The sequence below is a fragment of the Pseudactinotalea sp. Z1739 genome (assembly GCF_049725055.1).
Taxonomy (GTDB): Bacteria; Actinomycetota; Actinomycetes; order Actinomycetales; family Beutenbergiaceae; genus CALKWS01.
Genome location: NZ_JBMPQA010000017.1, coordinates 1 through 49,321, shown reverse-complemented (window position 1 = coordinate 49,321; position 49,321 = coordinate 1). Strand labels below are relative to the sequence as shown.

The window sequence follows — 49,321 nt, the reverse complement described above, 5'->3', positions numbered from 1 at the left end:
TGTACCCAGCCAGGACGTTGGTGACACTCGCCGGCTTGGTTCGTTGACGTGAGGAGGACCTCCGGGTGAGGTGTGGCTTGTCGACAGTCCACATCTACTTCCCGGAGGTCCTCATGTCCCACCGTAATGCCCGCCTGACCGTCCACGGCCGCCGGTTGGTGGTCCAGCGAGTGCGCGAGGAAGGGTGGGCGGTGGCCCATGCTGCCAAGGCGATGGGGATCTCTCGTCAGTGTGCCCACCGCTGGCTCAAGCGCTACGACGCCTACGGCCCAGATGGTCTGGCCGAGCGCTCCAGCCGCCCCCATCACAGCCCACGAGCAATCCCGGCCCGGGTGGCCGAGCAGATCCTGGCCTGTCGAGGCAAGTACCGTCGCGGGCCAGACTGGATCGGCGCCGAACTGGGCGTGCCGGCCCGTACCGTGGCCAGGGTGCTGCGCCGGGCGCAGGTGCCCTACCTGCGGGAGTTGGACCCGATGACCGGTGAGCAGATCCGCGCCTCCAAGGCCACCGCGACCCGATATGAGCGCGACCGGCCCGGGGAGCTGGTCCACGTGGATGTGAAGAAACTGGGCAAGATCCCCCACGGTGGCGGCTGGCGCGCCCACGGGCGAGCCGCTGCGAACAAGACCAAGGACAAGACCCGGCGCATCGGCTATGACTATGTCCACTCCATGGTCGATGACCACACCCGCCTGGCCTACTCCGAGATCCACGACGATGAGAAAGCCACCACCTGCGCCGCTTTCCTGGCCCGGGCGGCAGACTACTTCGCCGCCATGGGCATCGTGGGGATCGAGCGGGTGATGACTGACAACGCCTTCGCCTACCGCCACGGCCGTGCCTTCATCGACGCGGTCGCTGACCTCGGGGCGGTGCAGAAGTTCATCCGACCCCACTGCCCCTGGCAAAACGGCAAGGTGGAGCGGTTCAACCGCACCCTGCAGACCGAGTGGGCCTACCGCCACCTCTTCACCAGCAACCAGGCCCGCCGCAACGCCCTTGCGCCCTGGCTGCACACCTACAACACTGAACGCCGCCACAGCGCACTCGGCGGCCTACCCCCGATCAGCCGAGTGTCACCAACGTCCTGGCTGGGTACACCTAGATCCCCAGCCGCTGGCGCAACTCGCGCACTTGTCGGCGCGAGACCTCCACCCGGCTGCGCTGGCGATCGTTCATCAACAGCACCAGGCTCCCCCGGAAATCCGGCACCAGCTCGCGCACATAGCGAAGATTCACCAAGTAGGACCGGTGCACCCGCACGAAGTGCCCCTGCAGCCGGCGCTCGAGTTCATTGAGGGAGAAGGACACCAGCACGCTCTCCTCGACCAGCTTGAGCGAGGAGTATCCGCGGGAGGCGGCGGCGTAAACGATCGCATCCCCGCTCACCAGCACCGTACGACCGTCCTTCTGCACCGGGATCCGCACCAGGTCCGGCGTCACGGGTGGTGGTCCCTCCCGGCTCGGCGCCCGGGCGGCCTCCCCCTCCCGGTGCCGCTGCGGCTCGGCCGCTGCGCCGTCGTCGTTCCCGTTGCGCTCCAGTGCCACCGACAACGCTCGCTCCACGGCTCGCCGCAGCCGGTCGGCGTCGAAGGGTTTGACCAGGTAGTCCGCGGCGGCCAGGTCGAAGGCGTCGACGGCGTGATCGGGGTAGGCGGTGGTGAAGATGACCTGCGGGCGGTGCTCCATCTCGTCCAGGGCAGCGGCGACCTCGAGGCCGTTCAGCCCGGGCATCCGGATGTCCAACAGCACCAGGTCGTACTCCAGGGACCGCAGCAGCACCAGCGCTTCCTCACCGTTGGTGGCCTCCCCCACCACCTGCACCGGGGACCCCTCGATCACCTCGCCGATCTCCTGGAGGAGGTAGCGCAACTCTTCCCGGGCCGGGGCTTCGTCATCGACGATCAGTGCGCGGGGCTGCATCCGACCCAGCATAGGGCTGGGTCGGGCCGGCGAAGGGTGGACCGACGTGCCCATGGCTACCGCATCGGGACGGTCAGGTCCACCACGGTCCCCCCGGACCTGGGTGTGGAGATCTGCAGGTCGTACCGGTCGCCGAAGAGGGCGTGCAGGCGCTCGGAGATGTTGCGCAGGCCCACGCCGGCGTGGGCCCCGGGCAGCGTGTCCGGATCGGCCGGGGAGGCGAGGTCCTCGGCCCGTTGGTTGTGCTGCTCGGTCAGGGTGGCCAGCACCGCGGCGTCGATGCCCTCGCCGTTGTCGCTCACCCGGATCGACACGGTGCGGGTCAACGGATCGACCCGGGCCCGCAGCCTGACGGTGCCGCCCTCCTTCTTACCTGCGATGCCGTGCTTGACCGCGTTCTCCACCAGCGGCTGGATGGTCAGCACCGGCACCCGCGAGGTGAGCACCTGCGGGTCGATGTCGTAGCGCACATCCAGGCGCTCACCGAAGCGCGCCTGCTCCAGGGACAGGTAGGTGCGCACGAAGAAGTACTCCTGGGCGAACTCGGCGAAGTGGCCCTCCTGGCGCACCGCGTACCGGAAGAACTCGCTCAGCCGTAGCACGAGTTCGCGGGCCTCCTCCGGGCGGGTGCGCGCCTTGGAGGCGATCGTGTTCAGGATGTTGAACAGGAAATGCGGGTTGATCTGGGCGCGCAGCGCGTCCAGGCGCGCATCGGTGGCCAGGCGACGCTCCCGGTCCAGTTCGGCCAGTTCCAGGTGCAGGGAGAGCATGTTGGCCATGTCCTCCACCAGGCCCTTGGGCGGGATCTCCGCCCGCGCCTGGTACACCCCCAGGGTGCCCACCACGCGCTGGCCGATCCGTAGCGGGGCGATGACGGCGGAGACCACCTCACAGTCCGGTTTGCGGCACCCCACCCCGGCCCGGTCCCGCACCAGTTGGGTACGGCCCTGGCGCACCGTGCGCGGCGCCGCGGAGGTCTGCATGGCGGAGCCGGCCACGTGGTGGTCCTGGCCAGGACCCACGTAGGCCAGGATGTCCTCGGTGTCGGTGATGGAGACCGCATCTCCGGAGAGCATCGGGCGCAGCAGTTCGCAGGTACGCCGCGCGGCATCCTGGGTGAGTCCGGCACGCAACGGCAGGGTCCGCCCGGCCGCGGCCAGGTCCCGGAACCCGCGCTCGGAATCGCCCTGACGCCCACCCCCGCGTACCCGGCCACGGTCCCGCGGCCCGCGCAGCACCGAGGGGTAGCCCAGCACCACGGCCACCGTGATCGCGACACCGGCACCGACCGTGGGCAGCACCGTCAGCGGAGGATCCACCACCAACTGGGTGACGACGTACAGCAACGACCAGATGCCCACCACCACGGCGGCCAGGGTCACGCTCCCCCGCATCAGCCCTGCCCTCCCCGGTTACGCCGACCAACACGCCCTCGCACACCGGTGTGCTCCCGCCCCCGGCCCACCATCATGCTCGCCAGGCGCTCAGCCTGCCGGTCCGCGGCGGTGCCGTGCATGGTCAGCCAGGCGGCATCGGTTCCCTGCGGCCGGGGCGTGCGCAGCGAGACCAGCACCGTCACCGCAATGGCAATCGGGGCGGCCACCAGCGTGGGCGCGGACATCAGATCACGCAACGCCGAGGGGTCCATGAACTCCGCGGACAGCACCATCGTGATGGCCAGACCACCACCGGTGACCATCCCAGCAGTGGCAGCGGCGGCGGTGATACCGCGCCACCAGATCGACAGCACCACCACCGGGGTGAGCGCGGAACCGGCGATCGCGAACGCCCAGGTCACCATGGTGGCCACGAGCGAGGGCGAGGTCGGGGCGAAATCGTCGGTGCGCAGGGCGATGGCCAGCCCCGCGGCCAGTCCTGCGCCCAGCAACGTGGTGAGACGTCCGGCCCGCACAGCCTGCTTCTGGGTCGCGCGCGGGTTGATGTAGCGCTCGTAGACGTCGTGGCCCCACGTCGCCGCGGAGGCCAGCAGCAACCCGGCCACTGTGGACATCGCCGCGATCAGCGCGGCTGCGGCGACGAAGCCGAGCCCGGACTGACCGCCGTAGAGGCGTCCCAGTACCGGCAGGGCGTGCTCGGGTACCCGCAGCACCCCCTCCACGGTGAGGTCGGCCAACCAGGAGTGTTCGGTGGCCGCGGAGGGGATGATGTCGCGGGCAGCGGTACCCAGCAGCACGGCCATCGCGTAGAAGGCTCCGACCAGCACCAGTACCCACAGCGTGGTCGTGCGTGCCGCACGACCGGTGGGGGACGTGAAGTACCGGTTCATCACGTGCGGCAGACCCGCGGTACCCATCGCCAGGGTGACCACCAGCGCCACCTGCCCCACACGCCCGCCACGCAGGCCCACCTCGGGATCGGCGACGCCCGCACCTGCCGCGTGGGAGAAGTTCAGCGGGTCGGCGTTGCCGTAGTGGAAGCCGTCCACGCTGACCGTCACCGCCAGCCACAACAGGGCTGCGAAGAGCAGCAGGAACTGCACGGCCTGGTTCCACGTGGTGCCGCGCATACCTCCGAAGGCGACGATGACGGCGATCACCGCGGTGGACAGCAACACCCCGGTGACGTAGGGCGACAGACCGAGGATCCCGTGGCCCACGAGCAGTTCCCAGGTGATACCGCTGCCCAGCGACTGCGGGATCAGATAGCACAGGATGACCAGCTGGACGACGCCGACCGCGCTGAGTCGCACCCGGTGCGACTGCAGCCGGCGGCCCAGGAAGTCCGCCAGGGAGAACTCCCCGAACCGCCGCAGCGGCGCTGCCACGAACAGCAGCACCGGAACGAAGCCCGCCGCGAACCCCACGGCGTACCAAGCGCCGTCGAGACCGGAGGCATACACCGCAGCAGCGACCCCGAGGAACGAGGCGGCGGACAGGTAGTCGCCGCAGATGGCCCAGGAGTTGGTCACCACACCGACCCGTTGGCCGGCCAGGTAGAAGTCAACGGTGGAGGAGTTGCGCGGCCGGGTGGCCACCGATACGCCCAGCACCACCACGACCACGGCCGTCAGGGTGACGACCGCCGTCAGGCTCAACCCTCCTCCGCGCCGGTGTCATGGCTCTCGGAGGAGGTCCCACCGAGCATGCGGGACTCGACCGAGGAACTCAGCGTGGCGGCCGCGATCCCGATCACGGCGAACACGACGTAGAGCCCGACGGCGGCCACCAGGAACGCCGGGCTCAGCCCTCCGAGCAGCCGGGACCGGGTCCACCACTCCAGCGTCATCGTCAGCACCGGGAAAGCGCCGAGCACCGCGAGAAAGACCACGAAATAGGTCACCGCGATCCGGCGCAACGTCCGGAACGCGGCATCGACCTCGGCAGGGGTGTCCTGGACTTCGGGATTGCCGCTCACCTCGTGCGGGGCGCTTCCTTCCAGTGCCGCAGCATCGTCCACGCGGCCTTGATGAGCACGACGGCCCCGCCCCCGGCGAGCACCACCCCCATGCCCGGCAGGAAGGAGCCCCAGGCGGTCTGCATCGAGCCCGCCACGATGTTCCAGGCCTGCAGCAGCACGATGATCGCCACCAGCACCCCCGGCACTGCGGCGTGGCCGATCGCGAGTCTGCGTCTCGGCACGAAGGCGCCGGCGAAGGCGAGGAAGCCCAGTGCCAGGGTCGCCACACCGGGGCCGTCGGTACCACGCAGCGCGAAGGACTCCCCGGTGATCTGCTGGGTGAGCGTCACGTAGACCCACGGCAGGAAGGCCGCCACGATGAGCATCAGGCCACCGGTGGCCATCCCCCAGCTACCCGGGTGGAACACCCCCCATCCAGTGGCTTTGCCGGCGCGGAGGCGGGCAGCGACCCCGGCGAGTCCGGGTCGTGTGGTGTCCTGGGACGCCGTTGTACTCATGGGCCCATCCTAGGAGTGCGGCCGATCACCGGCGAGGATTGTGGCCGTTCGCCCCACGGGCGGCGCCCCCGGCGCCACGAGTGGTCGGCATGGGCCCACGAGCGGCTGACCACAGGGGCGGGAACCGCTGATCGGCCCCACCCCACCGTCCGGGCACGCCCAGCCACCGCCGGCGAAATAGGCACCGGGTCTGCGTTGTGTGCCGGCACGTCGTGCAGTTGGTTGGGGCCACGCCCGCGCGGACCAATGAAGGGAGCCTCATGTCCGAGGTGACACGCGACAAGCCCGGTGGGGATGCGCCGCCACCAGCCGACAGGAACGACTGGCGGCGCCGCTACTGGAAGAAGAACCTGCGACTGATGATCGTGCTGCTGGCGATCTGGTTCACCGTCTCTTTCGGCTTCGGCATCCTGTTGATCGAGCCCCTGAACAACATCGTCATCGCCGGTTTCCCGCTCGGCCTCTGGTTCGCCCAGCAGGGTTCCATCATCACCTTCCTGATCATCATCGGGATCTACGCCTTGCGGATGGACCGGATCGACGATGAGTTCGGCGTCTCCGAACGGAACGGGAACGGTGACCGGCTATGAACGACATGCAGGCCTGGACCGCCTTCTTTCTGCTGCTGACTTTCGGGATCTACATCACGATCGCCTGGCGCTCCCGGGTGAAGGAGACGAAGGAGTTCTACGTCGCCTCCCGGGGCGTGCCGACCATCGCCAACGGGGCTGCCGTCGCCGCGGACTGGATGTCCGCGGCGAGTTTCATCGGCATGGCCGGCATGCTCGCCTTCCTGGGATCGGACGGCTCGGTCTACCTCATGGGCTGGACCGGCGGCTATGTTCTGCTGGCCATGCTGCTGGCCCCGTACCTGCGCAAGTGGGGCAAGTTCACCGTGCCGGAGTTCGTCGGTGACCGGTACAACGACACGGTGCGTTGGGTGGCGGCCGTCGCCGCCATCGTCATCTCCTTCACCTACGTGGTCGGCCAGATGACCGGTGGCGGAGTGGTGTTCGCCCGATTCCTCGGGCTGAGTTCGCAATGGGCCGTGGTGGTGGCCGCGGCGGTCATCTTCTTCTACGCCGTGCTGGGCGGGATGAAGGGCATCACCTACACCCAGGTGGCGCAGTACGTCGTGCTCATCACCGCCTACCTGATCCCGGCCGTGGCCGTGGCCCAGCAGATGACGAACATCCCGATCCCGCAGATCTCCTACGGCACGATCCTGGCCGAGTTGGATGCGCTGCGATTGGAGTTCGGCCTGGACCGCTTCACCGAGGCGTTCGCCGGGCGTGACGGCGGCCAGCTCGACGTCTTCCTGGTGGTCGCCTCGCTGATGCTCGGGACCGCCGGCCTGCCGCACGTGATCATCCGCTTCTACACCACCAAGACGGTGCGCGGGGCGCGCTACTCCGCCTTCTGGGCACTGTTCTTCATCTCGCTGCTCTACCTGACCGCCCCAGCGGTCGGTGCCTTCACCAAGTTGAACCTGCTGCGGGACGCCCAGGGTTCGACGGCGGAGGGCCTGCCGGACTGGATCGCACCCTGGGCCGATGCCGGCTACGTGACGCTGAACAGCGACGGCGTGATCCAGACCATCTCGAACTCACCGGCCTCGGGTGCGGACCTGATCATCTCCAACGACATCCTGGTCCTGGCATCCCCCGAGATCGGCGGGCTTCCCGCGCCGATCATCGGGCTGATGGCGGCCGGCGGCATGGCCGCGGCGCTGTCGACGGCTGCCGGACTGCTCCTCGTGATCTCCTCGGCCACCTCCCACGACATCTACTTCCGGATGATCTCCAAGGAGCGCGCCTCGGAGAAGAAGCAGATGCTCGTGGGCCGGGTCGCGATGGTCGGAGCCGTGGTGGTGGCGATCTTCGGCGGGCTGAACCCGCCGGCGTTCGTGGCCCAGGTGGTGGCCTTCGCCTTCGGGCTGGCTGCCTCCACCTTCTTCCCTATCCTCATCCTGGGCATCTTCTGGAAGAAGGCCAATGCCACCGGCGCGGCCGCGGGCATGCTCACCGGTCTGCTGTTCACCGGCGGGTACATGCTCTACACACTGGAGGTCTTCGGTCTCAGCGCGAACGAGCACATCTTCGGTATCTCCCCGGAAGGCATCGGCGCAATCGGTGCCGTGGTCAACCTCGTCGTGACAGCGGTGGTCTCATCGCTGACGCGACCCCCGTCACCGGAGGTGCAGGAGATGGTGGAGTCCATCCGCTACCCCTCTGCCTCGGTGGGGACGGACGCCGAGAAGGCCGACGCCTGAGAGTCGGGCTGCACGTGGCCCGCCCCGGTCGACCATCGGGGCGGGCCGTGCCGGCTCATCGGTTCAGGGCAACGATCACTCCTTCACCGCACCGTCGGCGTCGAGTTCGGCCAGCAACGAGACAGCAGCGCGGGTGTAATCGCTGATCCAGCGGTCGTGTATGCGCTTGATCGGCAACGGCGCCAGCGCCAGGTGCCGCTCCCGGCCCACCTTGCGCCCGGTCACCAACTCGGCACGCTCCAGCACCCGCAGATGCTGCAACACCGTGGTGCGGTCCAGTTCCGGCAGGACAGCGCACAACGACCCGGTGGTGTGCGAGGACTCCCTGAGCGCATCGAGCATCCGCCGGCGAACCGGGGAGGCGAGCGCCTTGAAGACCCGGTCGTCGTCGGGTTCCGGATCGGGCCCCTTGCCGCCACCGTCAAACATGTTGTTAACTTACAACATGTCTACCGATGATGCGCTGACCGAGATCTCCTTCACCGTTTCCGGCCGGATCGGGCGCCCCCGCGAGCAGGTCTACGAAGCCGTGGCGGACCCGGAACAGCTCTCCCGGTACTTCACCACCGGCGGCGCCCAGGGCCGACTCTCAGCCGGAGTGGAGGTGACGTGGGACTTCGCCGACTTCCCCGGCGCCTTCGGCGTCCGCGTTCTCGAGGCCGACCCGCCTCGTCGCATCGTGATCGAGTGGAGCGGCGAGGCCACGACCGGGGAGGACGGCACCAGCCGGACCACGTTCGAGTTCGAACCGATCGACGACGGGACGCGCACCCTGGTCACCATCACCGAGTCCTCCTGGCAACCCACCCGGGCCGGCGCCCGGGCGGCCTTCGACAATTGCGAAGGGTGGACCAGCATGCTCAATGCGCTCAAAGCATGGATGGAGCACGGGATCAACCTGCGCGAGGGCTTCTACCGATGAGGCACACCGGCCCGCAGGTGGTGGACCGAGCCACCTGGGAGGACGCCCGGGGCGTGCTGCTGCAACAGGAGAAGGCACTGACCCGGATGAAGGATGCGATCAGCGCCGCCCGCCGGCGGATGCCGATCGTGCCGGTGCGATCCGACTACGCCTTCGAAGGGCCCGAGGGCAGGGTCACCCTGCTCGAGTTGTTCCAGGGCCGCGACCAGCTCATCGTGCAGCACTTCATGTTCGCTCCGGACTGGACCCAGGGCTGCGACGGGTGCTCGATGATGGCCGAGCGCGTCGGACCGCTCTCCCACCTGCACGCCCGGCGCACCTCCTTCGTCCTGACCTCCCGGGCCCCGCTCCCCCGGTTGCTCACCTTCCGGGACCGGATGGGCTGGGACCTACCGTGGTACTCCACGATCGGCGACGCCTTCAACACCGAGTTCGGCGCCACGGTCGACGGCGAGGAGCACCAGGCGATCAGCGTCTTCCTGCGTAGGGGCTCGCAGGTGTTCCACTCCTGGTCCACCCACGCGCGTGGAGAGGAACCGTTCATGATGGTCCTGGACCTGCTCGACCTGACCCCCCTGGGCCGCCAGGAGGAATGGGAGAACTCACCACCCGGTACCCCTCAGGATCCGACCTACTCCTGGATGCGCCTGGCCGATGCCTACGCGGAGGCACCACCGGAGGGGAATTGCCACGGGCCGAGTGATTAAGGCGGTGACCGGCGCACTATCCCGAATGCAGCACCAGATCGAAGTTTCCCGGCGGCATCACGTGGGTGAAGTAGTAGTCCTCCGCTCCCGCCCAGCGCGCGCTCCAGTCGGCATGCTCATCCTCACCGTCGCGCGCACGCAGTCGCCGGATCCGTACCTCATCAGGGACCCGTAGCAGGACGGCCAGGTCCAGAAGGTCACGCAGTTCGGGCCGGCAACTGTAGGCACCCTCCAGGATCACCACCGCCGCCACCCGAGCGTGCACCGGCACCCTCGAGAACGGCGGCGGCTCCCCGTCCCAGTCCGTGGCGTCCCAGTCGAACGGGTGCCAGGTGGCACTCCCGTGCTCACGCAGCGCCTCGAGCACCTGGCGTTGGCGCCGCCAGTCGATCACGCGCTCGGCCTGCTCGGCAACGGTCCGCCGATCCCAGGTGAGCGCGCTTCCCCCGGCGTAGAAGTCATCTCCGTCGATCACCAGCACGGCGCCGGACTCGTCCGCGTCCAGACCGGTCGCGACGACCTCGGCAAGCGTGGACTTGCCGGCGCCGCTGCGGCCATCGATCCCCACGAACCGCGGCGCCCCGTCGGCGGCGCTGAGACGCCACAGCCGATCCACCAGCACGGCGCCCGGCTCCTCCGGGACTGCCCCGCGCGCGCTCTCAACCGGCCACATCGGCCCATCATCCCGTGCCGAGGACGTCCGACGCATCACCCGGGAGCCAGAGATGCACACAAGCCCCAATCGGGCGCAGTGAGACGATAGGTCCGTGACTGGCGTCGCGCTCGGCTCCGCCCAGGGCCGGTGGGTGGTGCTGACGGCGACGCTCGCCTCGGCGATCGCGCTGCTGGATGGCACCGTGGTCAACGTCGCCCTGCGCCCCATCGGGCTGGACCTGGATGCCACGCTGGCGAACCTGCAGTGGGTGGTCAACGGCTACATGCTCACCCTCGCCGGGCTCGTGCTCGTGGGTGGTTCACTCGGGGACCGGCTCGGCCTGCGGCGCATCTTCCTTATCGGGACCGCCGGCTTCGCCATCACCTCGCTCGCGTGTGGCCTCGCGATCAGCATCGATCAACTCATCGCCGCGCGGGTCCTGCAAGGGGTGGCCGCTGCCCTGCTCACCCCGAGCAGCCTGGCGATCATCCAGGCCACGATCACCGAAACGGACCGGCCGCGGGCGATCGGGGTCTGGGCGGCCTGGTCCGGTATCTCCAGCGCGATCGGCCCCCTGCTCGGGGGGTGGCTGATCGAGATCCTGTCCTGGCGATGGGTATTCTTCATCAACCTGCCCCTGGCAGCCCTCGTGGTCCTGATCGCGTGGCGGTACGTCCCCAAGTCCCCCGGCATCGCCCGTGATCAACGGTCGCGATTCGATGTCACCGGCGCCGCCCTGGCCCTTATCGGTCTGGGCGGCATCACCTACGCGCTGATCCAGGGCGAGTGGCTGCCCGCCCTGGTGGGGCTGACCGCCCTGGTGAGCTTCGTCGTCGTCGAGCATCACACTCCCCATCCGATGCTTCCGCTGGGCGTCTTCACCATCCGAGCCTTCTCCGCGGCCAACGTGATGACGTTCGTGAGCTACGGAGCCCTGGGCGCACTGATGTTCTTCCTGGTGCTGCAACTGCAGGTGGTCAGCGGGTACAGCCCGCTGCAGGCCGGCCTGGCCACGGTGCCGTTCACGGTGCTGATGTTGCTGTTCTCGCCCCGGGTGGGCGCGCTGATGGCGCGCACCGGTGCCCGGTTCCTGATGAGCGCCGGACCCGCCCTGGCCGCGGTCGGCGTGCTACTCCTGGCCACCATCGGAGCCGAGGCTCCGTACGCCACGCAGGTGCTGCCCGGTGTCGCCCTCTTCGGCGCCGGGATCACCCTGATGGTCACCCCGCTCACGGCCACGGTGATGGCCGCGGTGCCGCGGCACCAGGTGGGGATCGCCAGCGGGGTGAACAACGCCGTCGCCCGGGCGGGCAGCCTGCTGGCGGTGGCGGCGCTGCCGGCGATCGTCGGCCTCTCCGGGGACGACTACGCGATCCCGGAACTCTTCAGCGCCGGCTACACCGCGGCCATGTGGTGGTGTGCGGGCTTCCTGGTCCTGGGTGCGCTGATCTCGGCGCTTTTCATCCCCGGTAGCCGTGCTCAGACGGCCGGGGCGGCGGCGTAGAACTCGGTGACGGACCTGATCAGGTCGCGCAGATCGGGCGGGTCCCTTGCGCGCCTTCCGGGAGACGCGCCCGCCTCAGTCCTCGAGCAGCTGACGCAGCACGTAGGGCAGGATCCCGCCGTGGCGGAAGTAGGCCGCCTCGGCCGGGGTGTCGATGCGCACCCGTGCCTGCACCTCCCGGGTCTGCCCGTCGTCGTCGGTGATACCCACCGTGACCGTCTCCGGGACCGAGTCCACCCCCTCCAGGCCGGTGATCGAGTAGGTCTCCTCACCACTCAGCCCGAGATCCTCGGCGGACTCCCCTTCGGGGAACTGCAGCGGCAGCACGCCCATGCCGATGAGGTTGGACCGGTGTATGCGTTCGAAGGAGGCGGCCAGCACCGCCCGGACACCCATGAGCATGGTGCCCTTGGCGGCCCAGTCACGGGAGGAGCCCGAGCCGTAATCGGCGCCGGCCAGGATCACCAACGGGGTGCCGTCGGCAACGTACTTCTGCGCGGCGTCGAAGATGCTCTCCGGCTCCCCGTCGGGCAGGTGCCGGGTGTAACCACCCTCGACCTCGGGCACGAGTTTGTTCCGCAGGCGCACGTTGGCGAACGTGCCACGGATCATCACCTCGTGGTTCCCGCGCCTCGAACCGTAGGAGTTGAAGTCCTTCACCTTCACACCGTGGTCCTTCAGGTACCTCCCGGCCGGGGAGTCGGGCCGGATCGCCCCCGCCGGGGAGATGTGGTCGGTGGTGACCGAGTCCCCCAGGTAGGCCAGCACCCTGGCACCGGTGATGTCACTCATCGGCTGCGGCTCGGCCGGCATGTCATCGAAGTAGGGGGGCCGGCGCACATAGGTGGACTCGTCGTCCCAGTCGAACGTCTCGGACTCCGATATGCCCATGTTCTGCCAGTTCTCATCGCCGGTGAACACATCGGAGTACCCGTCGGTGAACATCTGCGCCTCGACCCCGGCATCGACGGCCTCCTTGACCTCCTGGGCGGTCGGCCAGATGTCGCGCAGGTAGACGTCCTGGCCCTCGGCGTTCTGCCCGAGCGGTTCGCGCAACAGGTCGGTGTGCATGGTGCCGGCCAGGGCGTAGGCGATCACCAGGGGCGGTGAGGTCAGGAAGTTCATCTTCGTCTCGCCGTGGATGCGGCCTTCGAAGTTGCGGTTGCCGGACAGCACCGAGGCCACCGTGAGGTCGTGACCGGTGACGGCTTCGCTCACCTCGGGGATCAGCGGGCCGGAGTTCCCGATACAGGTGGTGCAGCCATACCCCACGAGGTTGAATCCGAGCTGGTCGAGGTAGGAGGTCAGTCCGCTGCGCTCGTAGTAGTCCGTGACAATGCGAGAACCGGGAGCCAAGGAGGTCTTCACCCACGGCTTGGACTGCAGGCCCTGCTCCACCGCCTTCTTCGCCAGTAGTCCGGCGCCCAGCATCACCGAGGGGTTGGACGTGTTGGTGCAGGAGGTGATCGCGGCGATCACCACGTCCCCGTGGTCCAGGTGCGCCGGGGAATCGTCCAACATGATCTCCACCGGGTCCGAGGGCCAGGACGACGGTGACTTCGCGGTACCGGTCCGCGGCGGATCGTCACGCTCGGTCAGGGTGCTGACCGCGATCGGATCACTGGCCGGGAAGGACCCGGCCGAGGCGTCGTCCAACCCGCCCTGGACGGCGTCGTCGTGCTCCCATCCGGCGAGCAATCCGCGGATCGTGCCCTGGGCGGCCTTGAGCGGGATCCGGTCCTGGGGACGGCTCGGACCGGCCAGCGATGGTTCGACCGTCCCCAGGTCAAGTTCGACCACCTGGCTGTAGTCGGGCACATGATCCGGGTCGTGCCACAGGCCCTGCTCCTTGGCGTAGGCCTCCACCAGGGCGACCTGCTCGGCCGAGCGGCCGGTCAGGCGCAGGTAGTCCAGGGTCTCGGCATCGACCGGGAAGATCGTCACGGTCGAGCCGTACTCCGGGCTCATGTTGCCCAGGGTGGCGCGCGTCGCCAACGGGACGCTGCCGACCCCGGGGCCGAAGAAGTCCACGAACTTGCCCACCACCCCGGTGCTACGCAGCAGTTGGGCCACGGTGAGAACCAGGTCGGTGGCGGTGGTGCCCTCCGGTAACTCGCCGGTCAGTTTCAGGCCCACGACCCGCGGGATCAGCATCGACAGCGGCTGGCCGAGCATGGCGGCCTCGGCCTCGATCCCGCCCACACCCCAGCCCAGGACCCCCAGACCGTTGATCATCGGGGTGTGGGAGTCGGTGCCGACCAGCGAGTCGGGGTAGGCCACCGGCCGCCCGTCACGTTCGGAGGTGAAGACCACCTGAGCCAGGTACTCCAGGTTCACCTGGTGGCAGATACCCGTCCCCGGCGGCACCACCGAGAAGTCATCGAAGGCGCTCTGGCCCCAGCGCAGCAGTCCGTAGCGTTCGTGGTTGCGCTCGAACTCCAGGTCGGTGTTGATCCGGAAGGCATCGGAAGAGCCGAACACGTCGGCGATCACCGAGTGATCGATCACCAGGTCTGTGGGGATCAGCGGGTTGATCTTGGCAGGGTCACCTCCGGCAGCCGTCATGGCATCGCGCATCGCGACCAGGTCGACCACGCACGGCACCCCCGTGAAGTCCTGCATCAACACCCGGGCCGGGGTGAACTGGATCTCGGCGCTGTCCTGCGCGCCCGCCTGTGGGTCCCAGGCCAACATGGCCTGGACCTGTTCGGCAGTGACCACCCGCCCGTCCTCGTTGCGGAGGAGGTTCTCCAGTAGCACCTTCAGGCTGTAGGGCAGGCGCTCTGCTCCTTCCACCGCGTCGAGTCGGTGGATCTGGTACTGGACCTCACCGACGCGCAACTGGTCGCGCGCACCGAAACTATTTGCAGTCTTCGCGGCCACAGCATGCTCCTTCGAACGCAGTTGGCGTGCCGCTGAGACCATCGACGTGGCTCGTGGCGCCGCAGATCCCAGACGCACCTGTGCTTCGCACGGTACAACCCTTCGGCGAGCGGCGCACCAGGTCCCGGCCTCGGATTGAAGGGATGACCGCGGCGGCGGCGACCACGACCGGGATGAGCGACCACACCCGCCGGGCCGGGCCGGGTCCTGGTCCTCCAGGTCGGGAGGACGTCCCGGGCCAGGCTCCCGGGGAGGATCAGCAGCACCCGGACCGGTCGTGCGGACCCTACCGGTCAGGTCCGGTTCCGCCCGCGTCTCGTCCCGTGCGTTCCGGTGCGTCGACACCCACCCTCGCGTGCACGGCGATCGAACCGCGCGCGTCTGCAGGATCGTGCAGGGTGGTGCGCAGCGGGATCGACTTGACCAGCATGGAGGCGATCACCGCCAGCAGCACCAGTGGCACGGCCGCGAGGAAGACCGTGTGCAGCGCATCGGCCATCCCTCGGCGCACCGCCTCGGCCATGGCCTCGGGCAACTCGGCCAGCAAGGTCGGATCGAGAACCGAGTCCGCACCCAGGCCTTCGGCCGGAAGCACCTCCTCGACCCCCTCGGGCAGGTGGTGCGGAATCGTGGTGACCATCCTGGAGGTCATGATGGTCCCCAGCACCGCCGTCCCAACCGTTCCCCCGGTGTTACGGAAGAACTGGACCGTCGCGGTGGCCACGCCGAGGTCACGCTGACTCACCGCGTTCTGCACGATGATCGTGAACGGCTGCATCGATCCGCCCAGTCCGGCGCCCAGCACCACCATCGCCACGGTCAACTGCAGTTCGGAGGAGCCGTAGTCCATCCGCAGCAGCAGACCGAACCCGGCCAGCATCGTCAGGGTGCCCCCGACGATGAAGACCTTGTACCTCCCGGTCCTGGTGATGAGGAACCCGATCACGATGCCCACCACGATCATCGCCAGACTCATCGGGATCATGATCGCTCCGGACACGGTGGCGCTGACACCGAGGACTCCCTGGGCGTAGACCGGGATATAGAAGATCGCGCCGAACATGCTCATCGCGATCATCAGGCTGGCGATGTTGGAGAAGGTCAGGATCGAGTTGCGGAACAGACGCAACGGGAGCACCGGTTCCTCGGCCCGCAGTTCGATCAGGATGAAGGCGGCGAGCAGTACCATGCCCAGCGCGAACAGGCCCAGCACCTGCGGTGAACCCCACGCGTAGGTGGTGCCGCCCCAGGAGGTGGCGAGCAGGATCGACACCAGTGCGGCGGCCAGCGTCACGATGCCGGCCACGTCGATCTTGGCCCTGCGTTGCACGTGCGGCACATGCAGGTACTTGGTGATGAAGACCAGTGCCACCACACCCACCGGCAGCGCGGCGTAGAACAACCATCGCCAGCCCCAGTGGTCGGTGATCCAGCCACCGAGCAACGGACCGGCGATCGAGGTCACGCCGAACACCGCGCCCATGAACCCCTGGTACTTGCCGCGCTGACGTGGGGGGATGATGTCGCCGATGATGGTCTGGGACAGCGTCATCAACGCGCCCATCCCCAGGCCCTGGACCCCGCGAGCCGCGACCAGCCACCAGAAACTCGGGGCCAGTCCGGCCAGGATCGAGCCGAGCAGGAAGATGCTGAGGCCGGCCAGGTAGAACGCGCGCCGGCCGTACAGGTCGGACAGCTTCCCCACGATCGGCACCACCACTGCGGACACCAGCATCGCCGCCGTCGCCAGCCAACTGTAGTGATCGATGCCGCCGAGGTCGGCCACGATGATCGGCATCGCCGGAGAGACGATCGTCTGGCTGATCGAGGCCACCAGCATGCCCAGCAGCAGACCGATGAACACCATCCTGGATGCTCGACTCAGTCCCCACGTCGGTGCGGGGCTGACTGAACCAGTCATGCGTGAGGTGCTCCTTGATCCCTGGGTGCGCACACGGCCCCAGGACGCGATCGAGCGTAGAGGCAATACTGCAGTAACTGCAACTTTGCAGTTACTGAACCAGACTTCCGGTACGCTACGCGGTGATGTCCACCAAGCGAGCCTCCGTCCCGGTCCAGCCGCACGCTGCCGGTGACGACGGCGTTCGATTGCGGGAGCGGAAGAAGCGCACCACCTGGCGGGCACTCCAGATGGCCGGCCTGTCCCTGGTGGCCGAGCGCGGCCTGCACGCGGTCACGACCGAGCAGATCGCTGCTGAGGCGGGGGTTTCGCAGCGGACGCTGTTCAACTACTTCACGAGCAAGGAGGACGTCCTGGTCGGGACCGATCCGGAACTGGCACCCGCCCTGGCCGCGATCCTGCGGGCGCGCCCCGCGACCGAGCCGCCGCTGGAGTCACTGAAGCAGGTGTTCGTGGGGTACGCCGAGGCGATCGCGCAGGATCAGCACCGGTGGCAGTTGCGTATGCAGGCGGTCGATGACAATCCGGAACTCCTACCCGCACTGGTGGGGTCCTCAGCGGTGATCGGGCGGGAACTGACCCGCGCCGTCGCCGCTCGCACGGGAATGGACCCGGATTCCGAAACCTATCCGTCCCTGGTCGTGAACGTGTCCCTGACCACGCTGCGAACGGTCCTGCACAAGCACGCGGCTGCCGGGTTCGCCGGGTCGTTGACCGCGCTCACCGCAGCAGCGTTCGACGCCGTCATGGCGGGCCTGCCCAGCCCCGACTGATGTGACGGACCGCGTTCTGGGACATCGGGCCCACTCATCACTGAACCCCTGGCGATATGGTGCCGCCATGAGGGCGCTTCGATTCATTCGTACGCAGCCGTTGGCCATCGTGGCGTTCGTCGCCATCATCGTGGCGCTGGTCCTCACCGCGACCGGGCAGCCCACCGCGGTGGCTGTGCTGGCGATCGGGGTCATCGGCATCGTCATCGCCGTCACCGCCTGGGACATGTTCCGCGATCTGATGGCCGGGCACTGGGGCCTGGACATCCTGGCCGTGGTGGCCATGGTCGCCACCTTGATGGTCGGTGAGTACATCGCGGGCCTCATCATCGCGCTCATGCTCACCGGCGGGGAGGCGCTGGAGAACTACGCCGCGCACCGCGCCAGTCGTGAACTGGACCTGTTGGTCAACCGGGCCCCGTCCTTCGCGCAGCGGATCGGCCCGGGCACCTCGGAGGTCGAACGCATCGCCGTGGACGAGGTCGCTGTCGGGGACCTACTGGTGGTGCGCTCGGGTGAGGTGGTGCCGGTGGACGGCACCCTGGTCTCCAAGCGAGCGGTGATCGATGAGTCCTCGGTGACGGGCGAGCCGATCCCGGTCACCTACGCCGAGGACGACTCGATCCTGTCCGGGACGGTCAATACCACCGAGGCGTTCACCCTGCGTGCGGACAAGGTCGCCGCGGACTCCCACTACGCCTCGATCGTGCGTCTGGTCACCGAGGCGGTCGAGTCCCGGGCGCCGATGGTGCGCCTGGCCGACCGGTACGCGGTGCCCTTCACGATCCTGTCACTGACCATCGCCGGACTGGCCTGGTACATCAGCGGAGACGCGACCCGGTTCGCCGAGGTGCTCGTGGTGGCCACTCCGTGTCCCCTGCTGATCGCCACGCCGGTGGCCTTCATGGGCGGGATGAGTTCGGCGGCCAGGCTGAACGTGATCGTCAAGGAGGGCGGCGCGTTGGAGACCCTGGCCCGGGTCCGTTCGGCCGCCCTGGACAAGACCGGCACCCTGACCAAGGGCAAGCCCATCGTGGTGGACATCAGGCCGGGCGAGGAGTCGGCGACCGAGACGCTGCGGGCGGCGGGTGCCGTCGAGCAGTACTCGGTGCACGTCTTCGCCGACCCCATCGTCGCCCACGCCCGGGCCGAGGGGTTGCCGTTGCCCGAGGTCACCGCCGCCGAGGAGATCGCCACCAACGGCGTGCAGGCCACGCTCGCCGACGGCACGAGCGTGCGCGTGGGCAAGCCGACTTTCATCGAGGAGGTCACCGGCCCGGTGCAGCGGACCGAGCTTCGCCCGGGTGAGACCGCCGTCTACGTCTCCACCGGCACGCGGCTGGCCGGGGTGATCGTGCTCTCCGACCCGCTGAAGGACAACGCCGCCGAGACCGTGCAGCGCCTCAAGGAACACGGCGTGCGCACGATCGCCATGGTCACCGGCGACGTGGCAGCCACCGCGAAGTCGATCGCGGCACAGGCCGGGATCGAGGACGTCTACGCCGAAACCACCCCGGGAACCAAGATCGAGGTGGTGCAGCAACTGCAGCCGAGGCCGGCGCTGATGGTGGGTGACGGTATCAACGACGCGCCGGTACTGGCGGTGGCCGACGTCGGGATCGCGATGGCGGCACGTGGGGCCACGGCCGCGAGCGAGTCCGCCTCTGCGGTGATCACCTCCGAGGACATCGGCCGGGTGGCAGATGTGATCCACGTGGGCCGGCGCACCGTCAGGATCGCGCTGCAGTCCATCTGGTTGGGCATCATCATCTCGGTCGGCCTGATGCTGGTAGCGGCGTTCGGGTACCTGCCCGCTGTCGTGGGTGCCCTGCTGCAGGAGGTGGTGGACCTGGTCGCGATCCTCAGTGCCCTCCGTGCGCTGCGGATCCACCGCGAGATCCAGACCGCCAAGGTCGCCGGACACCCACGAGCCCTGGCCCCGGCGCGCTGAGCGAGCGTGACGGTCAGCGACTGAGCAGTTCCTCGGTGCTCGTGCCGGGCAAGGCGATCGTCACCTGAGTACCCCACGGATCCTTGACTACCACCGAGCGCCCGGTGTCCTGGTGCTGGACCTGCTCAGCCGACAACCGGGCCACGAGTGCGTCCAGATCCTCCCGCCGGGGCACAGTGATCGCCACGTCGCCCAAGCCCAGGGTGGCCGCGCGGGGGCCCGCCTCGCGGCTGTTCCAGGTGTTCATCGCCACGTGGTGGTGATAGCCGCCGGCAGCGGCGAACAGGGCCCCTGGGTAGGTCTCGACCGTGGTTTCGAACCCGAGGAGGTCCACGTAGAACTTCCGCGCGGAAGCGATGTCGCCCACCTGCAGGTGCACGTGTCCGACCGTGCCGGCCCGGCGCGCTCCGGCTGCCAGAACGTCCTCATCGAGGTGTGCGCGCAGGTAGGCGTTCGGGTCGAGGAAGTTGGACGCCATCTGCAGTTGGCCGTCGCGGAAAGTCCACTCGGAGCGGTCCCGATCGACATAGAGTTCGATGCCGTTGCCCTCCGGGTCGGTGAAGTAGAAGGCCTCGCTGACCAGGTGGTCGCTGGAGCCGACGAACCGGCTGCGGGGATCCTGGGCCGCCCGATACACCGTGGCCGCCAGGCTGGCCTTGTCCTCGAACAGGAAGGCGGTGTGGAACAGTCCGGCTTGCCGCGGGTCCACCGCAGGAAGGCCGGGCGTGGAGATCAACCGGACCAGGGGCACCTCTCCGCGCCCCAGCACCCGGTGCACACCGGCCGCCCGGGACCGCTCCTCGATCGGCTCCATGGCCAGCGCCTCCGAGTAGTAGGACGACATCAGGTCAAGATCCCCAACGTGCAGGGTGACGGCGTCCATGGCGGTCTGCGCGGCGAGGGTCTTCTCGCTCACCGCTGACGAACTGGCGACCTCGGTCATCGGTGCGCCTCCTTCTCGACTGGGCAAAGTAGTTGAACGTGCAATCACCAGTGTAGCGGTGGATAGTTGAAAGTACAACTACCCATCGGGAGGTGCACGCCACACAGACGGGCCCGCCGATCCCTCCGATCGACGGGCCCGTCCCGGCTTCTCGCTGCCGGCTTCGCGCTGGCTCTCAGGCCAGCGAGACCTTGTGGTTCCAGGACTGCACCGTGCGCCATGCGCAGAAGAGGGTCACCAGGAGGATCGCCGGGATGAAGCCCAGCGGCATCACGTCCTCGGTACTTGCGGACCCGAGCTGCATCTCGGCGATGATGCTGTAGGACACCACTCCCAGCGCTCCGTTCTGCAGGCCGATCCCGAACGGAATGGCGATCATCCCGATGATGCCCGCCAATTGGGTGACCGTGTACAGCACGACGAACACCAGGACCGGCCCGCCGAGTCCCCACCGGTTCAGCGGACGCTCGCTGCCTCGCGAGACGGCGAAGAAGTAGTGGATCGGCCAGATCAGGTACATCGCCAGCAGCAGTAGCGCCCCGCCGGCGAGCATGCCGCTCGAACTCACCGCGCTGAGCCGGTCCCAGAGCATGCCCGCTGCGGTGAACGGGTTGCGGTCCATCCCGACGGCGGGGCCCACGCCCACCCAGAACACTCCGAACAGGACCAGGGTGAGTCCGAGCCCAGCGAGGGTCACCAGCACCGCCCAGGTGGCCTTGGCGGCATAGATCCTCCCGCCGCCGATCGGCAGGGAATGGGTGAAGTACCCGGTACGGCTGTAACTGGACCGGTAGTAATCGGCCGTGAGTGCCAATTGCAGGCCAGGGACGAGCACGGTGATGGCGATACCACCCAGCAACATGCCGAGTGGGCTCAGCACGGGCCAAGCCGTCGCGGTGAGCACGGTACCGAGCAGGGTGAGGAGCACGGCCACTCCGGCCACGGTCCCCACCAGGGTGCGGGTGCGCAGCCATTCGTGTTTGAGCAGCATCATCGGTAGGTCTCCTTGAAGATGTGATCCAAACTCGCGGAGTGCTCGCCGCGCAGATCGTCCGCCTCGCCCTGCAGGACGACCCGACCGTGCCGCATCATCACCACCGAGTCGAGAATGGACTCCAGGTCATGGATGAGGTGCGTGGTGATGACCAGCAGGGAATCGGCGGAGAGGTTGCGCAGGATGCCGTCGAGAATCACCTGCCGCGCCGCCGGGTCCACACCGGCGATCGGCTCGTCGAGCAGGAAGACCCGGGCATCGCGTGACATCGCCAGGGCGATCTGCACCTTCTCGCGCATACCCTTGGACATCTCCTTCAGCCGCATGCCGTCGCGCAGCCCGAAGAATCCGATGAGGTCTGCCGCTCGCTCCCGGTCGAAGTCGGCGAAGAAGTCCGCGTAAAGGTCCAGGCAGTACGAGACCTTGGCGCCGTCGGGGAGAAAACTGGCGTCGGGAAGAAAGGAGACGAGCGCCTTGGACTCCGGGCCCGGCCGGTGCCCGGCGATGGTGACCTCACCGGAGTAGTCGCTGAGCACTCCGGCCAGAACCTTCAGCAGCGTGGTCTTGCCGCAGCCGTTCTCGCCCAGCAGCCCGACGATCTGCCCCGGGGCGAGGTCGAGGTCGAAGTCGTCCAGGGCGGTGGTCTGGCCGTAATGCACGGACAGACCGCGGGTACGGATAGCCGATGTGGCGCGGGCGTGGGTCATCTCAGGCTCCCCCGGTGCCGGTTCGGTTCTGATCGTGGTCGACATGGGCCGTCCACCTCTCCTCGATGAGTTGTTGTGCTTGGTCGGGTGGCATGCGCAGTCCCTGGGCCCGGCGGATGAATTCGTCAGCCGCGTCCCGGGTGAGCTCGGCCCGCACCCGATTGATTCGCGACGCGTCCTCGGTGACGAACCTGCCGGCGGTACGCTCGGACCGGCACAGGCCCTGCCGCTCGAGTTCGGCCAGAGCGCGCTGGGCGGTGTTGGGATTCACCCCGAGTCCGGCGGCCAGCTCCCGCACCCCGGGGACCTTGCTCCCCGGCGCCCACTCGCCGACCACGATCGACCGGGCGAACTCGGAGACGAGTTGCACCCAGATCGGTGCGGATGTGTCGAACTCCACTGACTCGCCTCACATGTATGCCTGTATTAGGTCACTAATACAGTGACACATTCACCGCGAGCGTGTCAACGTCGTCGGTCCGCACCCTCGGTGGGGCGTCAAAGCCGAGTCGGCGCCACCGGTTCGTCCGCGAGCCCCTGGCGTTCCACCACCGGCCGGTTCTTCACCGCCGGGGACAGGAACATCGCCACCAGCACCACGATCATCGGGATCACCAGTGCGTGACGCAGGCCCACCTGCTCGCCGACGAAGCCCAGTAGCGGCGGGCCCACCAGGAACGCGATGTAGCCGATGGTGGCCACCAGGGACACCCGCACCGCCGGGTTCGGCCCGGAATCACCTGCCGCGGACAAGGCCACCGGAAAGCCCAGCGAGGCGCCGAGCCCCCAGAGGACGACGGCGGCCACCGCGGTGAATTGACTGTCCACGAAGGCCACCACCACCAGACCCAGGAGCGCGAAGCCCGCACTGATACCCAACACCAGCGCCCGGCCGAGCCTGGCGATCACCGGCCCTCCGGCGAAACGACCAAGGGTCATCGAGGCGGCGAACACGGCGAATATCGCCGAACCCCACGCTTCGCCGAATCCATGCCCGTCCACCATGATCAACGGCAACCAGTCGTTTGCGGTTCCTTCGGTCAGCGCCATCGCCAGCACGATGACCCCGATGAGGACCAGGCGGGCGTCCTTCCAGATCGGTGGCGTCGCGGCGGTCCCCGCCGAGCCATCGGCTCGCAGGAGCGGGACGCGCCCGGTGCCCGGCAATACGCTGCGGATAGCCGCACCGAACACCCCGGCACCGAGCGCGCCGGTGAGCACCAGGTGCCAGACCACGGGGAAGCCGGTGGCGGTGGCGCCGATGCCGGCCAGGGCGCCGACCACCGTGCCCAGGCTGAAACACCCGTGCAGCGCCGGCAGGAACGGCCGGCGCCCGGCCCGCTCCACGTCGGCACCCTCGACGTTCATCGCCACGTCCGCAGCGCCGAGACCCAGGCCGAAGACGAACAACCCCGCCGCCACCACCCAGGCCGCTCCGGCACCGGCGCCCAGACCGATGACGGGCATGCTCAGCGCCACACCGGCGATCCCGGCCGCGATCACCGGCCGTCCCCCGAACTTGGCGACCAGAGCCCCGGAGCACAGGATCCCCAGCATCGATCCGACCGAGAGCCCGAAGAGCACCAGACCCATCTGCGCCGTCGAGGCGTGCAGGAGGTCCCGGATCGCCGGGGTCCGGGTGACCCAGGAGGCCAGCGAGAGCCCGGGCACGAAGAACAGCGCGAACAGCGCCCACCGGCGCCTCGTGAGCGAAACGGTCACCGCACTCCTCATCACGCCGGGGCACGTCCAGGCACACGCCCACCCACCGGGTTCAATCTACACCGCGGCCCGGCCCGAGACCGTGCGGCGACGCTACTCCTGCGGCTCCCGGTCCTCGTCGGCGACGATCGTCACCAGTGGGTACCCCTCGGTCGCGACCACCACGGTGGCCCCGTTCGCCGCGATCACCGCCGGCACCAGGATCTCGCCCTGCCCCTGCGGGTCATAGGCCTCCGCCACCTCCCCGGTGAGCACGTTGTGTACCCGCACGCTGTCGCCGGAGCGCAGATAGAGCATGACTCCACCGGCACCCTCGATCGTGGCGGGTTCGGTTAGCAGGTACGCCCACAGTTCTTCGCCGCTCGCGTCAAAGGCGCGTGCGTGCTCGCCCTCCAGCACCACCCTGGTGCCGGTGGACTCCTCGACGACGGCATCGGTGACGTCCTCGGCCAGCACCAGGCCCTGCTCCAGGTCGATGGCCGCGGCTACACCCGGTGCCACCTGCAGTCTGGTCACTTGGCGATCCGCACCGGTACCGGCGGCCGGCGCCAGGTCGGTGGGGTCCCAGCCGTACTCGGTCGCATCCAAGCGCCACACCTCCTCCTGGGCGGCACCGGCCAGGGCGAGCACGTGGTCGCCGGCGACCATCAGCACGGTGCCGTCGTACTCCCCCAGGACGCGGGCGTCGTCCTCCTCCCCGTCGGCCAGGATCTCCCCGGTGGCGGCGTCCAGCACCAGCCGCGCACCGCCGTCGCCGGTCGGCCCGGCCCCTGGTGCGGCGAAGACGAGGCCCGGGCCCACGTGCGGCCCGCCCACCGGCACCGGCCCCCACGCGTGCTCACCGGTGCGCAGGTCATACGCCGTCGCGGTGGTCCTCGCACGTTCCCCGGAGTCGCCGCCGGGGTCCACATCGGTGAGCACTGCCAGATCCTGACCGTCCTCGGTACCGGCCAGAGTGAAGCCGGCGCAACCGGGCGGGCGCTCGGCCGCCCACAACACGCTGCCCTCGGCGTCCACCGCGCTGAACGTCAGGGCACCCTCGCGCTCCGCCGGGGCGAGGAACACCTCGCCGCGCTCGGCCGGCAGCACGTCGAAGGGAGTCTGGACGATCCGGCGAGCCTCCAGGTGATAAGGCAGCCAGGTGCCCGCCGGGTCCATCTCGGCCAGGGGCTCGGGATCGAGGTCGGGGGCGCGGTCGAGATCGTCCCCGGGCTCGTCGCACGCTCCGGCCGTGACTCCCGGTGATGACTGTGTCGTCCCGGCGTCCTCCGCCGCGTCGGTCTCGGCCTGTTCCGATGTGGCCTGCCCGTCATCCGAGGTCGGCTGTTCCTCCGGCGTCGGCTGTTCGTCGGCGGGTGCCGAGCATCCGGCCAGGAGCAGGAGGGTTGCCGCGGCACCGGCCAGCGCCGTCCGGCACCGCGCCCTCACCGGTCCTCCTGGTCCGCTGCGGCCTTCGCGGCCTCCTGCCGGATCGGCTGGTGGCGGCGCTTGCGCAGGCGTGCCCAGATGAGCAGAACGACGACGGCGGCCACCACGATCGCGAACACGTCCAGCGCGGGGTGGGCCAGCACGGCGCTGCGTTCCTGCAACCAGGCCTGGGTGGAGGTGGGCAGCAGGGCGGGGGTCCCCACGAATCCGTTGGTGGTCCAGAACGCGACACCGACCACAACCATGAGCACGCCGGTGATCACCGAGGTGGTGTGCAGCCGCCGGCCGAACACGCTGAAGGTGCGCCCGCGCAGCACGGAGCGGCCCTTGGCGCCCAACCGGCCCCAGACCGAGGCGAGCACGAGCAGCGGGACCACCATGCCCGCCCCGTAGATGGCCAGCATCGCCCCGGAGAGCACCAGGGAATCCTGGGTAGCCGCCATGGTCAGCACCGCCCCCAGGATCGGGCCGGCGCAGAATCCGGCAATACCCCCGACCGCGCCCAGTAACACCGTCTTGAGCATCCCGGTGCGTACCTGGGCCTGGTTCTGCAGCCCGCGGGCTCCGGGCAGCATCCGGGCCGGATCGAACCCCAGACCCAGGACCTGCACCACGCCGAGCACGATGAGCAGGAGCGACGCAATGGCGATCACCGGCTCGCGGTAGGTGGAGAACAGCAGCCCGATGGCCCCGGCCCCCACTCCCAGGGGCACCAGCACCAGCACCAGACCGGCGTAGAACAGCAGACCGTGCAGCCACAGTCTCGCCCCGGAGCCGAGGGTAGAGGCGAAGAACGCCGGCAGTAGCAGCGCCCCGCACGGGCTCAGCAGCGCCAGGGTTCCGCCGATGAAGGCGGTCAGCAGTCCGATCTCCATGGTGCTAACCCGTCGCAGCGGCCAGTGCGGCCTCAACGGCGTCGGTGAACACCTCGGTGGGCTGGGCGCCGATGATGGGCTGGCCGTCGAGGATGAAGGTCGGCGTGGAGTACGCGCCCAGATCCAGACCCAGTTGCGCGTTGCGGTCGATCTCCTCGGCGGTCTCGGGGGCGTTCAGATCCGCCGTGAACTGCTCCTCGTCCAGCCCCTCTTCCACGGCGAGTTCGGTCAGGCCGTCTTCGGAGAGTTCCCGATGGGAGCGGATCTGCCCGTCGGGGAACAGGGCCTCGTGGTACTCCCAGAATCCGCCCTGCAGCGCTGCCGCGTAGGAGGCTCGCGCGGCACGCTCGGATTCCTCACCGAAGACGTTCACATCGCGCCATTCGATCCGCAGATCCCCGGCGTCGACGTACTCCATCATCACCGGTAGCGTCTCCGCGCTCCACTGCGCGCAGAACGGGCACTGGTAGTCCGAGAACACCACCAGCACCACCGGGGCATCGGCCGGACCGGCAGCGAGGAGTTCATCGGCGTCGCGGCGCTCGACCCCCTCGGTCTCGGGTTGCTCAGGACCTTCCACGCGTGCCGGCGGGCCCTGTACACCCGGTTCCTGGGTGGTCCCGTCGCCTGCCTCGGGTCCGGCGGCATCCGAGCCCTCGTCCGCACCGTCCTGGCCCGGATCGGTCTGCGCGGCGCCGTTGGTGCCGGCTGGTTCCTGCGGGCCTGTCTGCTCCGAGGACCCGCCCCGCAGCAGGAACACCATCGCCAGCATCAGCGCAACGAGGCCCAGCACCACGGCGGGCACCACCCAAGCACGTGATTGCGGGTTATCCTGTTGCACCACTACTGCACCTCCTGCTGACTCTCTGCTCGCACCGCCGATGACTATGCAACATAGTAACCATGAGTCATACTGGCCCGATGACATGGATTTCGAAGAACGTGAGTTCGTTACGTCACACCGCCGCGATGGCCCGCCAGGGGCTGCGGTTATGGACACCACGGCAGTTCGTCTTCGCCGCGGCCTCGGCGGCCGCCGTCGCGCTGCTCATCGGAATCGCGACCGTCCTGATCCCGAACCCGATCTTCGGCCGGGAAATTCCGCCGGTGTGGTGGAACTATCCGGTCTGGCTGCTGACCTCAGCGTTCACCGGCATGCTCATCACCACCTACCTGCGCCCCACCCCGGGCGTCGCCGAGGTGGCCGAGGGTGCCGGGGCCGACCCCGCCGACGCCTCGCTGACCCCACGCCAGGAACGGCGCAACAGCCGGTTCGGCATGGTCGGAACCGTGCTGGCCTGGTTCGCCGTCGGATGCCCGGTCTGTAACAAGATCGCGTTGCTCGCCCTGGGATACACCGGCGCCATCACGTGGTTCGCTCCGATCCAACCCTTCCTGGCGCTGGGCGCCCTGGTTCTGACCGGCGTGGCGCTGCTGTGGCGCCTGCGGGGGCAGGTCGCCTGCGCGGTGCCGGCGCCGAAGGCGACGGTGTCGTGGTGAGCAGCGGGACGCGCGAACGTCCCGGCGAGCCGGTGCGGTTGGGGACCCTGGAGGCCCAGGTGATGGATGTGCTCTGGACCAACGGCTCTGCCACCGTCCGGGAGATCATCGCCGAGTTGCCCGCGGACCCGGCCTACACCACGATCGCTACCGTGCTGTCGAACCTTGAACGCAAGGGCATGGTGGACGCCAAGCGGCAGGGCCGCTTCGTGCTGCACCGGCCGCGGATGAGCCGCGAGCAACACATTGCGCTGACGATGGGCCGTGCCCTGGACGCCGGAGGTGACCGGGCCGCCTCGATCATGCACTTCGTACAGACCATGCCCGAGCGGGACCGGGAGTTGCTCCGCGAGTACCTGCAGCACGATGACGACGGTGCCCGGCGGTGACGCCGACGCTCACGATCGGCGTGCTCGGCGCTGCCCTGGTCGCGGTGGCCCTGGGCGGTCCATGGCTGCTTCGCCGGGCCAGTTCCGCACTGGCACACGTCCCGAGACTGGCGGTCGCGATCCTGGCGGCAGGCTCCCTCGCCTGGGTGCTGGCCGCACTGGCCCTGGGCCCGTTGGCCGCCTGGGCGTTCACCGGTCCCGCGATCCCCGGACGCGCCGGGGAGGTGTGCCGCCAGTGCCTGGATGCGGCCAACCCCTGGACCGGTTCCACTCTGATCAACACCTGGGTGCCGGCGATCGTGCTCCTGGCGCTGCCGACTCTGGCCGCGATGGGACTGCTCACCGCGACAACCGCCCGGGCATGGCGACACGCGCAGGCAACGCGAGCGGTGGCCGCTGAGATACGTGACGAGGCGAGCAGAACACATCTGCAGGGTCAGCCGGTGCTGCTCATCCCCGACCCGGCGCCGCTGGTCTTTACCCTGGCCGCCCGGCACGGCGGGGTGGTGGTCTCCACCGGCGCGCGGGAGCGGCTCGACCAGGAGGAGTTGGCCGCCGTGCTCGAGCACGAGCGGGCCCACCTTCGCCAGCACCACCACCTGGTGATGGCCGTCGTGCGGGCACTGATCCCCTACCTTCGCTGGGTGCCGTTGATCGCCTCGGCAGCCGCAGCCATCCCCCACTACCTGGAGATCGCGGCCGACGACGCGGCCCGGCGCCGGACGGGAACCCGTGCGCTGGCGACCGCGCTGCTGAAGGTCGGTGATCCGGCGAGTTCCATGAGTCTGCCGGCGGACCTCGGCGGAGCACTGGGCGCCGCCGGGCCCCATCGCATCGGGCATCTGGTTCGCCCCGCCGCGCGTGCGGAAAGGTGGCCGGCACTCTTCCTCGGAAGCCAGGTCATGCTCATGCTGCTGGCCACCAGCGCCGTCGGCGTCCCCTACGCGGGCGCCGTGGCCAGCGGCTGCATCTGACGTCACCGGCCGCACGACACCAGCGCTCGATCGATCGGCCGGCTGTCGTTGCCGGCCGCGCCCCTGCTCGCCTCCGGAGACGTCACCGCAGGTCGCCGTTCCCGCTCGCGCGGGCCCGCTGGCTCCGTCCCTGCTCGCGCGGTCCGCTACCCGCCTCCACCGCTGCCTGCCGGCGGACATCCGACGTCGGGCCTTCTGGACACACCGGGCACATCGACGGTCTCATCTCTCCACTTGCATACCCCCCAGGGTATATGTGAGACTGCAACGCAGTCCCCCGAGGAGAGGAATCTCATGCGTCTTGACCGGATCTATGACGAGGACCTTGCCCAAGCGAGTTACCTCATCGGCTGCCAAGCCAGCGGAGAGGCGGTCGTCGTCGACCCCCGCCGCGACATCACTGAGTATCTGGACCTGGCCGATCGGCACGGATTGCAGATCGTGGCGGTCACCGAAACCCACATCCACGCCGATTACCTGTCCGGTACCCGCGAACTGGCGGCAGCAACCGGAGCCCGGATCTACCTCTCCGGGGAGGGAGGGCAGGACTGGCAGTACGGTTTCGAGGGCACCCGCCTCTACGACCGCGACAGTTTCGCCATCGGCAACATCACCATCGAGGCCCGGCACACCCCCGGGCACACCCCGGAGCACTTGTCCTTCCTGGTGACCGATGGCGCCTTCAGTTCCGACCCCGGCTACCTGCTGTCCGGTGACTTCATCTTCGTCGGCGACTTGGGCCGCCCGGACCTGCTCGATGAGGCCGCAGGCGGGGTTGACACCCGTTTCGCCGGTGCCCAGGACCTGTTCGCCAGCCTGAAGAACCTCCTCCTGGATCTTCCCGACCACGTGCAGATCTATCCCGCCCACGGCGCCGGTAGCGCCTGCGGCAAAGCCCTCGGCGCCGTGCCGGCCACCACCGTCGGCTACGAACGGCTCTTCGCCTGGTGGGCTTCCTACCTGCGCAACGACGACGAGCAGGGCTTCGTCAGCGAACTCCTCGCCGACCAGCCCGATGCGCACGCCTACTTCGCCCGGATGAAGCGTCAGAACAAGGAGGGCCCGCAGGTGCTGGGCCCCCTGGCGCCGCTCGCCGAGTGGGACACCGGACGCCTCGCCGCTGCCCTGCAGGAGGAGCAGGTCACCTTCGCCGACACCCGCCCGCGGGAGGACGTCCACCGGGGGACGGTCGCCGGTGCGCTGCACATCCCTGGGCCGGACAAGGCAGCGACCTACGGAGCCTGGGTGTTCGACCCCGAGCGGGAGACCGCGCCCCTGGTGCTGCTGGCGCCCGACAGCGAGGTCGCCGAGGACATCCGCGCCCACCTGGTGCGGGTAGGGATCGATGACGTCGCCGGGTACACCACCGAACTGGCCGGACTGCCCACCGCGGTCCCTGCGGTCGTGAGTCCGGACGACCTGGAGGACCTGACCGACGGCGACAACGTCCACCTCCTGGATGTCCGCAACCGGACCGAGCACGCCGAGGGCGCCATCCCCGGGAGTGATCAACTCGCCGTCGGACGGCTGATGTGGCATCTGGACGACCTGCCCGCCGCGGGCACGCTCGTGGCCTACTGCCAGAGCGGCAACCGCAGTTCGGTGGCCGGGGCGGCTCTGCGCCGGGCCGGTCACGACGTCGTCGAGGTCACCGGGGGGTTCCAGGCGTGGTCACAGACCACGGACACGCTGGACACCCCGGTCCGGGCCCGGTAGCACCGGCATCGGCAGATGGAGGCTTATCTGATCGTCGTCCTGATCCTGGCCGTGCTGGTCGGGGTCAGCCTCGGTCTCCTCGGTGGCGGTGGCTCGATCCTGACCGTCCCACTGCTGACCTATGTGGCCGGGATGGATCCCCGGGAGGCGATCAGCGCGTCCCTGTTCATCGTCGGCGTGACCTCGCTGGTCGGGATGCTCAGTCACGCCCGCCGCGGGAATGTGCGCTGGCGCACCGGCCTGGTCTTCGGTGGCGCGAGCATGGTCGGTGCGTTCGGTGCGGGCCTGGTCGGCGGGTACCTGCCCGGCACCGTGCTGATGATCGCCTTCGCGCTCATGATGCTCACCAGCGCGGCCGCGATGATCCGCCGCAAGGGAACAGCCCGGCCCCGGCGCACTGACATGGCGGCGGGGCGCGCCGTCCTCGATGGCTTCGTGGTGGGCGCGATCACCGGCCTGGTCGGAGCCGGCGGCGGGTTCCTCGTGGTCCCGGCGCTGGTGCTGCTCGGTGGGCTGGCGATGCCGGCGGCCGTGGGCACCTCGTTGCTGGTGATCACCATGAAGTCATTCGCCGGCCTGGGCGGGTACCTGACCACGGTGAGCCTGGACTGGGCACTGGTCGGCGCGGTCACGGCCGCCGCAGTCGCCGGCTCCTTCCTCGGCACGGCGTTGACCGGCAGGGTCCCCGAGGGCCTGCTGCGGCGACTCTTCGGCTTCTTCGTGCTGGGCATGGGCGTCCTGGTCCTCGCACTGGAACTGCCGGCACCGGGCGGGGCGGTCGTGGTGCTCGCCGCGGCGCTGGTGACCGTGGTGGCGCTGGGCGGGCGCGCAGTCGGCGCGCACCGCCGTCGGACGTCAACACGCCTTCGAAACCCTGAACCGATCCATCACCCCTGACGAAAGGACCATCCGAAATGTGTCGTCCCACCACCTGCCGCCGCTGCGGCAAGACCACCTGGGCCGGTTGTGGCCAGCACGTGGACCAAGTACTGAGAGGCGTCCCGCAGCACCAGCGCTGCCCGGGCCACGAGGGGGAACCCAGCACGGGATTCTTCGCCCGGTTCGCCAGACGTTCCCGATGACCGTGCCGGGCTTCCGGGCTCGGTGAGACTCTCGGCCTCGGGCGCCGGCCAGGCTGGACCCGGGGGCGCCGCCCGGCCGGGACCCCGGGGACGCCGCGGCCGGGCGGGACACGGGGGCCTGCGGGAAGCGACCGGCTCTCCGGTCCGGTACCGTCGTGACGGCAGGTCACTGACCCGACGGAGGCTAGGGCATGATCGAGTTCCGCTCAGTCCGCAAGGAGTACGACGACGGAACTGTCGCCGTGGACGACTTCTCCCTGGTGATCCCACCACGCAGTACTACGGTGCTGGTGGGCTCCTCCGGGTGCGGGAAGACCACGCTGCTGCGGATGATCAACCGGATGGTCGAACCAACCTCCGGGGTCATCGAGATCGACGGTGAGCCCGTGGCCGACCGGGAACCGGTGGCTCTGCGCCGCAGCATCGGATACGTGCTGCAGAACGGCGGCCTGCTGCCGCACCAGAAGGTGATCGACAACGTTGCCACGGTGCTCCGGCTCACCAAGACGCCCCGCGCCCGGGCCCATCAGCGCGCCATGGAGCTGCTGGACACGGTCGGGTTGGACCGGGCCCTGGCCGAGCGGTACCCCAGCCAACTCTCCGGCGGGCAGCAGCAGCGGGTCGGGGTGGCCCGAGCGCTGGCCGCCGATCCCAACATCCTGCTCATGGACGAACCCTTCGGCGCGGTGGACCCGATCGTGCGCGCCGAGTTGCAGACCGAGACCGCCCGGCTGCAGAACGAGTTGCACAAGACGGTGGTGTTCGTCACCCATGACGTCGAGGAAGCCTTCGGGCTCGGCGATCAGGTGGTGATCCTGCAGAAGGGCGCGCACATCGCCCAGTGCGGCAGCCCGAGCGAGATCATCGAGAATCCGGCCAGTGGCTTCGTTGCCGACTTCATCGGGTTGAATCGCGGCGCCCGCAAACTGCACCTCAAGGAGACCGGGAACGGCACGGTGCTCGTGGACGCCAACGGGCGGACCAAGGGTGTGTTGGCCGAAGGCGCCCCGTGACCTGGGTCCTGGATAACCTCGACCTGATCGGGGGGCTCACCGTGGAGCACCTGCGCCAGAGCGCGGTGCCGATCGTGCTCGGGCTGGCGTTATCCATCCCGTTGGGCTGGGTCGCCTACCGCTACCGCCTCACCCAGGGCCTGGTGCTGACCCTGGTGGGCCTGCTGTACACGATCCCGTCCCTGGCCCTGTTCGCGATCCTGCCGCCGCTGCTGGGCATCAGTTTCCTCTCCGAGGTCAATCTCATCATCGCCCTGACCATCTACGCGGTCGCGATCATGACCCGGTTCGTGGCTGATGCGCTTGTCTCGGTGGAGCCCTCCGTGCGTCAGGCGGCCACCGCCGTCGGCTACGGCCCCTGGCAACGCTTCTGGCAGGTGGAACTGCCCCTCGCCGGTCCGGTGGTACTCGCCGGGCTGAGAGTGACCGCGGTCTCCACGATCTCCCTGGCCACGGTGGGCATCCTGATCGGCATCGACAACCTCGGGTACCTGTTCACCAACGGTTACCAGCGACAGATCGTGGCCTCGGTCCTGGCCGGCGTGGTGGCCACCGTGGTGATCGCGCTTCTCATCGACGCCCTGCTGCAACTGGCGGGCCGGTTCCTGATGCCGTGGACGGCGCTCACCAGCGCGAAAAGGGCCACGACATGAACCTTTTCCTGGAGGCAATCGACTGGATCTTCGCGCCCGAGCGCGCCACCGGAGCCCTGCCGCTGCGCGAGGCGATCAGCACGCACCTGCTCTACACCGTGGTGTCGGTGCTGATCGCGGCCGCCATCGCAATCCCGGCCGGTTGGCTGATCGGGCATACCGGCCGCGGGCGCGGATTCGCAGTGGCCCTGGCCGGCGCGGCCCGGGCGGTGCCCTCCTTCGGGCTGGTGCTCCTTCTGGTGCTCGTGTTCGGGGTGCTGTACAAGGTGGAGGCCTCGGTCACCGCCTTCGTGCTCTTGGCCATCCCCTCGATCCTCGCCGGTGCCTACGCGGGGCTCGAGGCGATCGACCGCCGGGTGATCGACGGGGCCCGCTCGGTGGGGATGTCACCGTGGCAACTGCTGCTGAAGGTGGAGGCGCCCTTGGGTCTGCCGCTGCTCATCGGCGGGTTGCGCTCGGCGAGCCTGCAGGTGGTCTCGACGGTGACGCTGATGGGCTACGTGGGCAACTGGGGGCTGGGGTTCCACATCGTGCAGGGCATCAACCTGCGCACCTTCGAACAAATTCTCGGCGCTGCGCTGGTCATCGTGGTGCTGGCCGTTAGTTTGGACGCATTGTTCGCCATCGCCGAGCGCGTGGTCACGCCGAAAGGTGTCCAGGCCCGACGCACCCGCGGAAGGAAGGAACGACGGCCCTCCGAACGACTCGCCACGAGTTGAGGCCCTAACCCCGTATTGACCGACCCGGAAGGATTCCAGCATGACCCCACGCACCACCACCGCGATAGCCACCCTCGCGATCGCAGGCCTGGCGCTGGCCGCCTGCGGCGGGGATTCCGACCCGCTGGAGGATCCCGACACCGACGACGGCGCCGTCACCGAGCCCGACGCCGATGAGGACGACGCGCCGGCCGGGCCCGGCCCCGACACCACCGTGATGGTGGGCTCCCAGGCCTACTACTCCAACGAGATCATCGCCGAGATCTACGCCCAGGCACTGGAGGCCGAAGGCTTCATGGTGGAGCGGAACTTCTCCATCGGCCAGCGCGATGCGTACATGCCGGCCCTGGAGAGCGGCGAGATCGACCTGTTCCCCGAGTACACCGGCAACCTGCTGCAGTTCTACGACCCGGACACCGAGGCCACCGAGGCGGAGGACGTGTACGCCGAACTCGGTACCGCGCTTCCGGAGAACCTGGTGGCACTGGACCAGGCCGAGGCCACCGATCAGGACTCCTACAACGTGACCGCCGACTTCGCCGAGGAGCACGGCCTCACCTCCCTGGCCGACCTGGCCGAGGTGGATATGGACCTGACCCTGGGTGGTCCGGCCGAACTCGAGGAGCGCCCCTACGGCCCGAGCGGGTTGAGCGAGGTCTACGGGGTCGAGGTGTCCTTCAGCGCCACCGGTGACACCACGGTGCAGGACCTGGTGGCCGGCACCGTGGACGTGGGGAACGTCTATAGCGCCGACCCGCGGATCCAGACCGAGGACCTGGTCACGCTGGAGGATCCGGAGGGGCTGTTCCTGGCCTCACACGTGGTGCCGCTGGCGAACGCCGACATCGCCGAGCAGGTCGCTCCGGTGATCAACCAGGTCAGCGCGGCATTGTCGGCCCAGGATCTGGTGGCGATGAACGTGGAGTCCACCGAGGATCAGCGCTCCCCCAGTGACATCGCCGCCGATTGGCTGGAGGGTTCCGGCATCCTGAACTGACGCCCCGGGGCGGCCCCCGCCCAACGGCACCAATTGGACGGTTCCGGCGGGGTCTCGCACGGAGGACCCGCTCAACGGCACCAATTGGACGGTTCCGGCGGGGTCTCGCACGGCGGACCCGCTCAACGGCACCAATTGGGTGGTCGCGGCGCCCGCGGGGAGGGGTGGGTCCGCGGTGTCAGCGGTCGCCGCTGCGTTTGTTGAGCCAGGCGGAGGCAGCCACGTAGACCAGCACCGCCACAATCACCACCAACACGATGCGCAGGAGCACCCACAGTGCGGTGAAGACGAACTGCACCAGCACCCAGGCGATGATGACCGCGATGACCACGAGGACAAGTGAGATGAGCCGGTTGCGTTGCACCCCTCCAGTGTGTCAGAGCCTCGCTGATGGGCGCGACGAACCACCACCTCATCGAGAACGACGCCCGTGGTCATAGTCGACCGGTCGGCGCGTCGCTTTCGACCCCAGGGGTCGCCCTCGACCGCTAAGGGTGCGGGTGGGGGCGGTGGGGTGGGGTGGGGTGGGCAAGTGGGCGGTGGGGGGCGGGGAGCTGGGTCAGGCTTCCCGGACGACGGCGACCTCCCCGGCCGGGAGTGTGTAGGCACCCTCGGCGCGGGTTCCGGTGAGCAGTTCGGTGCCCGTCACGCTCACCTGCACATCCTCGCCGGTGTGGTTGAGCAAGAACAGGTAGCGTGCGCCGTCCGCGCCGTGGCGCCGCTGCGCCTCCACACCCTCGGGCAACCCGTCCACCACGGGAGTGACCCGAGCCTCGGCGAGGACGTCACGCACGAGGCGACGCACGCCGTCGGCGTCCGGCCGGGTGCCCACGTACCAGGCCGCACCCGCCCCCACCTGGTTGCGGGTGATCGCGGGCTTTCCGGCCAGAGGTCCCTGTGCCCAGGTGCGGACCGCCTGCGCCCCGGCCAGGTGGGTGTTCTCGCTCCACAGGTCGGCGCCGGTGCCGTCGTCCAGGCGCAGTACCTCGTCGGCCTGCAAGGGCCAGAACTCCTCGGTGCGCACCCCGAGCAACTCACGGAACGCACCGGGGTAGCCGCCCAGTCGGACGTGATCGTGCTGATCGGCGATGCCGCTGAAGAACGTCACCAGCACGGAGGCACCGGACCGAGCCGCGTCGGCGATCGAGGCAGCGGCGTCGTCATCGAGCAGGTAGAGGGTGGGCACCAGCACGGCCCGGTACTCGCCCAGATCGGCTCCGGGCGGCACGATGTCCACGCTGACCCCCTCCAGCCAGAGGCGGCGGTAGTAGCGCAGCACCTCCGCCATGTAGTCCAGATGCTGGGTCGGGTGGGAATCCAGCTCGCTACCCCACCAGGCCTGGTAGTCGAATACCAGCGCCACCTGGGAGCGCACCCGCGAGCCCCGCACCGGTGCCAGGGCGGCCAGGGCCCGGCCCAGGCGCACGGTGGTGCGCCACACGTCGGAGTCCGTGCCGGCGTGGGGCACCATCGCCGAGTGGTATTTCTCCGCGCCGGCCTTGGACTGGCGCCACTGGAAGAACATCACCGCGTCGGCCCCGCGGGCCACATGACAAAACGAGTCGCGCACCATCTCCTGCGGATCCTTGGGCCGGTTGCGTTCCTGCCAGTTCACCGCCGAGGTGGAATGCTCCATCAGCATCCACGGCTCACCACCGGCGACGCCGCGGCTCAGATCGGCGCTGAAGGCCGCCTCGATATGCCGTTCGGGGTCGGCGGCGATGGTGTAGTGATCGGTGGCGATCACGTCCATGTCCCGCGCCCAGCCGAAGTAGTCCATCCACTTGGTGCGGCTGGTCAGCATCATGTTCGTGGTGATCGGCACATTCGGCGTGATTCCGCGCAGCACCTCACGCAGGGCGCGGTAGTGACGCAGCAGTTCATCGGAGGAGTACCGGGCGAAATCGAGTTGCTGGGTGGGGTTGGGATCGTGGGGCGCCACCCGGGGCGGCAGGATCTCCTCGAAGGAGTCATACCGCTGGGACCAGAACGCCGTTCCCCAGGCCGCGTTCAGCGCCTCCACCGTGCCGTACCGCTCGCTCAACCACGCGCGGAATGCCCGGGCGGCGTCGTCGGAGAAATCGTGCGGGACGTGGCAGCCCAGTTCGTTGTCCACGTGCCACACCGCCAACACCGGATGGTTGCCGTAGCGCTGGGCCATCGCCCGGGTCATCCGCAGCGCGTAGTCGCGGAACACCGGCGAGGACACCGAATAGGCCTGCCTGGACCCTGGGTAGAGCACCGTGCCATCGGCCAGGTCGGGCAGGATGTGCGGGTGTTCGCGGGTCAACCACGGCGGCGGTGAGGCGGTGGCGGTGGCCAGGGAGACCCGGATCCCGGCCTCGTGCAGGCGATCCATGACCGCATCGAGCCAGCCCCAGTCGTAGTCACCCTCGCGCGGCTCCAGCATCGCCCAGGAGAAGATCCCCACGCTGACCAGGTTCACCCCGGCCCGCACCATCAGGTCCACGTCCTCCACCCGGGTGGCCAGCGGCCACTGTTCCGGGTTGTAGTCGCAGCCGTAGGCAAGCCCGGAGACGCCCAGGGGCCAGGAGTTGGTGGTGGTCATCGCAGGATCCTCCGATGGGCTCAGACGGGGCGTGGCGCATCGGGCCGCAGCCTACCCCGCCACGGTCGGGACGAAATCCGCGGGGGTGAGCGTGACCGGGGCGCCGGCGGGCACGTCCACACTCACCCCGGCACCGGCGAAGCACACCCGCCGGTTGCCCGCGCCGGCGGGAGCGGTGGCCCGTAGTCGCGCCCGGCTCAGCGCCACCCGGCCGTCGTCGTCGATCTCCCAGTCCACATCCACGACGGTGCCGCCGCGGGCGAGCAGGCCGCGTGCCTGACCCGGGCCGAGCGCGGCCGGCAGTGCCGGAAGCAGGTCGATCCGATCGCGGTGGCTCTGCAGCAGGGCCTCGGCCAGTGCGGCGGTGAAGCCGAGGTTGCCGTCGATCTGGAACGGCGGGTGGGCGGCGAGGTAGTTGGCGTACAACCCACCCGACTGGCCGCCGGCGTCGGCCTCCTTGCTGCGCAGCGCCAGGCGGATCAAGGACTCCACCCCCTCGGGCTGGCCGAGCCTGGCGCGCATCGCCATCTTCCAGGCCAGGGACCACCCGGTGGACTCATCCCCCCGGGCGTCCAGGCTCGCCGAGACCGCCCCGGCCAGGTCTCGATCGATCGGTCGGGTGCCCGGATAGCAGAACACCAGGTGGGAGATGTGCCGGTGCAGCGGCTCGGGGTAGGACGCGTCCATCGCCCACTCCCCCACCAGGCCGTCGGTCCGGATCGGTGGTGCCGGCAGGCGCGGCAGCGCCCTACGAGCTGCCGCCACCACGTCGTCGTCGTTGATCCCGAGACGCTCGGCCAGGTCGGTCACGATGGTCAGGAGGTCACCGATCAGCGCGATGTCGCAGGTGGAGGAGATTCCGGCGCTGCCCTCGCGGCCGTCGGGCGTGCGGAACCTGTTCTCCGGCGAGGTGGACGGATAGGTGCCCAGGCCGCCGTCGGGCATCTCCTGCAGCCAGTGCAGGCAGAAGGCGGCGGCCTCCCGGCCCACCTCGAAAGCGCGGCGGGCGAATCCGTCGTCGGCCCCGAAGGCCACCTGCTCCCACAGGTGCCGAACCAGCCAGGGGCCTGCCATCGGCCAGAACGCCCAGGCCGGATCGTGCTCGCCGTGACCGACCGGCAAGGTGTAACCCCAGATGTCGCTGTTGTGATGGGCCACCCAGCCGGGGGCGCCGTAGAGGTCGGCTGCGGTCCGCCGGCCCCGATCGGCCAGCGCCTCCACGAGGTCGAACAACGGCTCGGCCGCCTCGAGCAGGTTCGCCGGACCGGCCATCCAGTAGTTCATCTGCAGGTTGATGTTGGTGGTGTAGTTCGAACTCCACGGGGGCCGTAGGTCGGCGTTCCAGATTCCCTGCAGGTTCGCCGGTGTCCCCCCGGGCCGGGAGGAGCAGACGAGCAGGTACCGGCCGTAGTTGAACACCAGTGCCACCAGCGCGGGGTCCCGCTCGAACTCGGGCAGGCCCGTGGCATTGACCGCCGCAAGGCGTTCGTCGCTGGGCGCACTCGAACCGTGAGCGAACCTCACCTCGGCCCGCCCGTACAACTCCTGGTGGTCGGCTCGTTGCCTGGCCCCGAGTTCGGCTGTGTTGTGCGCCTCAGCCGCGTCCAGCGTGGCTACCGCACTTGTGATCGCCTGCGGGAGGTCCCGGCGTGGCGCGCGACCCAAGCCGCGGAACCCGGTGCCGGTGCTGACCAGCGCGGTGACCTCGCGCGCTCCGCGCACTCCGGTCCCACCCTGGATGGGCATCTGGAGGCCGTCGTGCCGGACGCGTAGGGCCACCGCGACCGGTTGGCTGTCCGCGCCGTAGTGCACCGGCTCCTCGGAACCTGCACCCGGGGCGCGGAATGTGTCGTCGTGCGGGGGGTGTACCTCCGTGGGCAGGGTGAGGGCGAGTACCGAATCGGCTCCGCCCGGAGTTCCGACGAGGCCACCGCGCAACTGGGAGGTCATGGCGAGGTCGACGTCGAGGCCGGCGGGGTCCTCGGTGGTGACGGTCCACACGAGGACCTGATCGGGCGCGCTGACGAACGTGGTGGCGGTGACCCGGTGACCCCCGTGGCGGTAACTGGTGCGGTGCGTCGCGGTGGTCAGGTCGAGCCGGCGCTCGTAATCGATCACGGCGCCGGGGCTGCCGGTGCGGTCGGTGGTGGCGGCTGGGTTGCCAGGGGCCGAGGACTGCTCACCTACCCTGGCCGGCCCGATCGTGATGTCAAGGTCTGCCAAGGGCATGAAGGCGCCCGAACTGCGGTGCTGCAGCGCGCGCAAGGCGCCCTCGGCGCCGGACCAGTCGCCGTCCCTGATCGCCCCCCGGGCTCGGGCCAGGGCACGCGCGGAGACCTGCGGATCGGGCCGGTCATCGGTGAACTCACGTTCGGGCCCACCAGACCAGGCGGTGCCGTCGTTGAGCCGGAGGCGTTCGTGCCAGGGGTCCCCGTAGACCATCGCTCCGATACGGCCGTTTCCCAACGGGAGCGCCTGCAACCAATCGGAGGCGGGCGTCGTGAAGCGGAGTTCATGCGACGTCGGCCTCGGGTCTTGGTTCCGAACCACGTGGTCAGGCCAGGTCGATGTTCGCCGGATCCGGCCCCATGCGCAGTTCGGCAACGATGGAGTCGGCGAAGCGTTCGATGGCGCCGGACTCCAGGGAGCAGAACAGGTTCGGCTCCACCAGTTCCAGTTCCATCAGCAGCGAGGCCCCGCCGTGGGTGGGGATCAGGTCGACTCGCGCGTACGGCAGCGGACGCGAGGAGATGGACCGGCCCGGAATGCGTGCGCGGGCGAAGGCCAGCACTTCCTGACCCGCCTGGATCTCCTCCCGGCTGGCGCGGTAGGGCTCCATCTCCTCCTGCAGGTAGCGCCCGGCCTCGGCTCGTTCGGCGCCCTCCAGGATCGTGCCCTTGCGGGCGGCGTGGGAGTAGGTGCCGTGGAAGAAGACCAGGGCGATCTCGCCGAGCACATCGACCTCGGGCACGTAGCGCTGCACCATCACCGAGCGGCCGTCGGCCAGCAGCCGGGAGGCGTGCTCGATGGCCGCGCGTCGATCGTCGGCCAGCACGCGGTACCGGGCGGTGTCCATTGATCCGGCGCTGATGGCCGGCTTGATGACGAACTCCTCCCGAGCGGGAAAGCGATTGTGCAGATCGCGCTTGGTGAATTCGCGCTCCGGTTCCAGCCATCGGGTGTCGACCACCGGCAGGCCGTGGTCGGCCAGCGGCTGCAGATAGTGTTTGTCGGTGTTCCATCGCAACACGTTCGGCGGGTTCAGCAACCTCGGCACGGACTGGGCCCAGGCCACGAAGTCGTCGCGGTGAGCCGCATAGTCCCAGGCCGAGCGCACCAACACCAGGTCGTAGGTGGACCAGTCCACGCCCGGGTCGTTCCAGACGGCGGCCTCGGCGTGCACCTCGCGATCGGCCAGCGCGGGCACGAGCGGTCGATCCTCCTCGTGCAAACGGGGCAGGTCGGCGCAGGTGACGAGGGCAACTCGGGATTCAGGCACGCCCCTACCGTACCGATCGCGCACCGCGAACGGCCACGGTCACCGCCGCGGCCCCAAGATGCGCGATTCCTCCGGTGATGCCACCATCGGTTCCACCACCGGCCCATCAGGCGCCGGTCCGTCGATCGAACAAGGAGTCCCCATGGGTTTCATTGCATTCCTGCTGCTCGGTCTTATTGCTGGCGCGATCGCTCGTGCGATCCTCAAGGACCGTATCGCCGGCGGCTGGCTCGCCAGCCTGTTAATCGGCGTGATCGGCGCGATGCTCGGTGGTTGGATCGGCACAGCCACAGGCTTGGGCGATGTGGATGAGTTCTTCTCCATCTCCTCCTGGCTGCTGGCCATCCTCGGCTCGGTGATCGTCTTGGTGATCTGGGGCGCGATCAGCGGCCGGAGCAAGTCCACACGCTGACCTTCCTGCGGCGAGTTCGGCGCGAACCTGACCGGATCAGCGGAACAGAGCACCCAGGTAGATCTCCGTTGGTGTACACCCGTAGTGGTACCGGTCCGCGTTTCGCGTCGGCTCGCCGCACTCACGGCACGGTTGGCTGTGGTCACCGGTGCGGTGTTCGGTCGCCCTGACCCTCTCGGTGCTCTTCTCCTTGATGGGCATTGGTCACACTCCTGTCGACCTCGATCTGTTGAAGTGCACGGTAAACCGAAGGCCTTTTGATGAGTTGTGGCAAACGTGTGGACCCTGGCCGCGGCCCGAACTTTGATGCCAGACGTTGATGCCACAAGGGCGTCCGTCAACCAGTCGAGGAGCAGGATGCCCGAAGAGTCCGAGCGGTTGAGCGCGCAGGGTTGGGTCAGGCTGACCAGGTCGCACGATTGCGCCCGACTCGCCCTCGGCGGCGAGATCGACGCCGGCGACATCACCACGCTCAATGACGCGGTCGAGGAGGCGCTCGGCTACGGCTTGCCGGTCGACGTCGACACTCAGGACGTGTTGTTCATGGACTCCATGACCATCGCCGCCATTTCCCGGCTCTCCGGAGCCGGCACCCGGGTGCGCTTCCTCAACCCGCCGGGACTTGTGCGCTTCCTGCTGGACGTGACGCACATCGGTGCGGAGGTTGAGATCGTCGACGACTCCCCGGCCTCCCGGTCAGGACGTCATGGTCGGCACGTCGGCGAAGGAGTACGGGGGCCACGGACCTAGGAACCGGACCTGCGCTGCCGGTTGCTCGTCACGGATCTTTGCCAGCGCACTACCGATCGCTTGAGTCCGCTCGGCCGGCGCCAGCACCGAGAATGCGGCAACCGGCACCTCCCCCGGTTCGGCACGACTGGCGCGGTTCTCCACCAGGTCATCGGCGAGGGCGGCAAGCCGGCGCCGGTAATCGGGGTACAACTCGTCGGCGAGAGCATCAGCCAGGTCCCTGGCGTGATGCTCCAGACGTTTGCGTAACAACCGCTGCACCCCGGCTGGTCTGCCGTCGATCTCCGCGCGCATCACCTCGGTCTCCGGGTGCCCCTGCGCCACGGTGGCGGCGTCCAGAGAGATCTCGATGCGCAACTCGATCCGGCCACGTAGTTGTGCCAGACGAGCGGCGAGGTCATCGGCGTTCTCGTGCAACCAGCGCTGCAGCCGCTGCTCGGCCGGGTCCTCCTCGCTGTGTGCCACGATCACGTTGAAACTCACCGGCAACACGGCACCGGTGGCTTCGGCGAGCCGTTCCACGACATCGCTGTGACTCAACACCCACCGGCGCACGTCGTCGTCATCGTCACCTTGGTACGGGCCATCCCGGTGCTCATGGACGACGGCGGCGACGCCCCCCGGTGCGGTGATCACCCTGAGTGGGTGGTCATCGATTCCGGTCCCCAGTTGGTGTTCCTCGGCCGGGGTACTGATCGCGTACACATACAGGTCTGCGCTCATCGGTGGTCCGGACCTGCCTCTTCAGCCCATCGGTCCGGGTTGATCAGTTTGTCCACCACCTCATCGACGACGTCATCCAGACCACGGCGCAGGTCCGCCACGGATCCGGTCAGGCCGTGCTCGTCTTTGAGTTCGGCCATCGCCTCGTCCAACTCCATCAGCGCCTCGCCCAGCCGGTTCTGTTCCTCCTCGGTCAGGTCACCGCCTTCGATCCGCCGGATGGCCTGGGTTTCCAGTGCCTCCTGGATGATCTCCACCAAGGTGACCACCAGCGTGAGGACGCCGTTCTTGAGGCTCTTCTCGTCGACCTTCAGCGTCATCGGTCCGCTCCCGCCGCTACCTGTTCGGGCTGGTTCCGGCGCAGTAGTTGCAGGATCAGGCCCGCCCACAGTTCGTTGTCATCGACGGCCAGGTGGACGTTCCCGGAATCAGTACGCACGAGCAGGATCGTATCCAGCAGCGGGGTGTCCCCGGAGCGCAGGGTCACCGACCTGATCTCGCTCGGGCGCAGCCGCACCGCGGGACGGGAGTCCAGGGCGCCCTTCCAGGTCAGGCCGCTCTCGGCGTCGAGTTTTCCGGTGCCGCCGCGCCACAGGGGCTTACCCGCACTACCTTCGCGGAACCACATCCGCCCCTCGGCCAGAGGTTGTGCTTCCTCGGGTCGCGGCGCGGGATCCGAGGAAGGGCTGCTGTGGTGGCGCACCAGGTCGTGCAAACGCTCCGGCTCCGAGGCGGACAGGATGTGCGTACCGCCCCCGGCGGTGCTCACATGGAGGCGGGCACGTTCCTCTCCGCCGATGCTCCGCTCGGTCCGTGTCTCGACCCGCTCGATGTCAACGAGGGGGGTCTGCCAGAGAATCTCCTGGGGATCGCGCCGGTAGGCCACCAGCCGGTGGGTGGTGAGGTAGATGGTGCCCGGACGCCATGATCCGTGCTCGGTCTGGGCCAGATAGCCACCTGCCATCCGGGCGACGACGTCCTCATCGGTGGCCAACGGCAGGTGCCGGGATACCGACGCGCGCACCCAGGCACGAGTTCGCTCGTCCCAGTTGCGCATCATCCCGTACTCCAACATCGTTTCCAGACCCGCGATCGTGGCGCGCAGATTGATACCGATCAGGGGAACGTCGGCGACGGCGATGATCAGGTCCAGGTTGAGATAGACCCCCTTGTTCAGCAGCACTTCGAGCAGGTCCGGCAACGTGACCGCCGGGTCGCGGGTGGGTTGCATCGCCTCCGTGACCTCCGCTGCGCTCCCCACGGCAGTGCCTGGAGGACCGCTAGCCTGCTCAGTCATCTGAGTCGGTGACCTCCGCCGGCTGGTACTTCCCTGCCAACGCCTGGGCACTCTGCCAACCGCACCAGGGACAACTCTGCTCCAGCAACTGGTCTACCGGGGAGTGTTTGCCGCACTCCGGGCAGGACTCCTTGGTCTCGATGGCTTCTCGCCAGGCGACCGTGTCGGTATCGGTCCCGGCGGGGAACTCCAGCCCGTACTTCGCGGCGGTTTCGAACGAGGCCAGGGCGGCGCGGATCCGAATGCCGAGCAACTCCACCCCGGCCACCGAGACCATGATGTCGGCGTTGAGGACCAACCCCTTGTCCAGCAGCGTCTCCACGACGTGTACCAGCGTGCCTTCCCGGGAGCGCTGCGGCTGGATCGCGTCACCTGGTCCACTAGTCATCGCGCCACCTCCTGCAACCGCCTCGCCTCACTCTCCCCGCGCCCGTCCGCGCTGATAGCGCCGGGTGCGACGGTAGGACTGCAGTTCACCATCACCGGAAAGGAACACCTCGTACTCGGCGAGAACGTCGGTGGTGCTGGGGATTCGTTCATTCTCCAGCACCTCCACAGTGACCAGCCAGCCATCATCGGACCGCTCGACGCCGACCACCCCTTCGATTCCGCGGCCGGTCAACTCACCGAGTTGGCTCATCGCCTCCCGAGCAGCCCCGCCGGCCGAGAGGCCACGGCTCGGCGGCTCGGTTTGTTCCTCGTCGGGCTCTTCGGGCTCAGCCTGCTCCTCGGGCTCGGCTTCCTCCTCGGGCTCGGCTTCCTCCTCAGGCTCAGCCTGCTCCTCGGGCTCGGCTTCCTCCTCGGGCTCGGCTTCCTCCTCAGGCTCGGCTTCCTCCTCGGGCTCGGCTTCCTCCTCAGGCTCGGCTTCCTCCTCAGGCTCGGCATCGTCCTCTACCTCAGCCTGCTCCTCGGACTCCTCGGACTCCTCGGGCTCGGCCTCGACCTCTACCTCAGCCTGCTCCTGGGCTTCCTCCTCGGGAGCCTGATCGGCGTCGTCCTTCTTGGTACGCCTGCTGGTGGAGCGGGAACGGCTGCTGCCGGACTTGCTGCTGCTCGCCTTCGACCCGGCACTCCTGCCGCTGCCGGTGCCGCCCGACTTCCTCCGCGTGCCGCCCGACTTACTGCCAGTGCCGCCCGACTTACTGCCGGTACTACCCGACTTGGTCTTGGAACCCCGGGACTGGCTGCGCCCGCTGCCGCCCTTGGCACGCTGGGACGAACCGGATTTGCTCCCCGAACTGCGAGCCCGTCCCTTGCTCGCGGTCTCCGTGCTCTCCTCGGTTTCCTTAGCCATCTCAACCTTCCTTGTCGGGACGTCGGCGGGACTGGATGAGCCGGGCCACCAGTTCCTGCTCCATCGCGTCCGCCCGCTCGTCGTCGATCTCGCCGGACTCCCTGGCGCGGGCAACCTCATCGAGTTGCCGTCGGATCGAGGCGGGGTCGTAGTGCTGCCGCTCGGCTTGCTCGAGCACGCGCTCAGCCACCCACACGGTACCGCGCAGCGGCGCCAGAGGGAGGCTCAGAACGTTCCAGAGCAGGCTCATCGAGACTCACCCGCGAAGTCGTAGGGCGCCTGCGGCCCGACAAGGCGGAACGTCACCCGATCGTGCATCGTTGCTGCCACCTGCTCAAGAGCGCCTTCGAAAGTCGACCGGGCCTCATGGGCCACCAGGAGCGCGACATCCAGCACATCCTCGGCCTGGTTGGTCTCTCGCATGCGCAGGTCCCGCACCAGCGGACGGATGGTCTCCAAGATGCGGCCGGCGTCCTGTTTGGCCTTCTCCTGCATCTGACCGACGATGAGTTCCCCGAGGCGGATGCGCTCGTAGTACGTCGCCTCGGAGGAGTCACCGCGAGTGGCATCCCGCAACCGGGATACCTCCGGGTTCCCGGCGACCACCTCATTCAGGATGCTCGCCTCCACATATCGGGCACGCAGGGTGAACTGAATCGCGCCCTCAACCTGCTTCAGGCCGAGCAGGTACTCCTGCTGGCGGGCGGGATCCTGGATCTCCTCCAGTGCCTCCAGTTCCGGCACGAGCGTCCCGAAGGCCATGGGCAGGACCGGCACGTCCATCGCAATGGCGTCCAGCACACTGGCGTGCGCACGCAGGTCTGCCGGCCGACCGAAGTCCTCGGCATCGTCGAGATCCGAGACCACCGCGGCGATCGCACCCAACTCGAGCGTACGAACCCCGCTTCCGTCCACCCCAGTGAGTTCCTCGGGGATGCGGGCGGCCGCGGTCGTGATGCCGTAGACGTAGAGTTCGCTCGTGGGAGCCTGCCCAGGGGTCACGACTCGGCTTCTTCCTCCTCGGCCTCTTCCTCTTCGTCATCGTCGCCCATGAGGGCATCCTTGGCGCCGGAGATCGCGCCACTGACCTTGCCCTCGGAGGCGCTTTCAGTACTGTCTCCGAACAACTCCGGCAGGTCTCGTCCACCCTTGGCCTCAAGGTCGAGACGATTGGTGGCCTCCGCGAAGCGCAAGTAGGTGTCCACGCTTGCGATGACGATCCGAGCATCAATGGTCAGGACCTCGATACCCACGAGGGAGACCCGGACGTAGGCGTCGATGACCAGACCCTTGTCCAGGATGATCTCGACGACGTCGGCCAGGGAACTGGGAGAGGGACGTTCGATGTAACTTCCGTGGCGCCTCGTCGCAGTAGCAGTACTCATCGTGACCTCGCCTTCCTTCGTGTCCGGGGACGCTCCTCGGACTGCTCTTCTTCCTCGGAGGCTTCGCCCTCATCCTCGGGCTCGTCCTCATCCTCTTCGACCGGCTCCTCCTCGACGGCTTCACCCTCATCCTCGGGCTCGTCCTCATCCTCCTCGACGGCTTCACCCTCATCCTCGGGCTCGTCCTCATCCTCCTCGACGGCTTCACCCTCATCCTCGGGCTCGTCCTCATCCTCCTCGACCGGCTCCTCCTCGGCCTCGGCCTCGGCCTCAGCGGGAGCCTCGTCGTCGGGAGCGTCCTCCTCGGAGGAGTCTTCGGGTTCTTCTTCGGCCTGCTCTTCCTCGGCCTGCTCTTCTTCGACGACCTCGTCGTGGGTACGCACGATTTCCTCGTCCCGGATCTCCCCGCGCCAACCCTCGACGCTGTCCGGATCCAGGATCACCTCGGTCATCACGTGCCGGACGAAGTGCTTGAGTTCCAGCCGAAGCCGCCGGCCCACCGCCCGCCAGATGTTGCCGGTCTTCTCGAAGAAGCCTTGGGGGTGATACTCGACGACGATAACCATCCGGGTGAGTCGGTCACCCAACGGATGGAACGACACCGCCCCGTCCAGATGGCCCTTCTCTCCCGTTGAGCGCCACACAATGTGATCGTCGGGGACCTGCTGAACGATCGTGGCCTCCCAACTGCGATGGGACCAGAAGACCTGGCCCTTCATCTCAGCGGTGCCGTCGTCCTCATTAAACTTGGCATGCTCGGCCTTCTTCATGAAGTCCGGCCAACTGTCGTACGTCGTCCAGGCGTTGTAGACCACGCTCAGCGGCATTCCCACATCGATGGTCTCCACGAAGTTGGCGAATCTCATCTTTCCGCTGCCTCCGCTACCACCGCCGCCACCGAAGACGTCCTTCGCCTTCTCCTTCACGCCGGTGGTCGCTGCTGACAGCGCAGCCTTGGCCGGAGACTCGCCTTCGGCGAGTTCCTCGGCGCCCTCTTTAGCCGCCTCACCTGCCGCTCCGCCACCGTTCGACGCCTGCTCGGCGACGTCATTGAGTTTGTCGACGCCGCGCTGCACGAGGTTCTCGCCCCAGCCGCTCACGTACTCACCGAGGCTGCTCTTGAGTTTGTCCAGCCCCAACTGGTCCACCAAAGAGCCCGATTCGGATGATTCCTTGGCCATGGATCGCTCCTTCTTGTCTCGGGTCGACCTCAGGACGAGGACCGGCTGCTGCTCTTGGACCGGGTGCCGCCGCCACTGCCGCGACTACCGCTCCCCGAGGACTTCGTGCTGCGGGAAGAGGAGGAACTCCTGCTGCCACCGGACGAGCCCTTCGACCCGCCGGATGAACTCTTCGAACCGCCTGAGGATCTCTTCGAACCTCCAGAGGAACGCTTCGTCCCGCCCGAGGAACTCTTCGAACCACCGGAGGAACTCTTGGTGCTGCTGGAGGACTTACTGCTTGAGCGCGGGGAACTCTTGGTACTGCTGGAGGTCTTCTTCCGGGTGCTGCTCGCTGCGCGCTTCGGCTTCTCCTCAGCGGAGGCTTCCTCCTCAGCAGGCTCCTCCTCGGACTCCTCCTCAGCGGAGGCTTCCTCCTCAGGAGACTCCTCCTCGGACTCCTCCTCAGCGGAGGCTTCCTCCTCAGCAGACTCCTCCTCGGGCTCCTCCTGGTCCGACTCGTCCTCACTTTCCTCCGACTCCGAAGACCCTGGTCGCATCTCCGCGGTCCGGTCCTGAAGCGTGGTGTTCAGCGAGTCGACGCCCTTGGCAGCGACGGCGACCGCTGCACCCTTGGCGGCCTCGAGCAGCGGGCCGGTGACGCGTTCACCCAGTTCCTTAATCTCCGGAGGCAACTCGAACTCGCCGTCGGAATCTGAGAACTTCCTCGCCGCGTAGGTGCCGGCCGTCGCGAGGGCCACCAGACCCTTCTTACGGCGTCCCAGCAAGTAGCCCCCGACCAATAATGCTGCCAATTTCCATGTGTCCATCTCGGACCCCAGTCTGTGTGTCGGTACTTCGGGATTCGTGGCCCCGTGGGCCAGATGACCATCGGTGCGGCCTCTTAGCCTGGATCCACCGATGTGAGCTGGCGCAGGTCCGGCGTGTGAGAGCGAGAATGCCCCTCTGACCTGGGAAAATACGACTTGTTCAAGGCACGTATCCCACGCAAGAAGGGCATCTCGTAGATGCAACTATCTCATAGGTCGCCGGTAGTTTCGGCGAGGTTCGATGACCCCAATCTCGTGTCGGCCGCTGGGCTGGTGCCGTTGATGGCCCTGGCCCGTAAAGCCG

At 68.5% G+C, this 49,321-nt stretch carries 49 protein-coding genes and 1 pseudogene; 20 read left to right on the top strand and 30 right to left on the bottom strand.

Annotation, left to right across the window (positions count from 1 at the left end):
- Positions 1-113: 113 nt before the first annotated feature.
- Positions 114-1,085 (top strand): annotated as a pseudogene (locus tag ACO0LV_RS17675) (IS481 family transposase); the annotation flags it as partial.
- A gap of 16 nt (positions 1,086-1,101) precedes the next feature.
- Here the strand turns inward: ACO0LV_RS17675 and ACO0LV_RS17670 are convergent.
- Genes ACO0LV_RS17670 through ACO0LV_RS17650 form a run of 5 tightly spaced genes read right to left on the bottom strand, consistent with a single transcriptional unit; the run spans position 1,102 to position 5,798 of the window.
- Positions 1,102-1,923, bottom strand: coding sequence for a LytR/AlgR family response regulator transcription factor (locus tag ACO0LV_RS17670; protein ID WP_424789245.1), 822 nt, complete (start codon positions 1,921-1,923; stop codon positions 1,102-1,104).
- Between the two features lie 56 nt (positions 1,924-1,979).
- Positions 1,980-3,317 (bottom strand): histidine kinase, encoded by a 1,338-nt coding sequence (locus ACO0LV_RS17665; protein ID WP_424789244.1) that lies wholly within the window; start codon positions 3,315-3,317, stop codon positions 1,980-1,982.
- On the bottom strand, positions 3,317-4,978 hold the full coding sequence (locus tag ACO0LV_RS17660; RefSeq protein WP_424789243.1) for a solute symporter family protein: 1,662 nt from the start codon (positions 4,976-4,978) through the stop codon (positions 3,317-3,319). Before ACO0LV_RS17660 ends, ACO0LV_RS17665 begins: the two co-directional genes overlap by 1 nt.
- Entirely contained in the window at positions 4,975-5,298 is a 324-nt protein-coding gene (locus ACO0LV_RS17655; RefSeq protein ID WP_424789242.1) for a hypothetical protein, read from the bottom strand. Before ACO0LV_RS17655 ends, ACO0LV_RS17660 begins: the two co-directional genes overlap by 4 nt.
- Positions 5,295-5,798, bottom strand: a complete 504-nt coding sequence (locus ACO0LV_RS17650) for a hypothetical protein (RefSeq protein ID WP_424789241.1) — start codon at positions 5,796-5,798, stop codon at positions 5,295-5,297. Before ACO0LV_RS17650 ends, ACO0LV_RS17655 begins: the two co-directional genes overlap by 4 nt.
- 260 nt (positions 5,799-6,058) lie before the next feature.
- Here ACO0LV_RS17650 and ACO0LV_RS17645 point away from each other — a divergent pair, with 260 nt between their 5' ends.
- Together ACO0LV_RS17645 and ACO0LV_RS17640 are read left to right on the top strand one after the other, a co-directional pair.
- Positions 6,059-6,388, top strand: coding sequence for a DUF4212 domain-containing protein (locus tag ACO0LV_RS17645; RefSeq protein WP_424789240.1), 330 nt, complete (start codon positions 6,059-6,061; stop codon positions 6,386-6,388).
- Positions 6,385-8,070: a sodium:solute symporter family protein gene (locus ACO0LV_RS17640; protein ID WP_424789239.1), complete on the top strand. Its 1,686-nt coding sequence runs from the start codon at positions 6,385-6,387 to the stop codon at positions 8,068-8,070. Before ACO0LV_RS17645 ends, ACO0LV_RS17640 begins: the two co-directional genes overlap by 4 nt.
- Positions 8,071-8,145: 75 nt before the next feature.
- Here ACO0LV_RS17640 and ACO0LV_RS17635 read toward each other — a convergent pair whose 3' ends face one another.
- Complete coding sequence (locus ACO0LV_RS17635) at positions 8,146-8,499, bottom strand: ArsR/SmtB family transcription factor (protein WP_424789238.1); 354 nt, start codon at positions 8,497-8,499, stop codon at positions 8,146-8,148.
- A 16-nt stretch (positions 8,500-8,515) separates the two neighbouring features.
- Between ACO0LV_RS17635 and ACO0LV_RS17630 the strand changes: the two genes are divergently transcribed.
- Positions 8,516-8,992 (top strand): SRPBCC domain-containing protein, encoded by a 477-nt coding sequence (locus tag ACO0LV_RS17630; protein ID WP_424789237.1) that lies wholly within the window; start codon positions 8,516-8,518, stop codon positions 8,990-8,992.
- Positions 8,989-9,699 (top strand): DUF899 domain-containing protein, encoded by a 711-nt coding sequence (locus ACO0LV_RS17625; protein ID WP_424789236.1) that lies wholly within the window; start codon positions 8,989-8,991, stop codon positions 9,697-9,699. The genes ACO0LV_RS17630 and ACO0LV_RS17625 overlap by 4 nt, the downstream gene beginning before the upstream one ends.
- A gap of 16 nt (positions 9,700-9,715) precedes the next feature.
- On the opposite strand, the gene ACO0LV_RS17620 is transcribed toward ACO0LV_RS17625, so the two are convergent.
- A complete protein-coding gene (locus ACO0LV_RS17620; protein ID WP_424789235.1) occupies positions 9,716-10,372 on the bottom strand; it encodes a uridine kinase family protein in 657 nt (218 codons plus the stop codon).
- A gap of 94 nt (positions 10,373-10,466) precedes the next feature.
- Between ACO0LV_RS17620 and ACO0LV_RS17615 the strand changes: the two genes are divergently transcribed.
- The gene (locus tag ACO0LV_RS17615) at positions 10,467-11,858 is read left to right on the top strand and encodes an MFS transporter (RefSeq protein ID WP_424789234.1); all 1,392 of its coding nucleotides are present in this window, start codon (positions 10,467-10,469) and stop codon (positions 11,856-11,858) included.
- Between the two features lie 75 nt (positions 11,859-11,933).
- On the opposite strand, the gene ACO0LV_RS17610 is transcribed toward ACO0LV_RS17615, so the two are convergent.
- Both ACO0LV_RS17610 and ACO0LV_RS17605 read right to left on the bottom strand, forming a co-directional pair.
- Positions 11,934-14,741, bottom strand: a complete 2,808-nt coding sequence (locus tag ACO0LV_RS17610; RefSeq protein ID WP_424789233.1) for an aconitate hydratase — start codon at positions 14,739-14,741, stop codon at positions 11,934-11,936.
- 286 nt (positions 14,742-15,027) lie between these two features.
- On the bottom strand, positions 15,028-16,662 hold the full coding sequence (locus tag ACO0LV_RS17605; RefSeq protein WP_424789232.1) for an MDR family MFS transporter: 1,635 nt from the start codon (positions 16,660-16,662) through the stop codon (positions 15,028-15,030).
- Between the two features lie 125 nt (positions 16,663-16,787).
- Between ACO0LV_RS17605 and ACO0LV_RS17600 the strand changes: the two genes are divergently transcribed.
- Together ACO0LV_RS17600 and ACO0LV_RS17595 are read left to right on the top strand one after the other, a co-directional pair.
- Complete coding sequence (locus ACO0LV_RS17600; protein WP_424789231.1) at positions 16,788-17,435, top strand: TetR/AcrR family transcriptional regulator; 648 nt, start codon at positions 16,788-16,790, stop codon at positions 17,433-17,435.
- Positions 17,436-17,502: 67 nt separating this feature from the next.
- Positions 17,503-19,386, top strand: a complete 1,884-nt coding sequence (locus tag ACO0LV_RS17595) for a heavy metal translocating P-type ATPase (RefSeq protein WP_424789230.1) — start codon at positions 17,503-17,505, stop codon at positions 19,384-19,386.
- A gap of 13 nt (positions 19,387-19,399) precedes the next feature.
- Here the strand turns inward: ACO0LV_RS17595 and ACO0LV_RS17590 are convergent, their stop codons facing one another.
- From ACO0LV_RS17590 to ACO0LV_RS17555, 8 genes are all read right to left on the bottom strand, one after another.
- Positions 19,400-20,329: a VOC family protein gene (locus ACO0LV_RS17590; protein ID WP_424789229.1), complete on the bottom strand. Its 930-nt coding sequence runs from the start codon at positions 20,327-20,329 to the stop codon at positions 19,400-19,402.
- A gap of 175 nt (positions 20,330-20,504) precedes the next feature.
- Positions 20,505-21,323 carry a hypothetical protein gene (locus ACO0LV_RS17585; protein WP_424789228.1) on the bottom strand — a complete coding sequence of 273 codons (819 nt, stop codon included), beginning with the start codon at positions 21,321-21,323 and terminating at the stop codon, positions 20,505-20,507.
- Positions 21,320-22,075 carry an ABC transporter ATP-binding protein gene (locus ACO0LV_RS17580; protein WP_424789227.1) on the bottom strand — a complete coding sequence of 252 codons (756 nt, stop codon included), beginning with the start codon at positions 22,073-22,075 and terminating at the stop codon, positions 21,320-21,322. The genes ACO0LV_RS17585 and ACO0LV_RS17580 overlap by 4 nt, the downstream gene beginning before the upstream one ends.
- On the bottom strand, positions 22,032-22,430 hold the full coding sequence (locus ACO0LV_RS17575; RefSeq protein WP_424789226.1) for a GntR family transcriptional regulator: 399 nt from the start codon (positions 22,428-22,430) through the stop codon (positions 22,032-22,034). Before ACO0LV_RS17575 ends, ACO0LV_RS17580 begins: the two co-directional genes overlap by 44 nt.
- Positions 22,431-22,528: 98 nt before the next feature.
- Positions 22,529-23,752, bottom strand: coding sequence for an MFS transporter (locus tag ACO0LV_RS17570; protein WP_424789225.1), 1,224 nt, complete (start codon positions 23,750-23,752; stop codon positions 22,529-22,531).
- 93 nt (positions 23,753-23,845) lie between these two features.
- On the bottom strand, positions 23,846-25,180 hold the full coding sequence (locus ACO0LV_RS17565; protein WP_424789224.1) for a hypothetical protein: 1,335 nt from the start codon (positions 25,178-25,180) through the stop codon (positions 23,846-23,848).
- Entirely contained in the window at positions 25,177-26,055 is an 879-nt protein-coding gene (locus tag ACO0LV_RS17560; protein WP_424789223.1) for a cytochrome c biogenesis CcdA family protein, read from the bottom strand. Before ACO0LV_RS17560 ends, ACO0LV_RS17565 begins: the two co-directional genes overlap by 4 nt.
- A gap of 4 nt (positions 26,056-26,059) precedes the next feature.
- Complete coding sequence (locus tag ACO0LV_RS17555; RefSeq protein WP_424789222.1) at positions 26,060-26,899, bottom strand: DsbA family protein; 840 nt, start codon at positions 26,897-26,899, stop codon at positions 26,060-26,062.
- A gap of 77 nt (positions 26,900-26,976) precedes the next feature.
- On the opposite strand from ACO0LV_RS17555, the gene ACO0LV_RS17550 reads away from it, so the two are divergent.
- The 9 genes from ACO0LV_RS17550 to ACO0LV_RS17510 all read left to right on the top strand — a co-directional run bounded on the left by ACO0LV_RS17550 (position 26,977) and on the right by ACO0LV_RS17510 (position 35,098).
- Positions 26,977-27,555 (top strand): hypothetical protein, encoded by a 579-nt coding sequence (locus tag ACO0LV_RS17550; RefSeq protein ID WP_424789221.1) that lies wholly within the window; start codon positions 26,977-26,979, stop codon positions 27,553-27,555.
- Positions 27,552-27,944 (top strand): BlaI/MecI/CopY family transcriptional regulator, encoded by a 393-nt coding sequence (locus tag ACO0LV_RS17545; RefSeq protein WP_424789220.1) that lies wholly within the window; start codon positions 27,552-27,554, stop codon positions 27,942-27,944. Before ACO0LV_RS17550 ends, ACO0LV_RS17545 begins: the two co-directional genes overlap by 4 nt.
- Positions 27,941-28,918 (top strand): M56 family metallopeptidase, encoded by a 978-nt coding sequence (locus ACO0LV_RS17540; protein WP_424789219.1) that lies wholly within the window; start codon positions 27,941-27,943, stop codon positions 28,916-28,918. The genes ACO0LV_RS17545 and ACO0LV_RS17540 overlap by 4 nt, the downstream gene beginning before the upstream one ends.
- 294 nt (positions 28,919-29,212) lie before the next feature.
- Entirely contained in the window at positions 29,213-30,634 is a 1,422-nt protein-coding gene (locus tag ACO0LV_RS17535; RefSeq protein WP_424789218.1) for an MBL fold metallo-hydrolase, read from the top strand.
- Positions 30,635-30,649: 15 nt separating this feature from the next.
- Positions 30,650-31,531 carry a sulfite exporter TauE/SafE family protein gene (locus tag ACO0LV_RS17530; RefSeq protein WP_424789217.1) on the top strand — a complete coding sequence of 294 codons (882 nt, stop codon included), beginning with the start codon at positions 30,650-30,652 and terminating at the stop codon, positions 31,529-31,531.
- A 376-nt stretch (positions 31,532-31,907) separates the two neighbouring features.
- Positions 31,908-32,729 carry an ABC transporter ATP-binding protein gene (locus tag ACO0LV_RS17525; RefSeq protein WP_424789216.1) on the top strand — a complete coding sequence of 274 codons (822 nt, stop codon included), beginning with the start codon at positions 31,908-31,910 and terminating at the stop codon, positions 32,727-32,729.
- Positions 32,726-33,382: an ABC transporter permease gene (locus ACO0LV_RS17520; protein WP_424789215.1), complete on the top strand. Its 657-nt coding sequence runs from the start codon at positions 32,726-32,728 to the stop codon at positions 33,380-33,382. Before ACO0LV_RS17525 ends, ACO0LV_RS17520 begins: the two co-directional genes overlap by 4 nt.
- A complete protein-coding gene (locus ACO0LV_RS17515) occupies positions 33,379-34,101 on the top strand; it encodes an ABC transporter permease (RefSeq protein ID WP_424789214.1) in 723 nt (240 codons plus the stop codon). Before ACO0LV_RS17520 ends, ACO0LV_RS17515 begins: the two co-directional genes overlap by 4 nt.
- 40 nt (positions 34,102-34,141) lie before the next feature.
- Positions 34,142-35,098: an ABC transporter substrate-binding protein gene (locus ACO0LV_RS17510; protein WP_424789213.1), complete on the top strand. Its 957-nt coding sequence runs from the start codon at positions 34,142-34,144 to the stop codon at positions 35,096-35,098.
- Positions 35,099-35,276: 178 nt separating this feature from the next.
- Here ACO0LV_RS17510 and ACO0LV_RS17505 read toward each other — a convergent pair whose 3' ends face one another.
- The 4 genes from ACO0LV_RS17505 to ACO0LV_RS17490 all read right to left on the bottom strand — a co-directional run bounded on the left by ACO0LV_RS17505 (position 35,277) and on the right by ACO0LV_RS17490 (position 41,166).
- Entirely contained in the window at positions 35,277-35,462 is a 186-nt protein-coding gene (locus ACO0LV_RS17505) for a hypothetical protein (protein WP_424789212.1), read from the bottom strand.
- Between the two features lie 195 nt (positions 35,463-35,657).
- Entirely contained in the window at positions 35,658-37,667 is a 2,010-nt protein-coding gene (locus ACO0LV_RS17500; protein ID WP_424789211.1) for a beta-galactosidase, read from the bottom strand.
- A gap of 51 nt (positions 37,668-37,718) precedes the next feature.
- On the bottom strand, positions 37,719-40,217 hold the full coding sequence (locus tag ACO0LV_RS17495; RefSeq protein ID WP_424789210.1) for a glycoside hydrolase family 95 protein: 2,499 nt from the start codon (positions 40,215-40,217) through the stop codon (positions 37,719-37,721).
- A 4-nt stretch (positions 40,218-40,221) separates the two neighbouring features.
- Entirely contained in the window at positions 40,222-41,166 is a 945-nt protein-coding gene (locus tag ACO0LV_RS17490; RefSeq protein ID WP_424789209.1) for an ATP-grasp domain-containing protein, read from the bottom strand.
- Positions 41,167-41,308: 142 nt separating this feature from the next.
- On the opposite strand from ACO0LV_RS17490, the gene ACO0LV_RS17485 reads away from it, so the two are divergent.
- Together ACO0LV_RS17485 and ACO0LV_RS17480 are read left to right on the top strand one after the other, a co-directional pair.
- The gene (locus tag ACO0LV_RS17485) at positions 41,309-41,578 is read left to right on the top strand and encodes a GlsB/YeaQ/YmgE family stress response membrane protein (RefSeq protein WP_424789208.1); all 270 of its coding nucleotides are present in this window, start codon (positions 41,309-41,311) and stop codon (positions 41,576-41,578) included.
- Positions 41,579-41,935: 357 nt separating this feature from the next.
- Entirely contained in the window at positions 41,936-42,328 is a 393-nt protein-coding gene (locus ACO0LV_RS17480) for an STAS domain-containing protein (protein WP_424789207.1), read from the top strand.
- On the opposite strand, the gene ACO0LV_RS17475 is transcribed toward ACO0LV_RS17480, so the two are convergent.
- Genes ACO0LV_RS17475 through ACO0LV_RS17435 form a run of 9 tightly spaced genes read right to left on the bottom strand, consistent with a single transcriptional unit; the run spans position 42,275 to position 48,208 of the window.
- Complete coding sequence (locus ACO0LV_RS17475; protein WP_424789206.1) at positions 42,275-43,051, bottom strand: GvpL/GvpF family gas vesicle protein; 777 nt, start codon at positions 43,049-43,051, stop codon at positions 42,275-42,277. The two genes, ACO0LV_RS17480 and ACO0LV_RS17475, sit on opposite strands and share 54 nt — an antisense overlap.
- Positions 43,048-43,371 (bottom strand): gas vesicle protein K, encoded by a 324-nt coding sequence (locus tag ACO0LV_RS17470; RefSeq protein WP_424789205.1) that lies wholly within the window; start codon positions 43,369-43,371, stop codon positions 43,048-43,050. Before ACO0LV_RS17470 ends, ACO0LV_RS17475 begins: the two co-directional genes overlap by 4 nt.
- A complete protein-coding gene (locus ACO0LV_RS17465) occupies positions 43,368-44,282 on the bottom strand; it encodes a gas vesicle protein (RefSeq protein ID WP_424789204.1) in 915 nt (304 codons plus the stop codon). Before ACO0LV_RS17465 ends, ACO0LV_RS17470 begins: the two co-directional genes overlap by 4 nt.
- A gap of 58 nt (positions 44,283-44,340) precedes the next feature.
- Positions 44,341-44,736, bottom strand: a complete 396-nt coding sequence (locus ACO0LV_RS17460; protein WP_424789203.1) for a gas vesicle protein — start codon at positions 44,734-44,736, stop codon at positions 44,341-44,343.
- Between the two features lie 27 nt (positions 44,737-44,763).
- Positions 44,764-45,642: a gas vesicle protein GvpO gene (gvpO, locus tag ACO0LV_RS17455; protein WP_424789202.1), complete on the bottom strand. Its 879-nt coding sequence runs from the start codon at positions 45,640-45,642 to the stop codon at positions 44,764-44,766.
- Between the two features lies 1 nt (position 45,643).
- Positions 45,644-45,892 (bottom strand): gas vesicle protein GvpG, encoded by a 249-nt coding sequence (locus ACO0LV_RS17450; RefSeq protein WP_424789201.1) that lies wholly within the window; start codon positions 45,890-45,892, stop codon positions 45,644-45,646.
- Positions 45,889-46,644 carry a GvpL/GvpF family gas vesicle protein gene (locus ACO0LV_RS17445; protein WP_424789200.1) on the bottom strand — a complete coding sequence of 252 codons (756 nt, stop codon included), beginning with the start codon at positions 46,642-46,644 and terminating at the stop codon, positions 45,889-45,891. Before ACO0LV_RS17445 ends, ACO0LV_RS17450 begins: the two co-directional genes overlap by 4 nt.
- Complete coding sequence (gvpJ, locus tag ACO0LV_RS17440; protein WP_424789199.1) at positions 46,641-47,027, bottom strand: gas vesicle protein GvpJ; 387 nt, start codon at positions 47,025-47,027, stop codon at positions 46,641-46,643. The genes ACO0LV_RS17445 and gvpJ overlap by 4 nt, the downstream gene beginning before the upstream one ends.
- Positions 47,024-48,208 carry an SRPBCC family protein gene (locus ACO0LV_RS17435; RefSeq protein ID WP_424789198.1) on the bottom strand — a complete coding sequence of 395 codons (1,185 nt, stop codon included), beginning with the start codon at positions 48,206-48,208 and terminating at the stop codon, positions 47,024-47,026. Before ACO0LV_RS17435 ends, gvpJ begins: the two co-directional genes overlap by 4 nt.
- Positions 48,209-48,271: 63 nt before the next feature.
- Between ACO0LV_RS17435 and ACO0LV_RS17430 the strand changes: the two genes are divergently transcribed.
- The gene (locus tag ACO0LV_RS17430; protein WP_424789197.1) at positions 48,272-48,766 is read left to right on the top strand and encodes a hypothetical protein; all 495 of its coding nucleotides are present in this window, start codon (positions 48,272-48,274) and stop codon (positions 48,764-48,766) included.
- Positions 48,767-49,321 lie beyond the last annotated feature (555 nt).

Excerpts from the sequence above, each read along its gene's own strand:
- ACO0LV_RS17670 (WP_424789245.1), bottom strand. The coding sequence starts at position 1,923 with ATGCAGCCCCGCGCACTGATCGTCGATGACGAAGCCCCGGCCCGGGAA.
- ACO0LV_RS17665 (WP_424789244.1), bottom strand. The coding sequence starts at position 3,317 with ATGCGGGGGAGCGTGACCCTGGCCGCCGTGGTGGTGGGCATCTGGTCG.
- ACO0LV_RS17650 (WP_424789241.1), bottom strand. The coding sequence starts at position 5,798 with ATGAGTACAACGGCGTCCCAGGACACCACACGACCCGGACTCGCCGGG.
- ACO0LV_RS17645 (WP_424789240.1), top strand. The coding sequence starts at position 6,059 with ATGTCCGAGGTGACACGCGACAAGCCCGGTGGGGATGCGCCGCCACCA.
- ACO0LV_RS17640 (WP_424789239.1), top strand. The coding sequence starts at position 6,385 with ATGAACGACATGCAGGCCTGGACCGCCTTCTTTCTGCTGCTGACTTTC.
- ACO0LV_RS17635 (WP_424789238.1), bottom strand. The coding sequence starts at position 8,499 with ATGTTTGACGGTGGCGGCAAGGGGCCCGATCCGGAACCCGACGACGAC.
- ACO0LV_RS17630 (WP_424789237.1), top strand. The coding sequence starts at position 8,516 with ATGTCTACCGATGATGCGCTGACCGAGATCTCCTTCACCGTTTCCGGC.
- ACO0LV_RS17625 (WP_424789236.1), top strand. The coding sequence starts at position 8,989 with ATGAGGCACACCGGCCCGCAGGTGGTGGACCGAGCCACCTGGGAGGAC.
- ACO0LV_RS17620 (WP_424789235.1), bottom strand. The coding sequence starts at position 10,372 with ATGTGGCCGGTTGAGAGCGCGCGCGGGGCAGTCCCGGAGGAGCCGGGC.
- ACO0LV_RS17605 (WP_424789232.1), bottom strand. The coding sequence starts at position 16,662 with ATGACTGGTTCAGTCAGCCCCGCACCGACGTGGGGACTGAGTCGAGCA.
- ACO0LV_RS17600 (WP_424789231.1), top strand. The coding sequence starts at position 16,788 with ATGTCCACCAAGCGAGCCTCCGTCCCGGTCCAGCCGCACGCTGCCGGT.
- ACO0LV_RS17595 (WP_424789230.1), top strand. The coding sequence starts at position 17,503 with ATGAGGGCGCTTCGATTCATTCGTACGCAGCCGTTGGCCATCGTGGCG.
- ACO0LV_RS17590 (WP_424789229.1), bottom strand. The coding sequence starts at position 20,329 with ATGACCGAGGTCGCCAGTTCGTCAGCGGTGAGCGAGAAGACCCTCGCC.
- ACO0LV_RS17585 (WP_424789228.1), bottom strand. The coding sequence starts at position 21,323 with ATGATGCTGCTCAAACACGAATGGCTGCGCACCCGCACCCTGGTGGGG.
- ACO0LV_RS17580 (WP_424789227.1), bottom strand. The coding sequence starts at position 22,075 with ATGTCGACCACGATCAGAACCGAACCGGCACCGGGGGAGCCTGAGATG.
- ACO0LV_RS17560 (WP_424789223.1), bottom strand. The coding sequence starts at position 26,055 with ATGGAGATCGGACTGCTGACCGCCTTCATCGGCGGAACCCTGGCGCTG.
- ACO0LV_RS17550 (WP_424789221.1), top strand. The coding sequence starts at position 26,977 with ATGACATGGATTTCGAAGAACGTGAGTTCGTTACGTCACACCGCCGCG.
- ACO0LV_RS17535 (WP_424789218.1), top strand. The coding sequence starts at position 29,213 with ATGCGTCTTGACCGGATCTATGACGAGGACCTTGCCCAAGCGAGTTAC.
- ACO0LV_RS17530 (WP_424789217.1), top strand. The coding sequence starts at position 30,650 with ATGGAGGCTTATCTGATCGTCGTCCTGATCCTGGCCGTGCTGGTCGGG.
- ACO0LV_RS17525 (WP_424789216.1), top strand. The coding sequence starts at position 31,908 with ATGATCGAGTTCCGCTCAGTCCGCAAGGAGTACGACGACGGAACTGTC.
- ACO0LV_RS17515 (WP_424789214.1), top strand. The coding sequence starts at position 33,379 with ATGAACCTTTTCCTGGAGGCAATCGACTGGATCTTCGCGCCCGAGCGC.
- ACO0LV_RS17510 (WP_424789213.1), top strand. The coding sequence starts at position 34,142 with ATGACCCCACGCACCACCACCGCGATAGCCACCCTCGCGATCGCAGGC.
- ACO0LV_RS17500 (WP_424789211.1), bottom strand. The coding sequence starts at position 37,667 with ATGACCACCACCAACTCCTGGCCCCTGGGCGTCTCCGGGCTTGCCTAC.
- ACO0LV_RS17485 (WP_424789208.1), top strand. The coding sequence starts at position 41,309 with ATGGGTTTCATTGCATTCCTGCTGCTCGGTCTTATTGCTGGCGCGATC.
- ACO0LV_RS17480 (WP_424789207.1), top strand. The coding sequence starts at position 41,936 with ATGCCCGAAGAGTCCGAGCGGTTGAGCGCGCAGGGTTGGGTCAGGCTG.
- ACO0LV_RS17475 (WP_424789206.1), bottom strand. The coding sequence starts at position 43,051 with ATGAGCGCAGACCTGTATGTGTACGCGATCAGTACCCCGGCCGAGGAA.
- ACO0LV_RS17470 (WP_424789205.1), bottom strand. The coding sequence starts at position 43,371 with ATGACGCTGAAGGTCGACGAGAAGAGCCTCAAGAACGGCGTCCTCACG.
- ACO0LV_RS17465 (WP_424789204.1), bottom strand. The coding sequence starts at position 44,282 with ATGCAACCCACCCGCGACCCGGCGGTCACGTTGCCGGACCTGCTCGAA.
- ACO0LV_RS17460 (WP_424789203.1), bottom strand. The coding sequence starts at position 44,736 with ATGACTAGTGGACCAGGTGACGCGATCCAGCCGCAGCGCTCCCGGGAA.
- gvpO (WP_424789202.1), bottom strand. The coding sequence starts at position 45,642 with ATGGCTAAGGAAACCGAGGAGAGCACGGAGACCGCGAGCAAGGGACGG.
- ACO0LV_RS17450 (WP_424789201.1), bottom strand. The coding sequence starts at position 45,892 with ATGAGCCTGCTCTGGAACGTTCTGAGCCTCCCTCTGGCGCCGCTGCGC.
- gvpJ (WP_424789199.1), bottom strand. The coding sequence starts at position 47,027 with ATGAGTACTGCTACTGCGACGAGGCGCCACGGAAGTTACATCGAACGT.
- ACO0LV_RS17435 (WP_424789198.1), bottom strand. The coding sequence starts at position 48,208 with ATGGCCAAGGAATCATCCGAATCGGGCTCTTTGGTGGACCAGTTGGGG.